Annotated in this window: 51 protein-coding genes, 4 tRNA genes and 1 pseudogene (1 of these 56 cut by a window edge); 48 read left to right on the top strand and 8 right to left on the bottom strand. The window is 36.0% G+C overall.

Annotation, left to right across the window (positions count from 1 at the left end; translation table 11 throughout):
- The first annotated feature begins 546 nt into the window (after nt 1–546).
- The 11 genes from rpmH (at nt 547) to GMB29_RS26795 (ending at nt 10958) form a co-directional block, all read left to right on the top strand.
- The gene (gene rpmH / locus GMB29_RS26845) at nt 547–681 is read left to right on the top strand and encodes a 50S ribosomal protein L34 (RefSeq protein WP_026561635.1); all 135 of its coding nucleotides are present in this window, start codon (nt 547–549) and stop codon (nt 679–681) included.
- A gap of 279 nt (nt 682–960) precedes the next feature.
- Complete coding sequence (gene rnpA, locus GMB29_RS26840) at nt 961–1305, top strand: ribonuclease P protein component (RefSeq protein WP_136356334.1); 345 nt, start codon at nt 961–963, stop codon at nt 1303–1305.
- Nucleotides 1306–1454: 149 nt separating this feature from the next.
- Entirely contained in the window at nt 1455–2222 is a 768-nt protein-coding gene (gene spoIIIJ, locus GMB29_RS26835; protein WP_235883164.1) for a YidC family membrane integrase SpoIIIJ, read from the top strand.
- The gene (gene jag, locus GMB29_RS26830) at nt 2219–2854 is read left to right on the top strand and encodes an RNA-binding cell elongation regulator Jag/EloR (protein WP_136356330.1); all 636 of its coding nucleotides are present in this window, start codon (nt 2219–2221) and stop codon (nt 2852–2854) included. Before spoIIIJ ends, jag begins: the two co-directional genes overlap by 4 nt.
- A gap of 287 nt (nt 2855–3141) precedes the next feature.
- The gene (mnmE, locus tag GMB29_RS26825) at nt 3142–4527 is read left to right on the top strand and encodes a tRNA uridine-5-carboxymethylaminomethyl(34) synthesis GTPase MnmE (RefSeq protein ID WP_136356328.1); all 1386 of its coding nucleotides are present in this window, start codon (nt 3142–3144) and stop codon (nt 4525–4527) included.
- 75 nt (nt 4528–4602) lie between these two features.
- The gene (mnmG, locus tag GMB29_RS26820; protein WP_136356326.1) at nt 4603–6492 is read left to right on the top strand and encodes a tRNA uridine-5-carboxymethylaminomethyl(34) synthesis enzyme MnmG; all 1890 of its coding nucleotides are present in this window, start codon (nt 4603–4605) and stop codon (nt 6490–6492) included.
- Between the two features lie 17 nt (nt 6493–6509).
- The gene (gene rsmG, locus GMB29_RS26815) at nt 6510–7226 is read left to right on the top strand and encodes a 16S rRNA (guanine(527)-N(7))-methyltransferase RsmG (RefSeq protein WP_136356324.1); all 717 of its coding nucleotides are present in this window, start codon (nt 6510–6512) and stop codon (nt 7224–7226) included.
- Nucleotides 7227–7331: 105 nt separating this feature from the next.
- Complete coding sequence (noc, locus tag GMB29_RS26810) at nt 7332–8207, top strand: nucleoid occlusion protein (RefSeq protein ID WP_136356322.1); 876 nt, start codon at nt 7332–7334, stop codon at nt 8205–8207.
- A 346-nt stretch (nt 8208–8553) separates the two neighbouring features.
- Nucleotides 8554–9315, top strand: coding sequence for a ParA family protein (locus GMB29_RS26805; protein ID WP_136356320.1), 762 nt, complete (start codon nt 8554–8556; stop codon nt 9313–9315).
- On the top strand, nt 9308–10162 hold the full coding sequence (locus GMB29_RS26800) for a ParB/RepB/Spo0J family partition protein (protein ID WP_136356318.1): 855 nt from the start codon (nt 9308–9310) through the stop codon (nt 10160–10162). The genes GMB29_RS26805 and GMB29_RS26800 overlap by 8 nt, the downstream gene beginning before the upstream one ends.
- 94 nt (nt 10163–10256) lie before the next feature.
- A complete protein-coding gene (locus GMB29_RS26795; protein WP_136356375.1) occupies nt 10257–10958 on the top strand; it encodes a DUF554 domain-containing protein in 702 nt (233 codons plus the stop codon).
- Nucleotides 10959–11133: 175 nt separating this feature from the next.
- Here GMB29_RS26795 and yyaC read toward each other — a convergent pair whose 3' ends face one another.
- Nucleotides 11134–11760, bottom strand: a complete 627-nt coding sequence (gene yyaC / locus GMB29_RS26790; protein ID WP_136356316.1) for a spore protease YyaC — start codon at nt 11758–11760, stop codon at nt 11134–11136.
- A 120-nt stretch (nt 11761–11880) separates the two neighbouring features.
- On the opposite strand from yyaC, the gene GMB29_RS26785 reads away from it, so the two are divergent.
- The 26 genes from GMB29_RS26785 (at nt 11881) to rlmH (ending at nt 36846) form a co-directional block, all read left to right on the top strand.
- The gene (locus GMB29_RS26785) at nt 11881–12876 is read left to right on the top strand and encodes a YkvI family membrane protein (protein WP_136356373.1); all 996 of its coding nucleotides are present in this window, start codon (nt 11881–11883) and stop codon (nt 12874–12876) included.
- Nucleotides 12877–13136: 260 nt separating this feature from the next.
- Nucleotides 13137–14006 carry a mechanosensitive ion channel family protein gene (locus GMB29_RS26780; RefSeq protein ID WP_406600301.1) on the top strand — a complete coding sequence of 290 codons (870 nt, stop codon included), beginning with the start codon at nt 13137–13139 and terminating at the stop codon, nt 14004–14006.
- 16 nt (nt 14007–14022) lie between these two features.
- The gene (locus GMB29_RS26775) at nt 14023–14229 is read left to right on the top strand and encodes a DUF951 domain-containing protein (RefSeq protein ID WP_136356314.1); all 207 of its coding nucleotides are present in this window, start codon (nt 14023–14025) and stop codon (nt 14227–14229) included.
- Between the two features lie 16 nt (nt 14230–14245).
- On the top strand, nt 14246–16258 hold the full coding sequence (locus GMB29_RS26770; RefSeq protein WP_136356312.1) for a molybdopterin-dependent oxidoreductase: 2013 nt from the start codon (nt 14246–14248) through the stop codon (nt 16256–16258).
- 388 nt (nt 16259–16646) lie between these two features.
- Nucleotides 16647–17747 (top strand): redox-regulated ATPase YchF, encoded by a 1101-nt coding sequence (gene ychF / locus GMB29_RS26765; protein WP_136356310.1) that lies wholly within the window; start codon nt 16647–16649, stop codon nt 17745–17747.
- Nucleotides 17748–18066: 319 nt separating this feature from the next.
- A complete protein-coding gene (rpsF, locus tag GMB29_RS26760; RefSeq protein ID WP_136356308.1) occupies nt 18067–18357 on the top strand; it encodes a 30S ribosomal protein S6 in 291 nt (96 codons plus the stop codon).
- Between the two features lie 40 nt (nt 18358–18397).
- Entirely contained in the window at nt 18398–18907 is a 510-nt protein-coding gene (gene ssb, locus GMB29_RS26755) for a single-stranded DNA-binding protein (protein ID WP_136356306.1), read from the top strand.
- A gap of 50 nt (nt 18908–18957) precedes the next feature.
- Complete coding sequence (rpsR, locus tag GMB29_RS26750; protein ID WP_046588211.1) at nt 18958–19197, top strand: 30S ribosomal protein S18; 240 nt, start codon at nt 18958–18960, stop codon at nt 19195–19197.
- A gap of 127 nt (nt 19198–19324) precedes the next feature.
- Nucleotides 19325–20260, top strand: coding sequence for a YybS family protein (locus GMB29_RS26745; RefSeq protein WP_136356304.1), 936 nt, complete (start codon nt 19325–19327; stop codon nt 20258–20260).
- Nucleotides 20261–20299: 39 nt separating this feature from the next.
- Nucleotides 20300–22273: a DHH family phosphoesterase gene (locus GMB29_RS26740; protein ID WP_136356302.1), complete on the top strand. Its 1974-nt coding sequence runs from the start codon at nt 20300–20302 to the stop codon at nt 22271–22273.
- The gene (gene rplI / locus GMB29_RS26735) at nt 22270–22716 is read left to right on the top strand and encodes a 50S ribosomal protein L9 (protein ID WP_136356300.1); all 447 of its coding nucleotides are present in this window, start codon (nt 22270–22272) and stop codon (nt 22714–22716) included. Before GMB29_RS26740 ends, rplI begins: the two co-directional genes overlap by 4 nt.
- Nucleotides 22717–22960: 244 nt before the next feature.
- Entirely contained in the window at nt 22961–24322 is a 1362-nt protein-coding gene (gene dnaB, locus GMB29_RS26730; protein WP_136356370.1) for a replicative DNA helicase, read from the top strand.
- Nucleotides 24323–24990: 668 nt separating this feature from the next.
- Nucleotides 24991–26277, top strand: a complete 1287-nt coding sequence (locus tag GMB29_RS26725) for an adenylosuccinate synthase (protein ID WP_136356298.1) — start codon at nt 24991–24993, stop codon at nt 26275–26277.
- Nucleotides 26278–26574: 297 nt separating this feature from the next.
- Nucleotides 26575–26650, top strand: a tRNA-Lys gene (locus tag GMB29_RS26720).
- A gap of 20 nt (nt 26651–26670) precedes the next feature.
- Nucleotides 26671–26742 (top strand) — tRNA-Glu (locus tag GMB29_RS26715).
- Nucleotides 26743–26773: 31 nt separating this feature from the next.
- Nucleotides 26774–26850: transfer RNA gene (locus tag GMB29_RS26710), tRNA-Asp, on the top strand.
- A gap of 228 nt (nt 26851–27078) precedes the next feature.
- Nucleotides 27079–27151, top strand: a tRNA-Phe gene (locus tag GMB29_RS26705).
- Between the two features lie 258 nt (nt 27152–27409).
- The gene (locus GMB29_RS26700) at nt 27410–28858 is read left to right on the top strand and encodes a peptidoglycan DD-metalloendopeptidase family protein (RefSeq protein ID WP_136356296.1); all 1449 of its coding nucleotides are present in this window, start codon (nt 27410–27412) and stop codon (nt 28856–28858) included.
- Nucleotides 28859–29084: 226 nt separating this feature from the next.
- Nucleotides 29085–29792 carry a response regulator YycF gene (gene yycF / locus GMB29_RS26695; RefSeq protein ID WP_136356294.1) on the top strand — a complete coding sequence of 236 codons (708 nt, stop codon included), beginning with the start codon at nt 29085–29087 and terminating at the stop codon, nt 29790–29792.
- Between the two features lie 3 nt (nt 29793–29795).
- Nucleotides 29796–31628 (top strand): cell wall metabolism sensor histidine kinase WalK, encoded by a 1833-nt coding sequence (walK, locus tag GMB29_RS26690; protein WP_136356292.1) that lies wholly within the window; start codon nt 29796–29798, stop codon nt 31626–31628.
- The gene (locus tag GMB29_RS26685; protein ID WP_136356290.1) at nt 31625–32971 is read left to right on the top strand and encodes a YycH family regulatory protein; all 1347 of its coding nucleotides are present in this window, start codon (nt 31625–31627) and stop codon (nt 32969–32971) included. Before walK ends, GMB29_RS26685 begins: the two co-directional genes overlap by 4 nt.
- Complete coding sequence (locus tag GMB29_RS26680) at nt 32958–33776, top strand: two-component system regulatory protein YycI (RefSeq protein ID WP_168733907.1); 819 nt, start codon at nt 32958–32960, stop codon at nt 33774–33776. Before GMB29_RS26685 ends, GMB29_RS26680 begins: the two co-directional genes overlap by 14 nt.
- Before the next feature lie 23 nt (nt 33777–33799).
- Nucleotides 33800–34594 (top strand): MBL fold metallo-hydrolase, encoded by a 795-nt coding sequence (locus tag GMB29_RS26675; RefSeq protein ID WP_136356286.1) that lies wholly within the window; start codon nt 33800–33802, stop codon nt 34592–34594.
- Nucleotides 34595–34780: 186 nt separating this feature from the next.
- Complete coding sequence (locus GMB29_RS26670; RefSeq protein ID WP_136356284.1) at nt 34781–36004, top strand: S1C family serine protease; 1224 nt, start codon at nt 34781–34783, stop codon at nt 36002–36004.
- Nucleotides 36005–36127: 123 nt separating this feature from the next.
- Nucleotides 36128–36289, top strand: a complete 162-nt coding sequence (locus tag GMB29_RS26665) for a CxxH/CxxC protein (RefSeq protein ID WP_455029067.1) — start codon at nt 36128–36130, stop codon at nt 36287–36289.
- Between the two features lie 77 nt (nt 36290–36366).
- Complete coding sequence (rlmH, locus tag GMB29_RS26660) at nt 36367–36846, top strand: 23S rRNA (pseudouridine(1915)-N(3))-methyltransferase RlmH (protein WP_136356281.1); 480 nt, start codon at nt 36367–36369, stop codon at nt 36844–36846.
- A 265-nt stretch (nt 36847–37111) separates the two neighbouring features.
- On the opposite strand, the gene GMB29_RS26655 is transcribed toward rlmH, so the two are convergent.
- A complete protein-coding gene (locus GMB29_RS26655; RefSeq protein ID WP_136356279.1) occupies nt 37112–37774 on the bottom strand; it encodes a TetR/AcrR family transcriptional regulator in 663 nt (220 codons plus the stop codon).
- Nucleotides 37775–38008: 234 nt separating this feature from the next.
- Here GMB29_RS26655 and GMB29_RS26650 point away from each other — a divergent pair, with 234 nt between their 5' ends.
- Both GMB29_RS26650 and GMB29_RS26645 read left to right on the top strand, forming a co-directional pair.
- Nucleotides 38009–38647, top strand: coding sequence for a nitroreductase family protein (locus GMB29_RS26650; RefSeq protein ID WP_136356368.1), 639 nt, complete (start codon nt 38009–38011; stop codon nt 38645–38647).
- A gap of 31 nt (nt 38648–38678) precedes the next feature.
- Nucleotides 38679–38975 (top strand): putative quinol monooxygenase, encoded by a 297-nt coding sequence (locus GMB29_RS26645; RefSeq protein ID WP_136356277.1) that lies wholly within the window; start codon nt 38679–38681, stop codon nt 38973–38975.
- A gap of 583 nt (nt 38976–39558) precedes the next feature.
- Here GMB29_RS26645 and GMB29_RS26640 read toward each other — a convergent pair.
- On the bottom strand, nt 39559–40095 hold the full coding sequence (locus GMB29_RS26640) for a DoxX family membrane protein (protein WP_136356275.1): 537 nt from the start codon (nt 40093–40095) through the stop codon (nt 39559–39561).
- Nucleotides 40096–40565: 470 nt separating this feature from the next.
- Here GMB29_RS26640 and GMB29_RS26635 point away from each other — a divergent pair, with 470 nt between their 5' ends.
- The 5 genes from GMB29_RS26635 (at nt 40566) to GMB29_RS26615 (ending at nt 44348) form a co-directional block, all read left to right on the top strand.
- Nucleotides 40566–41336 (top strand): isocitrate lyase/PEP mutase family protein, encoded by a 771-nt coding sequence (locus tag GMB29_RS26635; RefSeq protein WP_136356273.1) that lies wholly within the window; start codon nt 40566–40568, stop codon nt 41334–41336.
- Between the two features lie 55 nt (nt 41337–41391).
- Complete coding sequence (locus GMB29_RS26630; RefSeq protein ID WP_211091265.1) at nt 41392–41925, top strand: bifunctional transcriptional activator/DNA repair enzyme AdaA; 534 nt, start codon at nt 41392–41394, stop codon at nt 41923–41925.
- A 5-nt stretch (nt 41926–41930) separates the two neighbouring features.
- Nucleotides 41931–42839 carry a DNA-3-methyladenine glycosylase family protein gene (locus GMB29_RS26625; protein ID WP_136356271.1) on the top strand — a complete coding sequence of 303 codons (909 nt, stop codon included), beginning with the start codon at nt 41931–41933 and terminating at the stop codon, nt 42837–42839.
- Nucleotides 42832–43320 (top strand): methylated-DNA--[protein]-cysteine S-methyltransferase, encoded by a 489-nt coding sequence (locus GMB29_RS26620; protein ID WP_136356269.1) that lies wholly within the window; start codon nt 42832–42834, stop codon nt 43318–43320. The genes GMB29_RS26625 and GMB29_RS26620 overlap by 8 nt, the downstream gene beginning before the upstream one ends.
- Nucleotides 43321–43619: 299 nt before the next feature.
- On the top strand, nt 43620–44348 hold the full coding sequence (locus GMB29_RS26615) for a hypothetical protein (RefSeq protein ID WP_136356267.1): 729 nt from the start codon (nt 43620–43622) through the stop codon (nt 44346–44348).
- 101 nt (nt 44349–44449) lie between these two features.
- On the opposite strand, the gene GMB29_RS26610 is transcribed toward GMB29_RS26615, so the two are convergent.
- Entirely contained in the window at nt 44450–47779 is a 3330-nt protein-coding gene (locus GMB29_RS26610) for a trifunctional glycoside hydrolase family 18/polysaccharide deacetylase/glycosyltransferase family 2 protein (RefSeq protein WP_168733908.1), read from the bottom strand.
- 863 nt (nt 47780–48642) lie between these two features.
- Here GMB29_RS26610 and GMB29_RS26605 point away from each other — a divergent pair.
- Together GMB29_RS26605 and GMB29_RS26600 are read left to right on the top strand one after the other, a co-directional pair.
- A complete protein-coding gene (locus GMB29_RS26605) occupies nt 48643–49623 on the top strand; it encodes a Gfo/Idh/MocA family protein (RefSeq protein ID WP_136356263.1) in 981 nt (326 codons plus the stop codon).
- 212 nt (nt 49624–49835) lie between these two features.
- Nucleotides 49836–50222: a GGDEF domain-containing protein gene (locus tag GMB29_RS26600; RefSeq protein WP_235883162.1), complete on the top strand. Its 387-nt coding sequence runs from the start codon at nt 49836–49838 to the stop codon at nt 50220–50222.
- Nucleotides 50223–50369: 147 nt separating this feature from the next.
- Here GMB29_RS26600 and GMB29_RS26595 read toward each other — a convergent pair whose 3' ends face one another.
- Together GMB29_RS26595 and GMB29_RS26590 are read right to left on the bottom strand one after the other, a co-directional pair.
- The gene (locus tag GMB29_RS26595; protein WP_168733906.1) at nt 50370–51902 is read right to left on the bottom strand and encodes a glycine betaine uptake BCCT transporter; all 1533 of its coding nucleotides are present in this window, start codon (nt 51900–51902) and stop codon (nt 50370–50372) included.
- 77 nt (nt 51903–51979) lie between these two features.
- Complete coding sequence (locus GMB29_RS26590; protein WP_136356259.1) at nt 51980–52651, bottom strand: hypothetical protein; 672 nt, start codon at nt 52649–52651, stop codon at nt 51980–51982.
- Nucleotides 52652–53000: 349 nt separating this feature from the next.
- Between GMB29_RS26590 and GMB29_RS27570 the strand changes: the two are divergent.
- A pseudogene (locus tag GMB29_RS27570) lies at nt 53001–53258 on the top strand (helix-turn-helix transcriptional regulator); the annotation flags it as partial.
- Between the two features lie 745 nt (nt 53259–54003).
- On the opposite strand, the gene ahpF reads toward GMB29_RS27570, so the two are convergent.
- Nucleotides 54004–55533, bottom strand: coding sequence for an alkyl hydroperoxide reductase subunit F (gene ahpF / locus GMB29_RS26580; protein WP_136356257.1), 1530 nt, complete (start codon nt 55531–55533; stop codon nt 54004–54006).
- A gap of 14 nt (nt 55534–55547) precedes the next feature.
- Nucleotides 55548–56111: an alkyl hydroperoxide reductase subunit C gene (gene ahpC / locus GMB29_RS26575; RefSeq protein WP_136356255.1), complete on the bottom strand. Its 564-nt coding sequence runs from the start codon at nt 56109–56111 to the stop codon at nt 55548–55550.
- A 521-nt stretch (nt 56112–56632) separates the two neighbouring features.
- Here ahpC and GMB29_RS26570 point away from each other — a divergent pair.
- Nucleotides 56633–56954 carry the 5' portion of a PadR family transcriptional regulator gene (locus GMB29_RS26570; protein ID WP_136356253.1) on the top strand. The gene runs 8 nt beyond the window's last position, so the window shows 322 of its 330 coding nt (coding positions 1–322); the start codon lies at nt 56633–56635; its stop codon lies beyond the right edge, outside the window.

Genomic DNA, 56954 nt, shown 5'->3' with positions numbered 1-56954 from the left:
TGTATAAATATATAATATAGTAATAAAGCGTCTTTTCGACAAATCTCATTAATTGTGGACAACAATTTACACAAGCTGTTTATAAACTTTCCACATGTTATCCACAGACTGTGGATAATGGGATTTTACACATTCGATATTAAGAGTGAAAACACAAATATAATATCAGAATAAAACTAGAGATGCAACGCTTTTTACAAACTTATCCACATAACTAATCGATTGTTGAGGAAAATTGTCCACAAGAGGCTAGGATGTGAAAAACCTGTCGATAACCAATGTGGATATTGAAGAATGGTGTCGAAATCTTATCCACAAGAAGAAAGCTATACAAGAACGAATCATGTAAAACATCCAGCGGCTGATGAAAATAGTTTGAGAAAACGAAAGGTTGCAACTAGGAGATGAAGAAGTTTCGTTATGGATCAGCTTGGACCAGCCAGAGTATTAAAATTAAAAGTACAAGGGTGGTTGACAATTTATATAGTTGGTAACTATAATTAATAAGACTGTCTTTAACTGTTATTCCTCAGGGAGGTGTCATATATGAAACGTACTTATCAACCAAATAAACGTAAACGTAGTAAAGTTCATGGTTTCCGTAGCCGTATGAGCACAGCTAATGGACGTAAAGTTCTTGCTCGCCGTCGTCGCAGAGGAAGAAAAGTATTATCAGCATAGGCCACTGAAAAATCAGTGGTTTTTTTTTTCAGAAATGGAAAATCACCATATCTATTAAAAAGAAGTATAAAAGCGATAATTGCTCGAGAAGATCGAAATTTGTTTAAAGCATTTTTGTTTTAGACATAATGATGGTGAGAATTTTGCTGAATGATAAGGAACACAATGCTCAGGCAACCTTAACCAAGCGACGATCATGTGGGGAAGGTGCCTAAGCTGGATAACCATGCGTTTTATCAGGTTCTAAACAGGAAGCAAAACATACCGGAGTGAAACAATATGAGAAGGAAATATAGAATTAAAAAAAATGAAGATTTTCAAAAAGTTTTTAAACTAGGGAAATCAATCGCAAATAGACAATTTGTTCTTTATATTTTGCAAGATCCTGAAGAACGAGAATTCCGAATTGGATTATCTGTCAGCAAGAAAATAGGCAATGCTGTTACAAGAAATCGTGTTAAGCGCTTAATTCGACAAGTATTTTTAGAAGAAAAGCATCGAATTGTAAGCGGTAAAGAGTTTATTATAATTGCAAGAAAGCCTGCTGCTGAAATGAATTATCATGAAGTGAAAAGTAGTTTAAATCACTTATTTCGCAAGGCGAAATTATACAAATCTAAATAAATGTAGAAAAATGTAGAAATTATGTTAATGAAATCTTTTGTATATAAAAGAAAATACATAATAAAAATGGTAAGATGATTATTGTGTGAAACTTTTTCTATCTTTTAACGTACTGAATGTATCTATTATTGATTAGGAGGAAAAAAGGTTTGAAGAGGCGCATACTTTTAATAACAGGGTTATTAAGTATTTTAACCCTTTTAACTGGGTGTACAGAGGTTAATGTACCGATTACAGATGAAAGCGAAGGATTCTGGAATTCGTATATCGTCTATCCATTATCGCAATTAATTACATACTTTGCTGAAATAACCGGTGATAATTATGGAGTATCCATTATTCTGGTTACAATTATCATTCGTTTAGTATTATTACCATTAATGCTTAAACAAACAAAAAGTTCAAAAGCCATGCAAGCATTACAGCCGGAAATGGCTAAACTAAGAGAAAAATATAGTTCAAAAGATCAACAAACACAGCAAAAACTTCAGCAGGAGACAATGGCTTTATTCCAAAAGCACGGTGTTAACCCTCTTGCAGGTTGTTTTCCATTAATTATTCAAATGCCAATCTTAATTGGTTTTTATCATGCGATTATGAGAACGGAAGCAATTGCTGAACATACCTTTTTATGGTTTGATCTAGGAGAAAGAGATCCATTCTTTATCTTGCCAATCGTTGCAGGGATAACAACATTCATCCAACAAAAGATGATGATGGCTGGAACGGCAAATCAAAATCCGCAAATGGCCATGATGCTTTGGTTGATGCCAATCATGATTGTCGTCTTTGCAATTAGTTTCCCTGCAGCACTGTCATTGTACTGGGTAGTCGGTAACTTATTCATGATCATTCAAACATACTTTGTAAAAGGACCTGAACTTAAGGGAGTAAAAGATGGGGGAAATAAGAAGTGAATGAGGTAACTGCTAATGGACTTACTGTCAATGAAGCAGTCGAAGAAGCACTAAAAAAATTAAAAGCAGATAGAGAAGAAGTAGAAATCATCGTAGTCGATGAAGGCAGAAAAGGTATTTTTGGGATTTTCGGGAAAAGATCGGCAACTGTTAAAGTAACTCTTATTCATGATCCAGTAAAAGAGGCTCAAAATTTTCTTTCAAACGTAATGGAGAAAATGGGGATTGATGCTCAAATTAACGTCAATCGGTCTGGGAAAATTGTTACGTTTCAACTAACAGGGGACAAGCTGGCAGTTTTAATTGGAAAAAGAGGACAAACGTTAAATTCTCTGCAGTATTTAACACAATTAGTTGCAAATCGTTACTCAAAGTATTATATACAAATTGTCGTTGATGCAGAAAATTATCGCAGTCGAAGAAAAGATACGTTAAACCAGTTAGCGGAACGACTTGCTAAACAAGCTATTCGGACCTCAAAGAATATTTCTTTAGAACCAATGCCGTCATATGAACGGAAAATTATTCATGCTGCTTTATCGAAATTTACTGAACTAAAAACCTATTCTGTTGGAGAAGAACCAAATCGACATTTGGTTATTTCACCAAAACGAAAGACCGACTCGAAATAGAGTTGGTCTTTTTTTATGGAGAAATACTGATCAAGAAGTTGAAATTTTCTATAAATCAAAAAAGGAAGATGAATATACTTTAGTGAGCAAATATTGTTATTAACATGTGGATAAGTTAAAATAAGTAGAGGATTAAAGTGGGGAAGAATGTGTTGTGGATAACTAAGGATTGTTTTACTTTCTTATAGAAGTGAAATATGTTATCTTAAAAATTTGATAATACGTATGGTAAGAAGGAAAATACTTAATATATAGATTAATGTTAAAAAAGAGAGGTGATCGTAAAAATGGAGTTAGACACAATAGCAGCCATATCTACGCCTTTAGGAGAAGGAGCAATTGCAATCGTAAGATTAAGTGGAGAGGAAGCAATCGAGATTGCGGACAAGCTTTTTAAAGCACCTACTGATAAAAGGCTAACACAAGTTGACTCCCATACGATCCATTACGGTCATATTATTGATCCAGCGACTGGGAACGTCGTTGAGGAAGTCATGGTTTCATTGATGAGGGGACCAAAAACATTTACGAGAGAACATGTTGTTGAAATAAATTGTCACGGTGGTTTAGTAACTGTTAATCGAGTATTACAATTAACGATACAAAATGGTGCACGACTTGCGGAACCAGGTGAGTTTACGAAACGTGCTTTTCTAAATGGACGTATTGATTTATCGCAAGCAGAGGCAGTAATGGATTTAATTCGTGCAAAAACAGATCGAGCAATGAATGTTGCGTTGGGGCAAATGGAAGGAAGATTATCAAAGCTTGTTCAAAAGCTTCGACAAGAAATTCTCGAGACTTTAGCACACGTTGAGGTTAATATTGATTACCCTGAATATGATGATGTCGAGGAAATGACTCATACGATGCTAATTGAAAAAGCTACTTTTGTGAAAAATGAACTAAATAAACTCCTTCAAACTTCACAACAAGGGAAAATCTTACGTGAGGGCCTGGCAACAGTCATTATCGGCAGGCCGAATGTTGGAAAATCATCGTTACTAAATAGCCTTGTTCATGAAAATAAAGCGATAGTTACCGATATTCCAGGTACAACAAGGGATGTAATCGAGGAATATGTAAATGTAAGAGGAGTTCCTCTGCGTTTAGTTGATACAGCAGGTATTCGGGAAACTGAGGATATAGTCGAACGAATTGGTGTCGAACGATCAAGAAAGGTGTTAAAAGAAGCCGATTTAATCCTTCTTGTCCTTAATTACCATGAAGAGTTATCACATGAGGATCTTCAACTTTTTGAAGCTGTAAAAGGTATGGATTTAATTGTCATTGTTAATAAAACAGATCTTGAACAACGGATTGATCTGGAAAAAGTGAAGGAACAAGCGGCTGGTAGACCTGTTGTGACAACCTCCTTATTAGAGGAAAAAGGGATTGACGAATTAGAAGAAGCGATTAGTACATTATTTTTTCAAGGGAATGTACAAAGCGGTGATTTAACATATGTATCAAATTCCCGTCATATTGCCTTATTAACAGCTGCCCAAACTTCTATTAATGATGCATTAACAGGTATTGAAGCAGGAGTTCCTATTGATATTGTTCAAATTGATTTAACACGATGCTGGGAACAGCTTGGTGAAATAATTGGTGACGCTGTTCATGAAAGCTTAATTGATCAATTATTTTCACAATTCTGTTTAGGGAAATAGATTCGGTTCGATAAGAGGCTTTGCGAAGCTTAACTGATGAAACACAGATTAATGAAAAAAATAGGAGGTTTATACATGTCTTATCATGCTGGAGATTACGATGTAATCGTAGTTGGTGCAGGCCATGCCGGATGTGAATCTGCACTTGCTTCCGCGAGAATGGGAGCAAAAACACTTGTCATTACTATTAATTTAGACATGGTGGCGTTTATGCCCTGTAATCCGTCAGTAGGCGGACCCGCAAAAGGGATCGTTGTTCGGGAAATCGATGCCCTTGGCGGAGAAATGGGAAGAAATATAGATAAAACACATATTCAAATGAGGATGTTAAATACAGGTAAGGGACCGGCTGTTAGAGCGTTACGTGCACAAGCTGATAAATTTGCATATCAGCATGAAATGAAAAAAACATTAGAAAATGAGAAAAATTTAACATTACTTCAAGGAATGGTTGATAAATTAATTGTGGAGGACGGAATTTGTAAAGGTGTTGTGACTCAAACAGGTGCTGTATATTCTGCAAAAGCTGTTGTTCTAACAACAGGTACTTTCCTAAGAGGAGAAATCATCTTAGGAGAACTTAAATATTCAAGCGGTCCGAACAACCAACAGCCTTCTATTAAATTATCTGAGCATTTACAAGAATTAGGATTTGATTTAGTCAGATTCAAAACAGGTACACCACCTCGTGTTAATAGTCATTCCATTGATTACAGCAAAACAGAAATACAACCAGGTGATGAAGTACCACGAGCATTTTCTTTCGAAACAACGAAATATATTACAGATCAGCTTCCATGCTGGTTAACATATACAAGTGAAGACACACATAAAATTATTGACAATAATCTACATCGCTCACCGATGTATTCAGGCATGATAAAGGGGACTGGCCCGCGTTATTGCCCTTCTATTGAAGATAAAGTTGTTCGTTTTAATGATAAACCTCGACATCAAATCTTTTTAGAACCTGAAGGCAGAAACACACAAGAGGTTTATGTTCAGGGGCTTTCAACTAGCTTACCAGAGGATGTTCAGCAACAAATGCTAAAAACAATACCTGGTCTTGAAAAGGTTCAAATGATGAGAGCAGGTTATGCGATTGAATATGATGCAATTGTCCCAACTCAATTATGGCCAACGCTAGAAACAAAAAACATTCCATCATTATTTACAGCAGGGCAAATTAACGGTACATCAGGATATGAGGAGGCGGCTGGCCAAGGATTAATGGCAGGTATTAATGCTGCACAAAAAGCACTTGGAAAAGAAGAAGTCATTTTAAGTAGGGCAGACGCTTATATTGGTGTTCTTATCGATGATTTAGTGACGAAAGGTACAAGTGAACCATATCGTTTATTAACATCAAGAGCAGAATATCGGTTGTTATTAAGACATGATAATGCTGACTTACGTTTAACAGAAAAAGGAAAAAAATTAGGATTAATTTCTGAAGAACGCTTTGAGAAATTCATGAATAAAAAACATGCAATTGAGCAAGAAAAAGAACGTTTAAATACGATTATTATTAAGCCAAACCAAGAAACTCAAAATTTAATTGTTTCAGTAGGCGGTAGTGAGCTTAAAGATGGTATTAGGTCTTCTGACCTATTAAAGCGTCCTGAAATGAAGTATGAACATATTCAACAACTGATACCTTCAGAAGAAGAAATTGACCCTGAAGTTGCAGAACAAATCGAAATTCAAATTAAGTATGAAGGTTATATTGAGAAGTCATTACAGCAAGTTGAGAAATTAAAGAAAATGGAAAACAAAAAAATTCCAGAAAATATTGATTATGATGCAATACATGGTTTAGCAAATGAAGCACGTCAAAAATTAAAAAATGTTAGACCATTATCAGTTGCGCAAGCATCTCGTATCTCAGGGGTAAATCCTGCTGACATATCGATTCTATTGGTATATCTCGAGCAGGGAAAAATTGCGCGGGTTTCAAATCAATAAATAGAAAGGTTTTGAATATGGATAAAGCATTATTTCAGTCAAGTCTTGCAGATAAAGGAATTATCCTTTCTCAGCAGCAAATGGATCAATTTGATTTATATTTCAATTTGCTAGTAGAATGGAACGGAAAAATGAATTTAACGTCGATAACAGAACAAAAAGAAGTTTACTTAAAGCACTTTTATGATTCTATATCGGCTGCATTTTATTTTGATTTTTCAAAACCTCTTTCTATTTGTGATGTTGGAGCAGGTGCAGGTTTTCCAAGTATACCAATAAACATTTGTTTTCCACATTTACGAGTTTCAATCGTAGACTCATTACAAAAGAGAATTAATTTCTTATCACATCTTACGAAAGAATTAGGTTTACAACATGTTCAATTATTCCATGACCGTGCTGAGACTTTTGGTCAAAAACAGGAACATCGAGAATCATTTGATGTTGTCACTGCTAGAGCTGTAGCAAGGCTTTCTGTATTAAGTGAATTATGTATACCACTAGTAAAAAAGGATGGCTACTTTATAGCCATGAAAGCAGCAGCGGCAAAAGAGGAGCTGGATGCTGGTGAGAAAGCCCTTCAAATACTAGGCGGGAAAGTTCAACATATTCACTCATTTGAATTACCCTTGGAAAATAGTGAACGGACAATTTTAGTGATCGAAAAGATAAAGGGGACACCGAAAAAGTATCCTAGAAAACCGGGGACTCCAAATAAGCTTCCGATTGAGTAAATGTTTCACATGAAACATTTACTTGAACATTTATGAATATTGCAGGAAATAATTAAACTGACAGAGAATAATATAATTGGTAGTTTTTAAAGGTGGTGTAAGTACATGAAGCATCCATTTTCTCGGTTTTTCGGTTTGGGAGAAAAAGAAGTAACAGAGCAGCAATTTAATATGGAAGAAGCGCAGGAAAAAGTAGAAATAGAAGAAGATCATAAAGAAGAGGTCAAAAAAATCCTCATAAAGGATATTGTTCCTAATCGCTTTCAACCCCGAACCGTTTTTTCTAATGAGAAAATAGAAGAATTAGCGCTAACCATTCGTACTCACGGGATTATTCAACCTATAGTTGTTCGCGAAATTGATGGGCAATTTGAGATTATTGCTGGTGAAAGACGTTGGCGAGCTGTACAAACTTTAGGTTGGGATGATATACCTGCAATTGTTAAGGATTTTAATGATACGGAAACAGCAAGTGTTGCTCTCATCGAAAATCTCCAGAGAGAAGAGTTAACATCAATTGAAGAAGCTGTTGCATATTCAAGACTTCTTGAATTGCATAATCTTACACAGGAAGCTTTAGCTCAGCGTCTTGGAAAAGGGCAATCAACAATAGCGAACAAGCTGCGCTTATTAAAACTCCCACAAGAGGTACAGGATGCCTTGCTCAAGAAAGAAATAACAGAGCGACATGCACGAGCACTAATTCCACTAAAAAACCATGAGCTACAACTAAAATTATTAGAAGAGATTATTGAAAAACAACTAAATGTTAAACAAACAGAAGATCGAGTTGTTAGGCTCTTGGATAAAGATATTGTGAAACCGAAACCTAAACGAAAAGCATTTAGTAGGGATACTCGAATTGCAATGAATACAATTCGTCAATCCTTATCAATGGTAGAAGACAGCGGTGTTAAGCTAAATACAGAAGAAGAAGAATTTGATGAATATATTCAACTTACGATAAAAATACCTAAATAATAGGTAATGTTTATTTTATATACTTTTACTTATATAGATTGATTTCATACTGGATTTATACGATATTCAGAATATAGTAGAATGAGAGAGGGCCTGACATAATGTGTCAGGCCTTTTTCCTATTTAAAAATGTTTATTCCTGCCCATTAATAATAGAAAATATCAATTTGTAAATCGAATTTCCCTAAATTCGACTAAATAGTAGAAATCATAAAAAAGTAAATCTTTTCTATACTTTTTCATGATAAAATAAAAAATGATAAGAACAGAAATATTTTATTATGATTATTTTCCATAATCAATTCTAGTAGTAATAGAGTTTTTATTAATGAAAGCAGGTGGCATCGTGGGGAAAATCATTGCAATTGCAAACCAAAAAGGTGGAGTTGGAAAAACGACGACATCTGTAAATTTAGGTGCTTGCTTAGCATACATCGGTAAACGGGTGCTTCTCGTCGATGTTGACCCACAAGGTAATGCAACAAGCGGTATAGGTATTGAAAAGGCAGATGTGGAACATTGCATATATGATATTTTAGTCGATGATGTTGATGTAAAGGAAGTCATTAAGCCTACTGCTGTCGAAAATTTAGATATTATTCCTGCAACGATTCAGTTAGCAGGTGCAGAGATAGAGCTTGTGCCGACCATTTCTCGTGAAGTCAGACTAAAGAGGGCATTAGAAACCGTTAAACATCATTATGATTATATGATTATTGATTGTCCGCCATCATTAGGCTTACTGACAATCAATGCATTAACTGCATCTGATGCCGTATTGATACCTGTACAATGCGAGTACTATGCATTAGAAGGGCTAAGCCAGCTATTAAGTACAGTTCGTCTTGTACAGAAACATTTGAATACGGAGTTAATGATTGAGGGAGTTCTATTAACGATGTTAGATGCTAGAACAAACTTAGGGATTCAAGTCATTGACGAAGTAAAGAAATATTTTCAGGATAAGGTTTATCATACGATTATTCCGAGAAATATCCGTTTAAGTGAAGCACCAAGTCATGGTCAACCAATTATTATTTACGATCCAAGGTCTAGAGGCGCGGAAGTTTATTTAGAATTGGCAAAGGAAGTGGTTGTAAATGGCTAGAGGTTTAGGAAAAGGAATTAATGCTTTATTCTCAAACATAGAGGCAGGGCAGGAGGAAACGGTTCAAGAGATTAATATAAACGATATTCGCCCGAACCCCTATCAACCTCGGAAAACCTTTGAACAGGAAGCAATTAATGAACTGAAAGAATCTATTTTACAACATGGCATTTTACAACCAATTATTGTTCGGAAAAGTATAAAGGGATATGAAATTGTTGTTGGAGAACGGCGATTTCGTGCAGCTAAAGAGGCAAAGTTAACGGTCATACCAGCTGTAACTAGAGAATTAACAGAACAGCAAATGATGGAATTAGCCCTTTTAGAGAATTTACAACGTGAGGACCTTAACCCAATTGAAGAAGCTCAGGCTTATCAGACGTTAATGGAGAAACTTAACTTTACCCAAGAAGCGTTAGCAAAGCGTTTAGGTAAAAGTAGGCCCCATATTGCCAACCATATTAGACTATTAACTTTACCAAAACAGATCCAGCAGCTTATTACAGAAGGTCATTTATCAATGGGACATGGTCGTACTCTGCTTGGATTAAAGAAAAAAGATCATCTGAAGCCACTTGTCGAAAAAATTATTCGTGAACAGTTAAATGTCCGACAAGTGGAATTAATTGTTCAACAGTTAAATGATAAAGTTTCACGTGAAACGAAAAAGAATAAGCCGGAAAAAGATGTTTTTCTAAAAGAACGAGAAACCTATTTACAGGAGTATTTTGGTACATCCGTTACGATAAAAAAACAAAAGAAAAAAGGGAAAATTGAAATTGAATTCTTCTCTCAGGAGGATCTTGAACGCATTTTAGAATTACTGAATGCACAACAATCTTCTTAACGAAGATATTTTTTCCTACAGGACTGGCTCTTAAGGAGTCAGTCTTTTTATAATGGTAATCGTAATTTTTCATGAAAAGAAAGGCGGAAGAGGATTGGTTTTATTTGGAAGTGCTGTGAATGCAGTAGGAATCATTATAGGTACAATTATTGGTTTACTGCTTAGGAAAATACCTGAGCAAATGAAACAAACAGTCATGTCTGCAATAGGTCTTGCTGTTGTTGTGCTTGGTTTAGATATGGCCTTATCGAGTGATAATTTTTTTATTGTGATAATTAGTTTGATAGTAGGTACTGTAATTGGTGAGTTACTTCGTCTAGAGGATGGTTTACAGCAAATTGGTCATATGCTTGAACGTAAACTCGGTCGGTCTCAAAGCGGAAATATAACACAAGGTTTTGTTACCGCAACATTAATTTTCGTCGTTGGTGCAATGGCTATCGTGGGTGCTCTTGATAGTGGATTAAGGCAGGATCATGCTATTCTTTTAACAAAATCAATGATTGACGGCTTTACGAGCATTGTGTTAGCAAGCACACTTGGAGTCGGGGTATTATTATCAGCAATACCTGTATTTTTATACCAAGGTGGTATTGCAATATTTGCGAATGTTATTCATCAATTTCTGTCAGATTCATTGTTGGAGCTATTAATTGCTGAGTTAACTGCAACAGGAGGAGTACTAATTTTTGGAATTGGTATTAACATGCTTGGTATTAAACAAATTCGTGTTGCCAATTTACTACCAAGTATCATCGTTGTTACCATCATTGTTCTAGTGCAATACCATTATTAAATGGTTCTTTAAACGTAAGCTCGCTTATTCCATCCCTGATCAGGGATGGAATTTATTTTTCTTTAAAAATTTTAAAGGGAGAATAAGAGATCTGTAAAGGGTTGAAGGCTTAGTGCACAATGAATCTCTTTTTGCAAAGTCGCATTCAATTAGAGCATTGTTTTTATATGAAAGCTTAGTGTATAGCAGAATCTTGGTCATCCTTTAACCAATCTTTTCGAAAGGATTGTCGTTTTTCTATATATTTTTTTTCTGCTTCAATTACTCCTTTTGAAATAATCGTAGCCATATTCATAACAAGGTGCAGGCGAGTATTCTGTAAAACTAAAAACTCCATAAAACCACTAACATTTACGATTCCTGTAATATGCATATTACCTACAGCAGGAAGTTCCTTATTTACACCAGCACCAGGCTTAATGGCTCCTTCAGCAACTTGGATATAACCGACGCTTTTAAATCTCCCTAAGCATGCATCAATAGCAATAATAAAAGGATTACGGTGTTTCTCTTTAATAAATTTCATTGTTTCTTCTAAATTAACTGCGTGTACAGGATCTTTCAACGTACCATATACATGGAAGTGTGATAATTCATCTTTTATATTAAAACCTATTAAAGGACCTAAACAATCTCCTGTTGAACGATCTGTTCCAATGCATACAATGACAATTGGTTTAATATTTAGTTTTGGCATGTTTTCAATAATCATATTTGCTAAGTGCTGGATTGCTTGTTCATCTTCATAATAAATTCGTTCTTGTATTTTAGATGAATGAAAAAGTCCTGATTTTAGATTCATAGATTTCACTCCCACAACATAGTAGTAACAGTATACGGAGGAAAGGGTATTTCTATACATGCATGTTGTAATTAGGACAGCCTTAAGAGGTGAGAAAAGGTGAATTCAGGATTAAAATGGATGTTTTTAATCTTAGGTACAATTATTGGAGCAGGTTATGCATCAGGTAGGGAATTATGGCAATTTTTTGGGTTTGAAAGCGGACTGGCTATTGCTATTTTCACTGTGATTTTTATTATAGCTGTATATGTCATTATGAAAATAAGTTATGAAGAGAAATCGAATCATTTTTTCCCTGTGTTAGAGAGGTTAATTGGCAAAAAACTTTCATATGTATATGATGTTTTAATTATCTTGTATTTATTTAGTACAACAGTTGTCATGTTAGCAGGTGGTGGGGCTACACTTGAGGCATTTTCCGTCCCTTATTGGGGAGGGATCATCATTATTTCCGTTCTAGTCGTGCTTCTCTTTTTTAGTGATACAAATGGAATTATTAGACTTAATGCAGTGATCATTCCACTACTAATCGTAGGTTTGTGTTATGCTTTATTGTCATTTAATTTCTCAAGTCATCATTCTTGGGTTGTCGATTTGACAAAGCAATATAATTGGCCGGCCGCCTTTACCTTTACATCGTTAAATATTTTACCCTTAATTGCGGTTCTATCCGCAATTGGCAAGGAAATAAAGAGCCTGAAAGAAGCAAAAGTCGCTAGTATAGGAAGCGGTATTTTGTTAGGTGCGATTTCTTTTATTTACAATGAATCATTGGTGCAAATGGCAGATTATCTTACTGAATATGAAATTCCATTGTTTGCAATTTTAAATGGATCACCATTTGCGGTATTCTTATTTATGTCGATTATGCTTTGGTTTGCCATATATACGACAGCGGTTTCTGGAATATTTGGACTAGCATCAAGATTCAAGCACATGACAAACTTACCATTTTGGTTTATGGCATGCGTCTTAATCTTACTAATGATTCCCTTTACAAGATTTGGCTTTGCAAACCTTGTTGCCATTTTATACCCAATTTACGGATTGATTAATCTATATCTGCTTATGACCATCCTGCTTTTTCCATTATTAGATCGCTTTAAAACTCGGTAAATCCTTGATAAAATACATGAAAAGGCTGACTTAACAAATGTCCTTTTAATGGATGAAAGGATATTATTTGCCTGAGTCAGCCTTGTTTTTGTTTGAACAAAGTCCATACGGTATTATTTTATCGCGTTTAAACGAAAGATATAAAAGTCCATTTCCAATTAGGTATTCTTCTGCTTACTAGGGGTACTTATAGAGTATAATAGGTTTTGAAAATAGTATGATACATAAAAAAAACAGTTATTTAGAAAAAGGTGATAAGATTGAAAATACTTGAAGATATGTGGAATCAAGCTTATGAGTACATCACAAATGTTGAATTATGGATTAATTTAGGACAAGGGTTATTAAAAATCTTTTTGATTATGTTTATTTCAACAATCTTTATTCGAATTGGTAAACTTGCTATTGGGAAGATCTTTTTCTTCCGCGGAAAATCACCTCTGCGTATTTCAGAAAGAAGGGAAAATACGCTTGCAAAGCTATTGGAAAATATCTTAACGTACGTCGTCTACTTTATAGCTATTGTTATGGTTTTAGAGGCAATGACCATTAATGTGGGGGCATTGCTTGCAGGTGCTGGAATCGTAGGACTTGCAGTAGGGTTTGGAGCACAAAGTTTGGTGAAGGATATCATTACAGGATTTTTCATTATTTTTGAAGATCAGTTCTCTGTAGGGGACCATATACGAGTTGCTTCTTTCGAAGGGACTGTGGAAGAAATTGGTCTAAGGACAACAAAGATTAAAAATTGGACAGGCGAGCTGCATATATTACCAAATGGCAGTATTACTGAAGTAACGAACTTCTCTATTCATAATAGTATGGCTGTTGTTGATATTAGTATCTCATATGAAACAGATATACCAGAAGCAGAACGTATCGTCCAGGAATTACTCAACGAGGTTGCAGATAAATACGAGGAAATTGTTACTCCTCCTGAATTACTTGGTATTCAAAACTTAGCGGCATCAGAGGTTATTTTACGCGTTGTTTGTGAAGTACAACCAATGAGTCATTTTAAAATTTCACGATTGCTGCGAAAAGATATTAAACTGCGTTTAGATGAACACGGAATTGAAATACCATATCCAAAAATGGTGATGTACAACAGAAAAGAACAAGTTGGGTAAGAGTGGAGGTTAACACATGATTGAAAAGGAATACGGTTTAAATGATGTTGTTGAAATGAAAAAACAACACCCTTGCGGAACAAACCGCTGGAAAATTATCCGTATGGGAATGGATATAAGAATTAAGTGTGAGGGATGTGACCATAGTGTGTTAATCCCTCGCAAGGAATTTTCCCGCAAGATGAAAAAGATACTTGTTAAACACGAAGAAACAAGTGAATAGGCTGAGGGGATAAAAGATGAAACAAGTATTTAAATCATCCTGTTCGTTAAACTGTTGGGATAGTTGCGGTTTCGAAGTCACTGTTGAAGATGGGAAAGTGATAAAAGTTGATGGTGATAAAGAGCATCCTATTACCAAAGGGAAAATTTGTGGCCGCGGAAGAATGCTTGAGACAAAGACAAATTCCAATGAACGGTTAACAGCACCGTTAAAAAAAGTGAATGGTAAGTTCATTGAAGTTTCTTGGAAGCAGGCTCTCGACGAAATTGCTGACAAAATGAGAGAGCTTAAGAAAAACTTTGGAACGACCTCTGTCTTACATAGTCATGATTATGCGAATAATGGACTGCTGAAAAATCTTGATAAACGGTTTTTTAATTGTTATGGCGGAATTACAAATTTAGTCGGCAGCATTTGCTGGGGGTCTGGAATTGAAGCCCAAACATGGGATTTTGGCAGCTCAAATAGCCATGCACCAGATGATATTTTTCATAGTAAGCATATAGTCATCTGGGGCAGAAATGTCGCTAGAACGAATATGCACTTATTTCATTATTTACAAGAGGCGAAAAAAAGAGGAACAAGTATAACAGTCATTGATCCTATTTATAACGCTACTGCTAAAATAGCTGATCGCTATATATCCGTTAAGCCAGGAATGGATGGATTTGCAGCAATTGGTATTATGAAGGAAATAATAAATAGTCATAAACAAGATCAACATTTTATTGATAACTACACAGTAGGCTATCAAGATCTTTTATCATTACTAAATCAGATAAATATGGATGACATCCTGACCAAGTGTGAGATCTCAGAAGAGGAGATAAAGTATTTAGCTTCTATTTATCATAATGGACCCACCTCTACCTTTTTAGGACTTGGTATGCAGAGGTATGCGAATGGCGGAAATACGATTCGATTAATTGATGCTCTCGTTGCAATTAGCGGAAATATAGGTATTCCAGGTGGCGGTGCCAATTTTGGAAATCTGCAGGTCGGGAAAAGTTTTAATGTAGATGCTCTTTCTTTGCCGCATTTACAAATGACATCAAGACAATTTTCAATGATGAACCAGGCTGAGGGGATTTTAGAGGCGAAAAATCCAGAGATTAAAATGATTTTTGTTACTTGTGGGAATCCACTTGCACAGGTCCCGAATTCTTCTAAGGTGAAGCAAGCATTTGAATCTGTCGATACACTTGTTGTTGTTGATCACTTTTTAACAGATACTGCTGAATTAGCTAATTATGTCCTTCCAACGACAACAGTATTTGAAGAAGAAGATATTTATTATGCATCAATGTATCATCATGTGATGAATTATGGAGCACAGCTTGTTGAACCGCCTGGAGAAGCAAAATCTGATTTATGGATATGGACTCAATTAGCAGAACGATTAGGTTTTGCAGAAGCATTTTACTTTTCGCGAACGCAGTTTTTAGAAATGGGACTTTCCCATTTAACACAATATGGAATTACTCTCGAACGCCTTAAAGAAGAAAAGCGGATCGCTCTGCCAGTTCAATTTGTTCCATGGGAAAATAAACAGTTTTTAACACCTAGTGGAAAATTTGAATTTACTTCTGCATTTGCTACTGAAAAAGGGTATGAGGGTAAGCCGCAGTACTTGCCGCCAAAAGAATCTGTTTTGACAAATCCTTCATTAGCAAAGAAATATCCATACCAACTATTGTCCATACATCCTTTAAGATCAAATCATTCTCAGCACTATTTCCTTATCGATGCTTTAAAGAAGGTTAGAATTGAAGTATCTGAAGATATCGCTAAAGAGAAAAATTTAGCAGAAAATGAAGCTGTCACAATTTATAATGATCGAGGAAGGCTGTCTGGGACAGTGAAGATTATGAAAAGAGCCCATCCTAAAACGATTAATGTTGATGAAGGACAATGGCATAAGTTTGGTGGTTCGGTTAATTTACTTACACCTGATGATCAATCAGATAATGGTCAAGGCAGTATTTTATTCGATTGTTTAGTCAACATTGAGAAAACAAATGAAAACTAAGTACAAAGGAGAGCCAAAAATGGTTCTTCTTTTTTATTTAGAAGGATAAATTTTTAACCCATCTATTAGTATTTAGCTATAAACCTTGTTCACATCGTGGATAAGGTAAAATAAGGCGCTTTTGCATTTCGTATGACTTGCTTGTTTTTTAAGTCATTACTATCTATAATTGTTGAAGGTTGGTAAGAATTCGGACAAAATTGTTTGTATGAAGGAAAGGGGCCGAAACCCGCTTAACTCACTCATACTTTCCAAATTTAATTACAAATAGACTAGTTTCGAACAAATAACTTATTTAAAGCTAACGTCCATCGCAACTAAATGTTGGGTTTAGTAAAAAAGCGGTGATAAGTATAGTAGCTTTCTATAAAGATAGAGGAGTGGAAATATGGCATTAACTGCTGGTATTGTAGGTCTTCCAAACGTTGGGAAATCAACGTTATTTAATGCAATTACACAAGCTGGTGCAGAATCAGCAAACTATCCATTTTGTACAATTGATCCTAACGTAGGAATTGTAGAAGTACCTGATGAGCGATTACAAAAATTAACAGAGCTTGTAAAACCTAAAAAAACAGTTCCAACAGCGTTTGAATTTACGGATATCGCTGGAATTGTTAAAGGAGCAAGTAAAGGTGAGGGCTTAGGAAATAAGTTCCTTTCACATATTCGTCAAGTAGATGCAATTTGTCATGTTGTTCGTTGTTTCGCAGATGATAATATTACACATGTATCTGGGAAAGTTGACCCAATCTCTGATATTGAAACGATTAATCTTGAGTTGATTTTAGCTGACTTGGAAACAGTTGATAAGCGTATTGACCGAGTGGCAAAGCTTGCGAAGCAAAAAGATAAAACAGCTTTATTTGAGCATGAAATTTTAGTGAAACTGAAAGATGCCTTTGAAAGTGAAAAGCCTGCACGTGCAGTCGAATTTACAGAAGAGCAAACAAAATATGTTAAACAATTACATTTATTAACAATCAAGCCGATTCTTTATGTGGCAAATGTTAGTGAAGACGAAGTGGCAGATCCGTCTGGCAATGAATATGTCCAACAGGTTCGCGAATTTGCTGCTGGAGAAAATGCAGAAGTTATCGTTGTCTGTGCGAAAATTGAATCAGAAATTGTTGAGCTTGAAGGCGAGGAAAAAGAAATGTTCCTTGAAGAGCTTGGCATTGAAGAATCTGGATTAGATCAGTTAATTAAAGCATCTTATCATCTCCTTGGATTGGCTACTTATTTCACTGCTGGTGAACAAGAGGTGCGTGCATGGACTTTCAAAAAAGGTATGAAAGCACCACAATGTGCTGGAATTATTCATACGGATTTTGAAAGAGGATTTATCCGAGCTGAAACAGTTTCTTATGATGATTTATTAGCTGCAAAGACAATGGGTGCAGCACGTGAAGCAGGTAAAGTTCGTTTAGAAGGTAAAGAATACATTGTCCAAGATGGAGATGTTATACATTTCCGATTTAATGTTTAAACAGCATTTACAGCATCCGAAGTTAAACGGGTGCTTGCGCATTAAAAGGTAAAATATAATATAAATTTTAACCTAGTATTGTGTCTAGCTCCAGCACCCAGCGACTAGTGTACTTCACACTCCTTATACGCTAAGTCAACATCGAATCGCTAACGCTCTTCGTTTCCTTTATCTCATACGGAGTGCTCCAGTCCATACGTCGCTAAACGGGTGCTTGCGCTTTTCGTTTTTTTTTAGTATAATACCTAATTGTGAGTAATTTATTTTAATTGCTCCTTGCCCATTGTGGGCCGTTTAGACCAAAAGGAGGTGTAAGATGATGAAAAAGTATGAAGTTATGTACATCATCCGTCCAAATATTGAAGATGAAGCAAAGAAAGCTTTAGTTGAGCGTTTCAACAATGTTTTATCTGATAATGGTGCGGAAGTAGCAGAAGCAAAAGAGTGGGGCAAACGTCGCCTAGCTTATGAAATCAACGATTTCCGTGACGGTTACTATATGCTTCTTCAAGTTAACGCTGAAGCTGCAGCTGTTCAAGAATTTGATCGCTTAGCTAAAATTAACGAAGATATCATTCGTCACATCGTTATTAAAAAAGAAGACAAATAATCTTAATGTTAGATAAGATATTTCAAAAAGGATGGTTCTGATGTTGAATCGAGTAGTATTAGTCGGAAGACTAACAAAAGATCCGGATCTGCGTTACACACCAAGTGGAGTTGCTGTTGCAACATTTACCTTAGCTGTAAACCGTGCGTTTACAAACCAACAAGGTGAAAGAGAAGCTGACTTTATCAACTGTGTGATTTGGCGTAAGCAAGCCGAAAACGTGGCAAACTTCCTGAAAAAAGGTAGCTTGGCAGGTGTTGACGGTCGTTTGCAATCACGTAGTTATGAAGACCAAAGCGGGAAACGCGTATATGTAACAGAGGTTGTTGCAGAAAGTGTTCAATTCTTAGAACCTAAAGGTGCTAGTGGCGGAGGTAATAATAACTTCAACAATAATAATTCCGGTGGGTATCAAGGGAATTCTGGTAATCAAAACCCATTCGGTTCAGATCAGAATCAACGTAATCAAGGACGTACAAGCTTTGATGATGATCCATTTGCAAACGATGGGAAACCTATTGATATATCTGATGATGACTTACCGTTTTAAGTTAAAATATATGATCGTATCCTAACATAATAGAAGGGAGGAAATTGACAATGGCAGGCGGACGTAAAGGTGGACGTGCTAAACGTCGTAAGGTGTGTTTCTTCACATCAAACGGTATCACACACATCGATTATAAAGATGTTGATTTATTAAAAAAATTCGTATCTGAGCGTGGTAAAATCTTACCTCGTCGTGTAACAGGTACAAGTGCAAAATACCAACGTAAATTGACTGTAGCTATCAAAAGAGCTCGTCAAATGGCTTTATTACCATACGTATCTGGTGAATAATAATTGATTAGCACAGATAAGGATGACATCCTTTCTGTGCTTTTTTCATATAGCTTTCATCAATGTCACTACGTTAGAGAACATTTAGTGAAATGAAAAAGATAATCTCTTTAAATGAGGTGAAAGAGTGAGGCGTGTTCATGTTATAACAGAAGGGGCCATTTTATTAGCATTATTCTTGGTTTTTATGCTTTTTGCTTTATATGCACCATTCATAGGCACAATTTTACTCTTTGTGCTTCCATTACCATTTATGATCTATACAATAAGGCATGGTCATGGAATGGCTTTTATGTTGTTAATAGCGGCAAGTATTCTGTCGATTTTATTTGGTTCAGTAGCGAATATTTTGATCGCCTTCACATTTGGGTTCAGCGGATTAACGATGGGCTACTTTTATAAAAAAAATCAGTCAATGGCAGCCTTAATAGGTGGAAGTATCGCATATACAATAAGTATAGTCATTTCTTACATAGGGGTTATTGTATTTTTTCAAATTGATCCTATTAACGATTCAATCGGTATCCTTAAAGAATCGATTGAGCAGTCAAAATCAATGATGATGGCTATTGACCCTAAAATTGATGTTGATAAACAATTTAAAGGGTTTGAAGAAGGAATGAAGTTAATCCCTACTTTAACACCAACATTGTTTGTTTCAACTGGAATGCTATTTGCCCTTCTTAGTCATCTTATTGCAGTACCAGTACTTAAGCGATTAAAGGTTGGACTTTCCCCATTAAAGCCATTTAGAGAGTGGAAATTGCCGGTAAGTATCGTTTGGTATTATTTAATTGTATCGATCTTGCTGATGATAAAGCATGACCAAGATAGCTTTTACTTTATGGCGTTGATTAATTTATTTTTTATTTTGCAGTTCTTTATCCTTATTCAAGGTTATTCGTTTATTTATTACTATTCATACATAAAAGGCCTGTCAAAGGCAATACCTATTATCATGGTCATTGCTTCACTGCTCATACCATTATTACTTTATCTTGTTAGAATCTTAGGTATAATTGATTTATGCTTCCCTCTACGTGGTAAAATAACTAAAAAGTAAGAGTGTGAATTATTGCCTGAGAGGAGTTGATGAAAACGAATGCCGAGTTTTTATGAAAAGCCATTAATCCGTTATTCTGTTTATGCATTAATTGCCATAACAGTAATAGCTGTACTGTTTTTATACTTCTTTCAATGGATAATTGGTTTAGTCATATCTATTTGTTTAGGAATTGCCCTTTATTTTCTCCAAAAGGCTATTTCCAGCTTACATACAGAAATGGAGGACTACATTACAACGCTTTCTTATCGACTAAAAAAGGTCGGGGAAGAAGCATTAATGGAAATGCCCATCGGTATCATGCTTTTTAATGATCAATTTCATATTGAATGGACGAATCCATTTTTGACATCTTGTTTTGATGGTGACACATTAGTTGGGAGATCCCTCTTTGATGTAGCAGATGCGTTAGTGCCATTAATCAAACAAGAAGTTGACACAGAAACCATTACCTTGCATGATCGGAAATTTAAAGTCATTATTAAGCGAGATGAACGTCTATTATATTTCTTTGATGTAACAGAGCAAATTGAAATTGAAAAGCAATATGAAGATGAACGAACAGTACTTGCATTAATATTTTTAGATAATTATGATGAGCTTACTCAAGGAATGGACGATCAGTCGAAAAGTGCCATCAATAGCGAGGTAACAGCTTTATTGAACAAGTGGGCAAAGGATTATGGTGTATTTTTAAAAAGAATTTCCTCGGAACGCTTTCTCGGTGTGTTAAATGAAAATATTCTGTTGAAATTAGAAAAAACCAAATTCTCTATTTTAGATGAAGTTCGAGAGAAGACAACAATGCATAATGTATCGTTAACTTTAAGTATAGGGATTGGGACTGGTGTATCTTCATTACAAGAGCTTGGCGATCTTGCTCAATCTGGTCTTGACTTGGCGTTAGGTCGTGGCGGAGATCAGGTTGCCATAAAACAAACAAACGGTAAGATCAAATTCTTTGGCGGCAAGACAAATCCAATGGAAAAACGAACGAGAGTACGAGCACGGGTTATTTCACATGCACTAAAAGAAATTGTTTCCGAAAGTGATAAAGTGATGATTATGGGACATAAATTTCCAGATATGGATGCAATCGGTTCTGCCATAGGTATACTAAAAGTATCAGATGCAAATGAAAAAGAAGGGTTTATTATCCTCGACCCAACGACACTTGATTCAGGGGTTGGACAATTATTACTTGAGGTGAAACAACACCCGGAACTATGGTCTAGATTTATTACCCCTGACCAAGCGTTAGAGATTATGACGGATGAAACACTTCTCATTGTTGTTGATACACATAAACCATCATTAGTAATTGATGAAAGGCTGCTTATAAGAAGTGAACATGTGATTGTCATTGATCACCATAGACGTGGCGAAGAGTTTATTAAGGATCCAATTCTCGTTTATATGGAGCCATATGCGTCATCTACAGCAGAGCTAGTCACAGAGTTATTAGAATATCAGCCAAAGCGTTTAAAAATGAATATGATCGAAGCAACAGCATTATTAGCAGGTATCATTGTTGATACGAAAAGCTTTACACTACGTACAGGATCACGAACCTTTGATGCCGCCTCTTACTTAAGAGCAAAAGGCGCTGATACGGTTTTAGTTCAGAAATTCATGAAGGAAGATATTGATACTTACGTAAAACGGGCAAAGCTTATTCAACATGCTGATATTTATAAAGAGGGCATTGCGATCTCAACTGCAGAAGATGATGTTTTTTTTGAACAGGTAATCATTGCACAAGCAGCAGATACATTGTTAACAATGAACGGGATTGTTGCTTCATTTGTGATTGCAAGGCGTGATAGTAATAAAATAGGAATTAGCGCCAGGTCACTAGGGGAAATCAATGTTCAATTAATTATGGAAGCTCTAGATGGCGGCGGTCATTTAACAAATGCGGCAACAATGCTTGAAAATTTGACGCTTATAGAAGCTGAAGAAAAATTAAAAGAAGCAATAGAGGATTATCTCGAAGGAGGAATAAAATCATGAAAGTAATCTTTCTAAAAGATGTAAAAGGTAAAGGGAAAAAAGGAGAAGTTAAAAATGTTGCAGATGGATATGCACATAATTTTCTAATTAAACAAGGACTTGCAGTAGAAGCGAACAGTGCAAATGTAAGTTCTTTAAATGCTCAAAAGAAAAAACAAGAGCAGGAAGCAATTCAAGAATTAGAGCAAATGCAAAATCTTAAAAAGCAATTAGAAGCAATAACGGTTCAATTACATGCTAAATCAGGTGAAGGCGGACGTTTATTTGGTTCAGTTACGAGCAAACAAATTGCTGATGAACTTAAAAAGAGTCATAACATTAAGCTCGATAAACGTAAACTTGATTTACCTGATGGGATTCGTTCGCTTGGAGTTACGAATGTACCTGTAAGACTTCATCCTGAAGTTTCAGCAACAGTAAAAGTGCAAGTAACTGAACAGTAAATGTTGGAAGAAGTTGTGGTTTTGTGGAAAGAGTGAAATTTATCTTGAAGCTTAGCCACTTTTTTTTTATGCTTAATACCTAAGAGTTTTTAATTGAACGATCTATTTAAGAATAATTATGTACTAACTTATTTGCGCCTGTCCCTTTCGTATGACAGGTGAACAATGCGCTTATGCTATTCTTATAAGAGATTGATTTATTGATAATTTACTAGCAATTATTAAAAAAAGGACGGTGGTCATCATAAACGAGTTATTTGGTGATCGTATTCCACCACAAAATATAGAAGCAGAGCAGGCCGTATTGGGTGCTATTTTCCTTCAACCGTCTTCCTTAACATTAGCATCAGAGTTATTAATCCCAGAAGACTTTTATCGAGCAGCACATCAAAAAATTTATAATGCAATGCTTGAGTTATCAGATAAAGGTGAACCGGTTGATTTAGTTACGGTAACATCTGAATTAGCTGATGCCAATCTATTAGAAGAAGTAGGCGGAGTTTCCTACCTAAGTGACTTGGCGAACTCTGTACCAACAGCTGCTAATATTGAATATTACGGAAAAATAGTCGAAGAGAAATCAATATTACGCCGATTAATCCGCACAGCTACTGGAATAGCACAGGATGGCTATAGTCGTGAAGATGAAGTTGAAGTTCTATTAAATGAGGCAGAAAAAACGATTATGGAGGTAGCACAGCGAAAAAATGCTGGCGCCTTTCAGAACATTAAAGATGTTCTTGTTCAAACATATGATAACATTGAATTGTTACATGACCGTAAAGGGGACGTTACAGGTATCCCAACAGGATTCCTTGAACTTGATAAAATGACAGCTGGTTTTCAGCGGAATGATTTAATTATCGTAGCTGCACGTCCATCAGTTGGTAAAACAGCCTTTGCCTTAAATATTGCACAAAACGTCGCAACCAAAACAGATGAGAACGTCGCAATCTTTAGTCTTGAGATGGGTGCTGACCAGCTTGTAATGAGGATGCTTTGTGCTGAGGGTAATATTGATGCACAAAGACTTAGAACAGGTTCATTAACACCTGAAGACTGGGGCAAGCTGACTATGGCAATGGGGAGTCTCTCAAATGCCGGGATTTATATCGATGATACGCCAGGTATCCGTGTGAGTGAAATCCGTGCCAAATGCCGTCGCTTAAAGCAGGAAAGTGGACTTGGAATGGTATTGATCGATTACTTGCAATTAATCCAAGGTAGCGGTCGTAGTGACAACCGTCAACAAGAGGTATCAGAAATTTCCCGTACACTAAAAGAATTAGCTCGTGAACTAAAAGTCCCAGTTATAGCATTATCACAGCTATCTCGTGGAGTAGAGCAGCGTCAAGATAAGCGCCCAATGATGTCTGATATTCGTGAATCAGGGAGTATTGAGCAAGATGCTGATATTGTTGCCTTCTTATACCGCGATGATTACTACGATAAGGAATCAGAGAATAAAAATATCATTGAAATCATTATTGCTAAGCAACGTAATGGCCCTGTAGGCACCGTATCATTGGCTTTTGTGAAAGAATACAATAAATTCGTTAACCTAGAACGGCGTTTTGATGATGCTGGCGTTCCAGCTGGTGCTTAAAAAGTGCTTGTTTGTTAGTTAGGAAGAGGATGGCATTCATATGTTATTCTCTTTTTTATGCAATAAATAACATGACAATTAGCAGTGTGATTCTCACAAGAATTCGTACTGCTATTTTTTATATGAAAAGTGTAGCCATACTGATAAAGGTATGACTCATTCTTATTCTAAAGTTGTTGGAATGATTATAACTAACCAGAAATCCATTTTGGGAGGGGTAGAGGACAAATTACTTATAGTACGTTCTACTAAAATAAATTTCACTCAAATAAGTTCTGAAAACAAAAATAAATTTTCTATATAAAAGATTGATGCTCAATAAGCTGCTCGATTAAAGACAGAATGAAGGGTAATCAGTTTTTCATGAATTTCTATGAAAAAATGGAGAAGCTATAAGTAGGAAGAAGTATGATGGATTTTAAATTGTAAGAGTAAAATTATTTCCCCTGAAATATAACCAACTGATTTGGGATAATAATAAGTGTATGTGAAAATGGATTAATTCATAATCCTAGTCAGATGATACGTTGTATTTTATTAATTATGTTGAAATATACGAACAAATACATCTTTTTTAATTTGAAATGTTCGTATTTACATTGACTTTCTAATAGGTCATTGGTAAAATAAACATGTTTGATTAGTGCGAAATTACGGAGGTGCACAGAATGTCTTCAGTAGTAGTTGTTGGAACTCAATGGGGAGATGAAGGAAAAGGGAAAATTACAGACTTCCTTTCTGAAAATGCAGAGGTTATTGCTCGATATCAAGGTGGAAACAATGCAGGTCACACAATTAAATTTGGTGGAGAGACATATAAACTTCACTTAATTCCATCTGGAATTTTTTATAAAGATAAAATTAGTGTAATTGGAAACGGAATGGTTGTTGATCCAAAGGCACTTGTACAAGAACTTGCTTATTTACATGAACGTGGAGTTACAACAGATAATTTACGTATAAGTAATCGTGCGCATGTTATTTTACCATATCATCTAAAATTGGATGAGGTTGAAGAAGAGAGAAAAGGCGCAAACAAAATTGGTACAACGAAAAAAGGAATTGGACCAGCTTACATGGATAAAGCCGCTCGTGTAGGAATCCGAATTTCTGATTTATTAGAACGTGATGTGTTCGAAGAAAAACTTATTAATGCGTTAAAAGAGAAAAACCGCCTACTTGAAAAGTTTTATGAAGTAGAAGGCTTTACTGTTGAAGAAATCTTAGAAGAATATTACGAATACGGACAACAGTTCAAACAATATGTAGTAGATACATCAGTTGTTTTAAATGATGCACTAGATGAAGGTCGTCGTGTTCTTTTCGAAGGTGCACAAGGAGTTATGCTTGATATTGATCAAGGTACATATCCTTTCGTCACATCATCTAACCCGGTTGCTGGTGGAGTTACAATAGGTTCTGGTGTTGGCCCAACAAAGATTGACCACGTTGTTGGTGTATCAAAAGCATACACAACTCGCGTTGGTGATGGACCATTTCCAACAGAATTAACAAACGAAATTGGTAATCAAATTCGTGAAGTTGGTCGTGAATATGGTACAACGACTGGCCGTCCACGTCGTGTTGGCTGGTTTGACAGTGTTGTTGTTCGCCATGCTAGAAGAGTAAGTGGATTAACAGATCTGTCCCTAAATTCAATTGACGTTTTAACAGGAATTGAAACATTAAAAATTTGTGTTGCCTATAAATATAAAGGTGAAACAATTAATGAATATCCTGCTAGCTTAAAAGTTCTTTCAGAATGCGAGCCAGTATATGAAGAACTACCAGGCTGGACAGAAGATATTACTGGTGTTCGTACATTAAATGAGTTGCCGGAAAATGCTAGACATTATATCGAGCGTATTTCACAGCTTACAGGCATTCCATTATCTATCTTCTCTGTTGGACCAGATAGAACACAAACGAATGTTATCCGCAGTGTATACAGCTAATAATGGTTTTCCAACTAAGAAGGGGAAGCGGAAAAGTCCGGTTCTCTTTCTTTTTTGAAAAAAATCTATTAAATTAATAAAAAAATTGTTGTTTAATCTATTTAGGGTGTGATATGATAGATCACGTCCTGTTAAAAGGGTAGTGTAAATAACTCATTTAGAAGATGAGCGATTAGCTCAGTAGGTAGAGCACAGTTGAATCAGCTGCGAAGCAAAACATCAGCGTACAGATCGAGCTGCTTCTTGAATAGCCCTTCTGAGATTTGAGCATACATACTAAGAGTGTTTTCAAACTAAGAGCCATTAGCTCAGTCGGTAGAGCATCTGACTTTTAATCAGAGGGTCGAAGGTTCGAGTCCTTCATGGCTCACCATTTTATTACCATGTTAAAATGGCCCGTTGGTCAAGCGGTTAAGACACCGCCCTTTCACGGCGGTAACACGGGTTCGAATCCCGTACGGGTCACTTATGACTACTAATAAAATCTCTAAATAATGGTCCGGTAGTTCAGTTGGTTAGAATGCCTGCCTGTCACGCAGGAGGTCGCGGGTTCGAGTCCCGTCCGGACCGCCATTTGTTTTATAAGTAAAATCATCAATACATAATAGAATTTAATTCAGAGCACGAACGCATAAGCTGCGAAGCAAAGCATCAGCGTACTCATCGAACTGCTCCTCGAATAATCATCCTGAGATGAGGACGATGGACTAAGTTGAAACGATTCATAAAACATAAATAAAATGCAGTTCTAAATTACTTAAAGCAAAAAAGTGGTCCTAAAGTAAACTACTTACAAATTATGGCTCGGTAGCTCAGTCGGTAGAGCAATGGACTGAAAATCCATGTGTCGGCGGTTCGATTCCGTCCCGAGCCACTTTAAAAAGCATGATTCTAAATGAATCATGCTTTTTCTCTTTTTTTACTCGAAAGTGAAAAATAAAGGGAACATAAGAAAATTATGTATGTAATACTACAATCGTATTACAGTTTGTTACATTTTTAATGAATAGATAAATTGTATGGTAAATTAGTAGAGTTGAGTAGAATGAGAATTTTGTCGATTTAGAACCAATGCCCTATTTAAGAGAAGTTTTCTACGTTCGTTGTAGGATAGTTTTAGGAGGAAATACTGGTGTTTAAGCGTACAAATAGATTAGTAGATCATAAAGGTCGTAACGGAGCTTCATTTATAAAAAAGCTAACAATGTGTGCAGCATTAGCTGCTATATTTACTTTTGGAGTAGATAATGCTTCTGCAGAAACAGCTTTTTCATCTGTTTATCATATTTACCATGATGGAGATTATATGGGAACTGTCGATAATAAACAGCTGATAGATAAGCTTGCTGACTCAAAAGTAGAGAAGCAAAAACAAAACTATCCAAACTTGCAATTAACGGTTGAAGATATAGAAATCATCCCTGAGCAAATGTTTCATCCAGTTTCTAATAATGATGAAGCACTACAAAAACTAGATAATGAACTTGATGTAGCGGTTGAAGCTACTGAATTAATCATAAACGGTCAGTCTGTTGCTAATTTTAAAAGCAAAGAGGATGCGGAAGAAGTTTTAAATAAATATAAGCTTCAATTCGTTTCAGAAGAAGTCCTAAAGGAGCTTGAAGCAAGAAAAGTCGCTAAACTGCCTTTAGAGCCACTACAAGAAGGACAATCTCGAATAGTGGACGTCACATTTTCTGAGATGGTTTCATTCAATTCAAAAAAAGTGTCACCCGACATAGTTCTAACGATTGAGGAAGGCGTTAATCTCTTAAAAAAGGGGACATTTAAGGAAAAGAAATATAAAGTTCAGGAACAGGATGTACTAAGTGAGATTGCAACAAAACATAACTTATCATTGGAACAATTATTACAATTGAATAATGGACTAGAAGAAGATTCATTAATTAAACCTGGTGATGTGTTAAATGTTGCCGTTTTGATGCCTTTTGTAAAAGTGAATGTAAAACAAGAAGTTTCAAAAAAAGAAACGATTTCATTTGAAACAGAGATCAAAGAGGACCGATCCATGTTAAAGGGAGAACAAAAAACAACACAAGAAGGAAAAAGTGGCGAAAAACTAGTTAACTACTTAATCTATGAAGAAAATGGTTCAGAAGTGAAACGTGAAACAGTAGACGAAAAGATGCTAAAAGAACCTGTTAAAAAAGTAATTGTGAAAGGTACAAAGGTTATCCCTTCAAGAGGTACTGGAGAATTAGCATGGCCAGCAGTTGGCGGCTATGTATCTAGTGAATTAGGCCAACGTTGGGGCAAGCTTCATAAGGGAATTGATATTGCTAGACCAAGTGACCGTACAATTAAAGCAGCAGATAATGGTGAAGTCATTTCAGCTGGCTTTAACGGTGGATATGGAAACAAGGTAGTTATTGACCATAATAATGGATTAAAAACAGTCTATGCACACTTAGATTCTATTTCAGTGTCTGTAGGACAAGTTGTATCAAAAGGTCAGAAGCTTGGGGTTATGGGATCAACGGGAAATTCAACTGGAGTACACCTGCATTTTGAAGTATATGATAACGGGAATTTGAAAAATCCAAGGGATTATTTACAATAAGGTAGAAAGGGTCTGGCACATAAATAATTTGCGTCAGACTCTTTTTTTCTTAAGCTTTCCAGCACATTAAACGATCATAAGTATATACCATATTTTAACAGGTGATTACACGTCATTTTATTTATTATATGATAGATAAGAATATGACTTTAAAAAGATGAATCTCATCTGTGAACATGTTACATTTAATAGTAGAGTATACACGTAACCTAAAGGGGCGAATACATTGGAAAAAAAGATTTTAGTTGTTGATGATGAAAAACCGATTGCAGATATTTTGCAATTTAACTTAAAAAAAGAAGGGTATACCGTTTACTGTGCATATGATGGAAATCAAGCATTAGAAATGGTTGAGGAAATTAATCCTGACCTTCTATTATTAGATATTATGCTGCCGAATAAAGATGGTATGGAGGTTTGTCGAGAGGTACGTAAAAAGTATGACATGCCCATCATTATGCTAACAGCTAAGGATTCTGAAATCGATAAGGTTTTAGGTCTTGAGCTTGGTGCTGATGATTATGTAACAAAACCATTTAGCACACGGGAATTACTAGCTCGAGTTAAGGCTAATTTACGCCGTCAACAGGCGATTGAAAATAGTGAAACAAAAGGAGCAACAAATGAAATTACGGTTGGTTCGCTTGTCATCCATCCTGATGCTTATGTAGTATCAAAACGTGGAGAAACAATTGAGTTAACACATAGAGAGTTTGAGCTTCTTCATTATTTAGCACAACATATTGGACAGGTTATGACCCGTGAACATTTACTGCAAACAGTCTGGGGCTATGATTACTTTGGAGATGTTCGAACAGTGGATGTTACGGTGAGACGACTGAGAGAAAAAATAGAGGATAGTCCAAGTCACCCTACATGGATTGTTACACGACGCGGAGTAGGCTACTATTTACGTAACTCTGATCAGGAGTAAGAAATGAAAAAGGTACGTTTTTTTCACTCTATTCAATTTAAGTTTGTTATGATTTACGTCTTACTTATTTTGATTGCTATGCAGATAATCGGAATTTATTTCGTTAAGGAGTTAGAGACTTCACTTAAAAGTAATTTTGAAGATTCTTTATCAAAACGAATAAGTTTACTTGTTTATAATATTGAGCAGGAAATGTCCAGAGATCCAAAGGAATATGCTGACGGGAAAACGCCTGCCGGAGAGATTACAACCATTATTAGAGATTTTGTGACAGATGAGATCCTTGAAGTTCGAGTTATTGATAAAAACAAAAATGTTATCGCAACATCAGATATTAATCAAGATATAGTTGGTAAAAAAACATCAGAAGAAATGGTCCTTCGCGCATTGGTTGGTTTAAATTATGATAACTATTTTATTGATAAGGATTCTGGTCAAAGAGTCCGTGTTATGACTCTTCCTATTAATGAGAATAATTTCAGTGATAAACCTATTGGGGCCATTTATATTGTTGCCTCAATGGAAGAAGTCTTTGCCCAAATGCAAATTATTAACAAAATTTTTGCTACGGGAACAATTCTATCAATGGTTATAACCGCAGCATTAGGTATTTTTATTGCCAGAACAATCACAAGGCCAATGTCTGATATGAGAAAACAGGCAATTGAATTAGCGAATGGTAATTTTTCTCGAAAAGTTAAAGTGTATGGGGAAGATGAAATTGGTCAATTGGCTGTTACATTTAACTACTTAACAGATAAGCTAGATGAAGCCCAGGCTACTACAGAAGGGGAACGTCGAAAGCTCGCTTCTGTCATCGCACACATGATTGAAGGAGTTATCGCTACAAATCGTTATGGACAAGTTATCTTAATTAATAATCCAGCATTAGAGATGTTAGATGTTTCACGTGAAACGCTAACAAATATTTCAATCACAAAATTATTAAATATAGAAGATACTCATACATTTGAGAGTATTTTAGATGAGCAAGAATCCCTTATCCTAGATTCAGGTACTGAGGAAAGACCGGTTATTTTACGAGTTAGTTTTTCAGTGATTCAAAAAGAATCTGGACTTATTGATGGTGTCATTGCTGTCTTATATGACATTACAGAACAAGAAAAAATTGAGCAAGAAAGAAGAGAATTTGTTGCGAATGTCTCACATGAGCTTCGTACGCCATTAACAACAATGAGAAGTTATTTAGAGGCTCTAGCTGATGGCGCTTGGAAGGATGACGAGATTGCTCCACAGTTTCTGAATGTAACACAAACAGAAACTGAAAGGATGATTAGGCTTGTAAATGACTTGCTCCAATTATCTAAGCTTGACCGTACCGAATATCGTATTAATAAAGATTTTGTTAATTTCACCGTTTTTTTCGATAAAATTATTGATCGCTTTGAAATGACGAAATCACAACATGTTTCCTTTGTAAGGAACATTCCTAAAGAAGCACTTTTTGTTGAAATAGATACAGATAAAATTACGCAAGTATTAGATAATATCATTTCAAATGCTTTGAAATACTCGCCAGAAGGTGGAAAAGTAACATTTACGATTGATAAACTTTCATCTGATATTCAAATACGTATTAAAGATGAAGGTGTTGGAATACCTAAGGAAAGTGTCAATAAAATCTTTGATCGTTTCTACCGTGTTGACAAAGCTCGAACTCGTAAGCTCGGGGGAACAGGATTAGGGTTAGCCATTGCAAAAGAAATGATTTTAGCACATGGCGGTGATATTTGGGCACAAAGTGTAGAAGGACAAGGTACAACGGTGTTTTTCACAATACCTTACAACCCGGAACAAGAGGATGAGTGGGAATGAATAAAGAAGCGATTAAAAGTGCCACTTTGACCGTATTAATTTTGATTAGTTTATTTTTCACTTGGAATATGTGGACTCTTCGACCATCATTTGAGTATTTTCAAAATCAAACACTTGTTGAAAGTATTCCGATCGATCAAGAAACAAAAAAAACGTATGAGGTTATAAAGCCACATCAATTATTACTTCATTCTCAAGAGAATCATTTCAGTTCAATCGCCGGGAAATTTACGAATGGACTTTGGAAGGAAATGCAAAACTGGGAGTTTAGTAATGTGAAAAGTCAATCACCCTTCCGGACAAGGGAAGAGTTTCAGAAATGGACCGATGAGAATAATGATGCTAGTATTGAGCTCAAATTCTATAATGAGATCCCAATGTCAACATTTCAATCCATGCTGCAATGGGATTCTGATACAAATGAAAATATTTCGTTTGACCGTATCTTTTTAGATGTCATGACGACTAATGATGCCCAACAAAAGGTTTCTTTTGTTTCATATGATAAAATGATAGTGGTAGAAACGACTGTTAATGATATTGAAGCAAAGGATTTTGTTGCACAAATTTTCAACAGAAGAGATGAGCTTCAGTCTTACTTTTCATATGACACCGGACAAGGGAGTGACATTATGCTCCCAAATGATCAAGTGATATTAGATAGTTATGAATATTTCACTGAAACAATTGACGGAGAAAAGTTTAAAGATGCATTATTTAGTAACCCGCGAATTGTCAAACAAGATGAGAATGTTTCAAGAAATAGATATACAGATGGGATTAGAGAACTTAACATTTATCAAAATCAGCATATGGTCAGATATGTGAATCCAACGTTAAGAGACACGGATTCTGTACGTGCCGGACTGCTTATTGATCAGAGCATATCTTTTTTAAATGATCATGGCGGATGGACAGATAACTATGTATTATTTAATGTGAATGAAAGTGATCAAGAAATAGAATTTATTATGTCTATTCAGTCAATCCCGGTTATTAATTCAGAGGAAAACTCTTTTGGGCCTACAATGATTAAGCAAAGATGGGGGCAAAATGAAATTGCGATTTATGACCGCCCTTCATATCAACTTATCTCAAACATTTCGAACCAATCAACCACATTGATGTCAGGATATCAGGTCGTTGAGTTGATCAAGAATAATCAACAAATTGAAGAAACTAATATCCATAACATTTTTATTGCGTACGAGCTTAGCAGCTCTGATAGTCAACAATTTGTGAAGGTATCTCCAATTTGGTGTATACAAATGAAGAATGGTCAGCTATTAAAAATAAATGAAGATCTAGAACAGTCTGGAGGGAATGAAAATGGAGTGGAGTAAAACAAAGACCATTTTTATTCTTGCATTTCTTATTCTGGATATTTATTTAGCCTATGAATATTTTCAATTACGCGGTGAATCAAATTATGCTGTCATACAGGAAGCAACAATTGAAGAAAAGCTAGACGCAGAAGGTATTGAGTATAAAAACGAGCTTCCACAGGATATTGGAAAAGGCTATTATATAACGGCTAAAAGTAAGGACTTTACTTTAGAGGAGATCAGCAATCTTAAAAATCAAACAATGGTCGTGTCAAATAGTAATCTTCCGATAGATTCTTTTCGAACATTAAATATGGAGTTAAAGGATCCGTTTCCATTACCAGAAGTAAATGTAAAAAGTAAAATCAATCAGTTTTTACGAGAAAATATCATTGGTGGAGAACTGTATCACTACTGGTATACGGATGAAAAAACAAATTCAATTATTTGCATTCAACAGTATAAAAATCAAAATATCTTTCAATCGAAAGAGGATCATATTGCGATGGTGATCTTTTACTTAAATGAAGATAGAGAGATCTTTGCATATGAACAGTCCATGCTTGAGGATATAAATGAGGTTGAGGAAAAGGAAACAGCTATCTCACCTTTAAAAGCACTTGAAGCGTTATACAACAAAAATTTCTTGAAATCAAATAGTAAAATAGAGGATATTGAATATGGATTTTATACTCATATTCCACTTACAAACCAACAAATATTAGCACCAATTTGGCATATTATTGTGGAAAATGAACAAAAAGAAAGAGAAGATTATTATGTTAATGCATTAGAAGGTGATGTTTTACTTTTAACAGAATAGGGGAAAAAGAGGAGTGAATTGTTATGGGCTTGCAGTTTAGTGTTCTTGCAAGCGGCAGTACGGGGAATGCAATTTATGTTGAATCTGATAATCAGTCGTTTTTAGTTGATGCCGGATTAAGTGGAAAGCAAATGCAGAACCTATTTGAGCAAATAGGAAGAGACATTAAAAAGCTATCCGGCATTTTTGTTACACATGAACATAGTGATCATATCAAGGGGCTTGGTGTGCTAGCTAGAAAGTATAAGCTGCCAATCTATGCGAATGAAAAGACATGGCAGGCGATGAACGGTTTGATTGGAGAAGTTGCAACAGAGCAAAAATTTGTCTTCAAAACTGGATCTGTAAAAACATTTGGTTCAATGGATATCGAATCCTTTGGCGTTTCCCATGATGCTGCTGAACCAATGTTTTTTGTGTTCCATCATGAAGGTAAAAAGCTTGCTTTAATTACTGATACCGGCTATGTTAGTGACAAAATGAAGGGCACAATCCGTAATGCTGATGCATTTGTTTTTGAAAGCAATCATGATGTTTCCATGCTGCAAATGGGACATTATCCATGGAGTATAAAGCGACGGATATTAAGTGATGTCGGTCATGTTTCGAATGAAGATGCGGCCATGGCAATGATGGATGTAATCGGTGATGCAACAAAGAGAATTTATTTGGCTCATTTGAGTAAAGATAACAACATGAAGGATTTAGCACGAATGTCTGTACAGCAAACATTAGCAAGCAAAGGCTTTATGACAGGAGAGCAATTTGATTTGTATGATACAGACCCAGCAACCCCAACAACGCTGATCGCAATATAATAAATACTCTCAGTTGCTTAAAAATAAGCCAGCTGAGAGACCTACATAGAAATGTTAAATCGTATTCAACTTTGTTTTTTGACTAAGGGATCTGCCTGGTTAAATTTTAATAGTCAAGAGAATAATGATAGTTAGATGTACAGTACACTATTCAAGTTGCAGTAAGGAAAGGGATGGTGACAAGTAGTGGGCTATTATGATCAAGATTATGAGAACGAAAATACGAAAAAACAAAAGGGAAATAGAGGTGGATGGTTTTTAGCAGGACTAATTGGAGCCATTTTCGGCGGATTTCTCATGTTGGTGGCAATCCCTACTTTATCTAATTTAGACTTTTTACCATATGACATGGATTTAAGTGGTGAGGAGACAGAAGAAGATGATCCAGCAGTCACAACCGGACCAACTAAAAATATATCTGTTAATGTAAATACAGCCATAACAGAGGTTGTTGATGAGGTTTCAGATGCTGTTGTCGGTGTTGTCAATCTTCAAGAAGCAGGCTTTTGGAATGAAACAGGTGAAGCTGGGACCGGTTCTGGTGTGGTATATAAGAAAGAGGGAAAAAATGCTTTTGTTGCAACAAATCATCATGTTATTGCCGGCGCGTCACAGGTAGAAATTAGCTTAAGTGATGGGACAAGAGTTCCCGCAGAAATACTCGGAAGTGATCAATTAACAGATTTAGCAGTTTTACGTGTCGACAGCGCGAAAATTGAACAAGTCGCTGAATTTGGGAATTCTGATAAGGTAAAGCCTGGTGAGCCAGTTATAGCCATTGGAAATCCATTAGGATTACAATTTTCAGGTTCTGTTACACAGGGGGTTATTTCTGGAACAGAAAGAGCAATCCCAATTGATTCAGATGGAGATGGACAAGTAGATTGGAATGCAGAAGTAATGCAAACAGATGCTGCCATTAACCCGGGAAATAGTGGCGGAGCGTTAATAAACATCGATGGCAAAGTCATTGGGATTAATTCCATGAAAATTGCGGAATCTGCTGTTGAGGGAATAGGATTATCGATTCCAATAAATCTTGCCCTGCCGATCATTGAAGACCTTGAAAAATATAGTGAAGTTAGACGACCTTATATGGGTATAGGAATGAGATCGTTAAATGAAGTTTCGAGCTATCATCTTGAGCAAACATTAAAGCTTCCAAAAGACATTGTTTCAGGGATCGTCGTCATGAGTGTTGATCCAGTATCACCTGCAGCACAAGCTGGTCTACAGGAACTTGATGTCATCACTGAATTAGACGGTCAAGAGGTCAAAGACATTATTGAACTAAGAAAAATATTATATAAGCAAGAAGTAGGAGATACGGTGGAATTTACGTATTATCGAGCTGGAGAAAAGAAAACAGGTAAGATGAAATTAGGCGAAGAAAACTTGTTAGGGAGCTAATTTTCAGCTCCCTTTTTTGCGGAAAATAAGGGTTGTGGATAATCGAGACAATGATCATTATTTCCTGTGAATGTGGAAAAAGTAAAGATATAAAACAATTATCCACATGTTGATAAAGGAGGAATGAAGATGCTTTGCTGTGAAGAACATATTGAATTAGCGATAGATATGTATGTGGATGAAAAAGAATTAGCACCAGAAATCGAAAAAATAGAAAAAAACAGTAAGTTATCCACAACTTGTGAAATGTGTGAAAACCCAGCTGTATATATAGTGGGGAACTAATATTCGGCTTTGGTTGTGGATAACTTCGAAGGAAATGTGTATAACTTTTATCTTTCGTTTTGAAATGGGGAACAAGCGTGAACATCTCAATCGTGACAATTGGTAAGCTGAAAGAAAAATATTTAAAGCAAGGAATTGACGAATACTTAAAACGACTTTCAATCTATGCAAAATTAGACATCATTGAGCTGCCAGACGAAAAGGCACCAGAAAACTTAAGTGAAACAGAAATGGAGCAAGTGAAAGAAAAAGAGGGAGAGCGAATCCTCAGTAAAATAAGCGATGACACACATGTCATTGCCCTTGCCATCGAAGGTAAAATGAAATCATCAGAGCAACTCGCAAAAGATCTCGATCAACTCGCGACATACGGAAAAAGCAAAGTAACATTTGTCATTGGCGGATCGCTTGGATTAAGTAAAACTGTCATGAAGAGAGCAAATGATACGCTTTCGTTTTCGAAGATGACATTTCCGCATCAGTTGATGAGGTTGATTTTATTAGAGCAGGTTTATCGTGCTTTTCGGATTAATCGGGGGGAACCTTATCATAAGTAAATGAGGTTTTAAAAGTAGTTTTAATTCCTTAAGCAATAAGATGTCAAAAACAAAGAACTGTAGGCATTTGTCTACAGTTCTTTTCAATCAAAATTGCTAGAAAATCTGTCCTTAGACATGAAGGAATTAAAGAATTTAAATCAAACACTATCAACCATTTTAAACAGAATTCAACAGAAAATATAAAGCTCGTTTAAAAACGTATAGTTGCCAACAAAAAATACTAAAGACTCTTACCAGCGAGTAAGAGTCTTTTTTATAGTCATTAGATGGCTGCCAGTTTTTTGAGGATGCCTTCCACCATTGCATTAATATCTTCATGCTCCGTGTTTTGCAAGTACTCGGGCTTTAGGATCTGGGTTTTCTTCGCCACATAATAATCGAATAGAGCCTGTTTCAATGACATTTCCTCGTCCACTAAAAAGGCTGTATTCACCAATTTCCCTAGTACAGTTTCATCCTGAATAATTAAGATTGAGGGATTCAATTGATTAAAAACTTCTGCTTTCATGCCATTTCGATAAAAGGTATGAATGGCAGAAAGTTGTTCTTTTCTTGATTGCATCTTTTTTTCATAAAGATGCCTACAGCTTGTTTTTAAATCAGCCAAATAAATATCTGAAGCATAGACAGCTGAAAAAACAGCTTGTTCAAACACTTTTTGGAAACGAAGTGGATAAGATAACTCTTCATTGGAAATGGTTTGACCAGCTTCATTTATATAATCAATACAGAGATTAGTCAGCTCCATAATAATGTCTTCCTTCGAAGAAAAGTAGTTATACAAGGAAGCCCGGCTTAAATTCATCGTTTTTGCGATATCTTGAATGGTAAGGGAAAGGAATCCTTGAGTCCGAACGACATGGATTAACTTTTTTACATAGGCTTTTCTCATCATCTGTCTTTCATCAGGTGCAATTTTTCTCAAACTACCACTCCCTTTATCAGGAAATTATATCATAATCCAATGGTGTTCATTCAAATTTTGATATTCCAATTCTTTTCAGTTTACAACTAAAAGAAAGTGGAGTAAGGTTATACGTAGTTAACATTTTAGACATTTTATAATATTTTTGTCTAAAATGAATGGAAAGTATTTAAAGAACTCAAATATTATAAACAATAATCAAAACGAAAAGAGGAGAATATAACAATGACTTCTATGACTACAGCACAAATAACGAATGATTTTAATAAAATTGTGACAGAACGCCGTTCCATTAAAAATTATGATAAGTCCGTAAAAATCAGCCATGAAGAAATGACAGAGATTCTTACATTAGCAACACGTGCTCCTTCTTCTGTTAATATGCAGCCATGGCGCTTTCTTGTGATTGAAAGTCCTGAGGCAAAAGCAACACTTGCCCCACTGGCACGTTTTAACCAAACTCAAGTTGAAACATCATCAGCAGTTATTGCTGTTTTTGGTGATATGAATAATTTTGAGAAATTTGAAGAAATCTACGGCGCAGCTGTAGAGAAGGGATTTATGCCTTTAGAAGTAAAAGAAGGAATTCATGCTTCCTTTTCAGGCTATTTTGAAACGATTTCACGTGAAGATTTGAAAGATGTTGTTTTAGTGGATGGCGGACTTGTATCCATGCAGTTCATGCTTGCTGCCCGCGCTTATGGATACGATACAAATCCAATCGGCGGATATGAAAAAGACAAAATTGCAGAAGCATTTGGATTGGATAAAGACCGTTATGTTCCGGTTATGTTAATCTCTATTGGTAAAGCAGCAGATAACGGACATCCATCAGTTCGTCTGCCTATTGATCAAGTCGCGCAATGGAAGTAATGAAATGTAAATAAGAAGGGATTGACGTTCGATGATTATTATTCATGCAACATTCCATATAAATCCAGCGAAACAGGATTTGTTTCTAGAGGAAATTCAGCCGTTAATTGCTGCCTCAAGAGAAGAAAACGGAAATATTTCATATCGCCTTCAAAAAGATACAGAAAGCGAAAATGTATTTACGATGGTGGAAGTTTGGCAGGATATGCAAGCTGTTGCCAATCATAACTCAAGCGAGCACTTTACCAAGTTCGTAGCAAATGCAAAGGACTTTTTGACTGCACCATTAGAGGTTAAAGCATTTGAGGGGCAGCCATTAAAATTATAGATTTCGGCCTCTTAAATAGAATGAAATGGTGAACCGTATCATAAGTAAATAAGGTTTTTTTCCAAAAAGCAAACAAGCCTACGCAAGGACATTAAATCTTGAATAGGCTTTTCTTTAAAGCTGCAAGTAATGTTCTTTAGCTGTATAGACTTTTCACATATGATTGATTATATCAAGAGACATTTCAACTATGCTATTTTTAAAAATGAGAAAATAAAAACCTCATTTAGATAAAATACGGTGAACCGTATCATAAGTAGTACAAAGTTCCTTTAAGAAAAGAATAAAGAATTATTCAATTTTCTTATTGTAATTAATCGTAATGATGTAAGTATAATAAATTACCGTCACTAATTTTTAGTGACGGTAATTTATTATATACTTTAATGTAATGTTAAGGTTATTTTAGAATATAATTGCTATGAAACACTATTAACATCAATAAGTAAAGGAAGTAATGACAATGAAGGTTACTAGAATTTTATTATATTTATTTGTATTATTTAATATCCTTGGGTTGCTGTATTGGATTACTTTAATGTTAATAGACATATTTAACTAATGGTAATAGATTAGGTGTTACTCAGCATTTCTTTCTCAGGTGGCATGGAGTTGTTGTTTTCTCTTTTATTTTCATTGGTTGTAAACATAAATCTAGATTAAAATACTTATCAAGACTTAAATGATAAATTTTCGTTCTAAAAATGATTAATGTAAACGCACTCGTATAAAGAACAAGGCTCATTAAATTCATATTTCCAGAAAGTATGAAGTTAATGTGCATAAAGAGACAGATTAAGATTGATGGTATAGTAAGTAATCCCATTATAATAAGTACACCAAGAATAATTTGAACGATAGGAATGACATAGTTTAAAGTCATCACATATTCTAATAATACGTTTTCAATGAAAACTTTATAAAATAATGTGACATTTGGCTTCTCTAATGCACTGATTAAATATTCATTCAGAAATACCCCCGGTTCTTTAAACCATAATTTTTCGGAAATTTTGGTTACTCCAGCTAATAGCCAACCAATTCCAAAGAGAATACGCATTAAAACAATAAGAGATGGAAACAACCATCTTTTTTTATTTACTTTTGATTGAATTGCCATTCGACTACTCCTCCCTTTTAAATATTTAGGTTGTTTTTTCTTATATAAACTTTTTTGCCTTAGGTAAAAAATAAGTACAAAAAAAAATTGTATGTTTGATTTTGGACTATTTGCATTATATGCATTACTATCAAAAAAAAGTTTCCCTAACGCAAAATATTTTACCACATCGAAAAGAATATTAATAAATATTAATGGAGTATTTTTTTTATTTTGTTAGAGCAGGAAACCTAAGAGCCCACACTAATTGGTGGGGAAGAGATTATATAGATATAAATACTTTTTGTTATAAACTAACTATGTACATTGTATTCTTACGGTGAACCGTATCATAAGTAAATGAGTTTTTTTAAGAGGAATTGAATAAATTTCTCTTTTTCATTTTCATAGACCATAAGAGCAAGAATGAGGACGAAAAGAAGATAGCTTCCTTGTTAAAATGAGTCCAACAACCATTAGGAGGCAATAAAATGAATAAAATTCAGAAATTCAATGAGCTGCATACGTCAAAGGAAGTTTTATTTTTAGGAAATGCGTGGGATATCCTATCCGCCTTAACACTCGAGAAAGTGGGATTTAAAGCGATTGGCACGACGAGCTGGGGGATTGCTAATTCTTTTGGATATGCTGATGGTGAATTAATTGATTTTGAAAAACATCTTGGAATCATCAAAACAATTACAGAAAATGTGAAAATACCTGTCTCCGCAGATATTGAGGCAGGCTATGGTGATGGCACGGAACAAATTGTTACCAATGTTTTAAAAACAGCAGATGTTGGAGTTGCTGGAATAAATATTGAGGATTCACTGAAAAAACAAAAAGGGTTAAGAGATATATTGGAGCACTGTAACCTTTTATCAAAAATTAGATCGGCTCTAGATAAAAATGGTTATAAAAATTTTTATATTAACGCTAGAACGGACACTTATTTACAGAGCAATAAACCATTACTAGAGACTATTGATCGAGCTAAGTCCTATGTGGAGAGTGGAGCTAGTGGAATATTTGTTCCTGGATTGATCGATCATGATGAGATAAGAAAAATCACTATGATTGTAAATGCACCACTTAATGTATTATCTTTACCTGGACTAACGAATTGTAATAAGCTTAGGGAATTAGGTGTTAAACGTTTTAGTTTCGGAAATGCTCTATCTGACCATTATATTGCTTTTTTGGAAAAGAATGCGGAGCGATTAGTAGAGTTTAAGGATACTTCACATTTATATGAAGATTAAACTAGAAAGGACGGAGAGTATATTGGGGGCTAATATCAATCTTTCTTTTGAAGAAATGTGGGAGAAAATCATTGCTTGTGATAGTAAATATGATGGGTTATTTTTTACGGCAGTGAAAACAACCAAAATTTACTGCCGTCCTTCCTGTAGATCAAGAAAGCCGAAAAAAATAAATGTAGAATTCTTCTATGATATCAAAGAAGTTGAAAAAGCTGGTTTTCGTGCTTGCAAAAGATGTCAACCAGAATCTGATCATTCTCCACATATTGAACTTGTCAGAAATGTCGTTGCGTTCTTAGTAAATCATTATAAACAAAAGCTTGAATTACAGGATATTGCAAATCATGTTGGTGTAAGTTCTTATTATCTTGAAAGGTTATTTAAACAAGAAACTTCAGAAACTCCTCGTACCTATTTGGAAAAAATACGAGTTGATAAAGCGGCTTATCTTCTTACAAGTACAGATCGAACGAACCTTGAGATTTGCTATGAGGTCGGATTTCAAAGTCCTTCAAATTTTTATAAGGTGTTTCGACGTTTAAAAAATTCCTCACCAAGTGAATATCGAACGCTCTTAAATAAGGAATGACAGAAATGAAATGGATCGATAAAGGTTTATCTATTGAGATTTATCCGCCTCCCGAATTTAATTTTAAAGAGTGTTTAGTTTTCTTAGGTAGATCTGAGCAGGAAGTAATGCATCTAATAAAAGATGGTTATTTATATAAACTGGTAAAAGTGAACGGAGAAGTGGTTTTATTAAAAATAGGAAGCACCTCACATTCAATTCAAGTTGAATTCCCAATGAGTACCCCATCTATAAGCACTCTTGAAAAAGTAGTATCCTATATATGGGAATGGTTTGATTTGGATCAAGCGTTGGGGGATTTTTATGAAGTAGCCAGTAAAGATATGATTTTGAAACAAATTGCCCCTAAATATTATGGTTTACGGATAATATGTATTCCAGATCTATTTGAAGCGCTGACCTGGGCGATTATTGGACAACAAATCAATTTAACATTTGCATATACATTAAAGAAACGTTTCGTTGAACAATTCGGAGAAAGTTTTACTATCGAGGGAGACACGTTCTGGTTATTTCCTGAATTCAAAAAAATTGCATCCATAGAAGTGGATGATTTAAGGAAACTTCAATTTACTGTTAGGAAGGCTGAATATATTATTGGCGTCGCGAAAGCCATGACAAGTGGCGAATTGTCAAAAGAAATTTTGCTTCAAAAACAAGATTATCAACATATTCAAAAATCTTTAATGAGTATTAGAGGTATAGGAGCATGGACGGCAGATTATGTGATGATGAAATGTTTACACTATCCATCTGCTTTTCCAATAGCGGATGTCGGCCTTCATCATGCATTAATGCTTCAGTTAGGGATTGAGCGAAAACCGACAATAGAGGAAATAAGAGAAATGTCAATGAATTGGGAAGGTTGGCAAGCATATGCTACCTTTTATCTATGGAGGTCCTTATATGAGTAAACTACATAAATTAGAATACGAATCTCCGATTGGAGTTATAGAAATATGGGGAACAGATGAAGGCATCTGTTCAATCATGTTCTCTGAACGGGATAAAACAGAAAATGTCATGCAGGACGAAGTTCCCAAGGTATTAATGGATTGTTTTGACCAACTTGATGAATATTTTAAAGGTATACGTCAAGAATTTACGTTTCCCTATATCTTTGAGGGTACGAATTTTCAAAAAACAGTGTGGACCGCTTTAACTAGAATAACCTACGCTAAAACAGGATCATATAAGGATATTGCTGTTTTGATTGGGAATGAAAAAGCCATCAGAGCAGTCGGAAGTGCAAATGGTAAAAACAAGTTAAGTATTGTGATTCCTTGTCATCGAATTATCGGTTCAAATGGAAAATTAACCGGCTATGCAGGTGGTTTATGGAGGAAGGAATGGCTGCTTAAGCATGAAAGATCTTTTAAAAAGGTCATGACTTAAAGAAATGCTTACCATCATTTTTCGATTTTCTAGCTAGAACCATAAGTTTTTTTACAGGGATACAAAGTTTATTAACCTCATTTAGATGTACTATGGAGAACCTTACCATAAGTAAATGAGGTTTTTTTAGTTGAATGTAGATATAAAAGATGTTTAGTTTAAGAAGTTCAATATATATACAGGTAACTGAACTAGTTGAATGGGTAATAAAAAGAATCCCAATTTTTTATACCCCCATAATAAATTTTGGTTCGTTCGTATACTTTTAATACGATTACTAAAAACATAAGGGGAATTATATGAACAAACCAACCAAGGGAGCCCTTGCTATGGTATTAGCGGGATCTGTTACGTTTTCTGTCACCAACGCGTTGTTAGTCGATGAATCTTCTAAACGATTAACAAAAGATAATGCTTTAATTATATCCGGAGTCCAAAAAAAAGCGGATGTAATTGACCATGAAGAAAAAGCGGTGAAAGATCAAACGCCAACATCTAATGTGAAAGACGGTCAAACGAAAATTTCTCATGATATTCCTGCTTCCCAAGAGGCTTTTAAAAATAGAGACAAGAGTGAGATTGCCACAGCAGACATTCAACAGGATACGGAAAAAATTAGCAAGAGTACTACAACAAATCCTGCTGTAAAAAAGGTAACTGTGACAAGTATAAAAGCACCAACAGAAACGACTGCATCCACGGCGACCGGAACTAAAACAACAAGTGGAACCACAAAGCCTGAGGCAACAACGAAACCTGCGACAAGCCCAAAAGCAGCAACGAGAACGACTGCATCCACAGCGACGGAAACTAGTTCAACAAATGCAGCCGCAAAGCCTGAAGCACCAACGAAGCCTACGACAAGCCCAAAAGCACCAACGAGAACCACTGCACCCACGCCGAAGGGAACTAATTCAACAACTGCAACCACAACAACAGTCAACCGTGGACAACAAGTTTCTACAGCCGCACAAGAAAAGGCTGCGAGTCATCTGGAACAAAAGGGAAACAACGGAAAGGAAATGTAATTCATTCAAAAAGGGTCACCAAAAGAAGGTGATCCTTTTTCTGTTCTAAATTATATAAAAAAGGCCTTCCCAAAATGGGAAAGACCTGTGCGAAGTTTCCATTAGATAGTTTCCTTAACCTCCACAATAGAGGTTTCCTGAGTTACATTACCTTTTCGTTTTAGTTTATTCCAACCAACGGTTACTCCCTTTATTGCCGAAAAGATGGATTTTATCACCACATAAGTCATAAGCTGCTTGTACAAGATTCGTTGCAAAAACAATGAACGTAGTGGTTTAGGACTTTCTTTCTCCAAACGAAACGCATATAGTGAAGTAAAGAAATCCAGCAAGTAAAATAGAATAAACACAATAACTGCAATTTCAGGCTGTGTGTTAAAAAGGGCTATAATGAACAATAAATCTGCAAGAGGAGATATTGTTTGATAAATATATTGGAAAAGCCACATGTTTGGAAGGGCGATATATCCTAATGAGTTATGTTTTTTATTGAATAAAGCCTCACGATGTTTCCATAAGCATTGTAACGTACCATAAACCCATCGGTAACGTTGTTTTGCCAGACTTTTAATATCTTCCGGTACTTCTGTAAAGGCATAAGCCTTTTCTTCAAATTCAATCTTTTTCCCATTTCGTAAAAGAGTAAGAGTGATATCGGTATCCTCTGCGAGTGTATCCTCTTTAAAGTATCCAGCTTCTTCTACCGCTGTCTTTCTCCATGCGCCGATCGCACCTGGTACAACCGTAATGCAATTTAGAGCTGCAAAGGCCCTTCTCTCTAAGTTAAAGCCTGTCACATATTCGATATGCTGCCAGTTTGTAAGAAGGTTCCCCTTATTGCCGACCTTTACATTACCTGAAACAGCTGCAACACTTTTATTTTTAAAATGGTTAACAAGCAATGAGATGGCATCTTCAGCGATGAGTGTATCCGCGTCAAGAGCAACCACGATTTCCCCTCTTGCTTCTTTAAAACCAAGATTAACAGCGGAAGATTTTCCACCATTGTCTTTTTTAATTAATCTGACGAGTGGATGGTTTGCATAGATTTTTTGAATAATAACAGCAGTATCATCCTTTGATCCATCGTCGATAATCAGTATCTCAAAAGCTGGATAATCACTGGATAAAATTGAATTAACTGTTTTACAAATTACTTTTTCCTCGTTATAGGCAGCAATAACGACACTGACAAAAGGTGTAAAGCTAGGGTCGACTTGGATCTCTTTATATCTTTTTACCTGTCTTCTAGAAAGGAAAATGAAGATAATCAGTCGCAAGATTCCTAAAAGGATAGCTGAGTAGAACAGGAAGCTTAGTCCTGAGTGCCAGCCTTGTATGACCTTGAATACAGCCTTGTTATAGACCGAATAAGGGCTGTCCTGAACAGCAGGGGGCATAATTTGACTATCACTTTTTCCAATTAGATCAGCAGTGGTGGTAAAGGTGTAGCCCCGCTTTTTAAGTTCTTTAATAATAATAGGCAAGGCCTTTACAGTGTTGGAGCGGTCACCGCCAGCATCGTGCAGTAAAATCACATTTCCTTCTGGCAGCTGCTCCAGTACCTGATTCACAATTTCAGTGCTGGAACGTTTTTGCCAATCGCCAGAGTCAATCGATTTATCAACCAGGGTATAACCCATTTCCTGTGCTTGCAATATAGGCACCTGTTCGCTCTTTTTGCCCAGTTCCGTATCCGATACATAAGGCGGGCGGAAAAGGGTCATCGTATAGCCTGTTATTTCTTGAAATAGACGCTGATTTGCATTTAGTTCCATTCTCAAACGAGATGGCGTGATGGACGAAATATCAGGATGAGTAAATGTATGGCTGCCAATTTCATGGCCTTCCTGATGTATCCTTTTAACTATCTCTTGATGCATCAAAGCATTCTCTCCAACAATAAAGAAGGTTCCTTTAATATGATTCTTTTCCAAAATGTCCAATATTTGTGGTGTATAGGTTGGATCCGGACCGTCATCAAAGGAAAGGACGACTTCCTTCTTTTGAGATTTGCCATACCGGGTCATCTCAAAAGGCTTCGGTAATTTAATATAGGTTTCAGTTTGTACCATCCCATTTGAATCCAATTGAATCGTTCTTTTGCCTTTTTCGGATGCAGTAACTTTTAAAATCTCCCCGGCACCTGTATAGCGGCCAGATTCAGGACTTGCCACGGTTTTAAGGGCATTGGATGGATTAAGGATATCCTCTGGTTTGTTAATGTAATTCCAGATAGAAGGATCTTCAGAACCGAGACGCCAAAGCGCTATTCCTCTTGAGTCGCTATCTATAGCCAACTTCATTTGATTATAAAATGTAGCAGCATCTAAAAACCAAACAATATGGTTTTTTCCATTTTTTCTATATCGTAAATAAGGGTTTCCTGTTTCCTTATTCCAATGGATTTTGAGATTGGTTCCACTGCCCAATTCCAAGATATCCCGAAACGTCATGTCAACTGCGGGCTTGCTGGAGTTTTCTTCCCAGTCGTAACCGTAGCTTCCTAAACTCACAATCAATTTTTCGGAAGGAATATTGAGTTCGTTTAAACTCTCTTTTACCCAATCATTTGGAGCTACAGGTCCAGGGTTACTCATGGAGTGGTGCTGGTCATATAGCATGACAATCATGCGGTCTGTGCTATTTGCTAAAGCGGCATAGTCAAAACTATTGTTATTCGGCGGGACATCCACTGTGACCATAAGCTCATGTTGATGAAAGGCTTTATAAACTTTATCCATGAATCGGGTGAAATGATCTCTGTCATTTGGATTGATATCTTCAAAATCTATATTAATCCCGTCAAAGTCATTGGTTCTCACATAAGCCAGCATATTTTTAATAAAACGGTCTTCAGCGCCGGGGGTAGTAAATAACCGATGCAGGATATCGCCATCCCATTTATTGTTAATAAAATTATTAACTAATGGAAGAATCTTTATATCATGCGCTTTTGCGTCTGCAACAATTGAGCGATCAGTGCTGGCTTTAAGAGTAAGGTTAGGAGTAAGCTGCAACCATTCCGGCACTAATGTTGTAATAGAATCTATATTTTTTTTGAAAGAAGTTTTGCTGTTTTCATCCCAATTGACGTAAAAACCATAAACTTCTTGTTTGGTCTCCATTTGTTTTTTGTTCAATAAACCCATATTTTTTTGAATAAGAGGGGAAAGATTTGTCTTTTGAACCTGTGAAGCAATCTCTTCTTCACTGAAACTTGTATGAATCGGCTCAATCCCGCTCTTTCCTGTACTTTTATTCAATTGCAGCTCAGGAAATACTGGATTAGTATTAAGGCTTTCAATAAAAATAGTCGATACTAAAACAATAAAAATAGTAAAGCCTGCACTCATTCGTTTAATAATTGACCAGCGTCTTTTTGCAGGATCAAGAAAAACATGTTCTTGACTTCGTTCCTTTTTTTTCAGCCCTAAATTGTAAAACCAGTGGAAGAAAAAATAACAGACTAGACCAATTAGGCCTCCGAAGGCACCTGATGCAAGGATTTGTGAAGATTGTATTTTAGTCTTAAGGGCAGAAAATAGCCAGTAATCTTCCAATACAAGTAAATCCAGAAGGGGTAAATCACGAATATTAGGGATAAAAATCGTAATCAACGTTCCAAGGAATAAGGCGATAATATTAAGACGAAACAAAAGTGAAAAAGCAAGCAATAATGGAATTCTTAAACTATCTAAGGGTAAAAAGGCCAGAAAAAAACCAAGTGTACTCGCAACTGCTCCTGCATTTCCAGTGACAGGTGCAAACAAGGATCTGACAATCCACCTAAAAACTCGATTCACATAGATTCCTCCCCATAGGTGTAGTGTCGAAAAATGTATAACAATATTTTTAATAAATTAATTTTATACAATAAATAAATTCACAGTATTGTTAACTAGAAGTTATCCTAAATGTGTCATTTCCAGCGGACAAAGGCAAATTCTTTCGACAAAAAATGACTATCAACAAAATCTTAGATCGTTATTCTGAGATTTTGGGGGTAGGCTGAAAAACATTTACCGCTCGATGAAAATTTATTTAGGTACTAGAGAGTAAAAGTTGAATTATATATGAGTATTTGAATAGAAATGGTTTTTAAGTTTCTAGTCACTAAAAACTATAAATATCAATTAGTTCACCTCCGAACCAAGAAAAGAGTCATACTGTAACATTCTCTATAGGATGGACACATCTAATAGAGAAGTTTTATAGTAAGAGCAAGACACATAATGCTACAGTAGAGAACAAGAAAAAAATAAGTTGAGACAAGAGGAGGAGAACGATTTTCATGAAATTTGAAAAAGTTCGTTGGGGTATTATTGGGTGCGGTGATGTAACAGAAGTGAAAAGTGGTCCAGCATTCCAAAAAGTTGAAAATTCAGAGTTGGTTGCCGTAATGCGGAGAACCGGTGAACTTGCGAAAGACTATGCAAAAAGACATAATGTTCCAAAATGGTATGATGATGCTGACGCACTTATTAACGATCCAGATGTTGATGCTGTCTATATTGCGACACCGCCGGGTTCACATAAGGAATATACTATTAAAGTTGCCAAGGCAGGAAAACCTGTTTATGTAGAAAAGCCAATGGCACTTAATTTTGTGGAATGCAATGAAATGATCGCTGCTTGCAAAGAAGCTCGCGTTCCTTTATATGTTGCTTACTACCGAAGGGCACAGCCTAGATTTGTTAAAATAAAAGATTTGTTGGAAAGTAAAGTGATCGGTGACGTGCGTTTCGTATCAACAACACAGTACCAAAAAGCTTCGGAAGACGTGAAGGATTCAAAAAGTCTCCCGTGGAGGCTACAACCTGAAGTGTCCGGAGGGGGACTGTTTTTTGATTTAGCCAGTCATACGCTCGATATATTAGATTTTTTGCTGGGACCTATTAAGGAAGCTCAAGGTTTTGCTTCAAATCAAGCAGGCTATTATCGTGCGGAAGATATTGTGACAGGTACATATCGATTTGAATCTGGAATCCATGGCGTAGGGAAGTGGTGTTTTTCTGCTTTTGAAAATGTGGATGTGAATGAAATCGTCGGCAGTAAAGGTAAAATTACCTTTTCCACTTTTGGAGATGAGCCCATTGTTTTGACGACAACTAGTGGAAAAGAGCAATGGAGTTTTGAACGACCTCAGCACGTCCATCAACCCCTTGCAGAAACGATTATGGCTGAATTAACTGGAAATTACGGCCAGTGCCCAAGTAATGGAGTGAACGGTGCGAGAACCAACTGGGTCATGGGTGAATTAGTTAAGAGATAATAGATACGCCTTATTTTATTAAACGAAACTCTCCTGTATTGGTGGCTTTTATATCTAAATGAGTTTCCGTTTGCTATGAGAATGATGAAAATGATCTAAAGATGACGTAGGATAAACATAAAAACATAAAAATGTGAGCAAGAGTTTGCTGCAGCAAAAATGATGCAATACCATTTACAGTCATTTTGGTTGATATTGAATTTTTTAAAAAAGTGAATGATACCTATGGCCATCATAATGGTGATCAATTGCTAATGCATGTAATAAAGGTTTGCCAAACTCAGTTGAAGGAAGGCATGCTATTTACACGATATGGTGGGGAGGAGTTTGTCCTTGCATTGAAGGGAAGGACAGGTTTAGAAGGTGAAGAGTTAGCTAATCAGCTGCGCAGACATGTTGAAGCGCGGCCTCTCATTACGACAGAGGGAGTTATTTCTGTTACTTTAAGCAGTGGAGTGGCTGAGGCAACGAAAGCGACAGAGGAAACCCTTTATCAGCTTTTAAATAAAGCAGATCAAGCTTTATACTCTGCAAAACGAGAAGGACGTAATCAAGTGCGTGTCTATTCAGAGATAATATATCTTACAAACCTTAATTAGACACATCAAGGTGAACCGTACCAAAAATTAGAGGCTTTTTCATATTAAATTAAGCAGGCAATTTAAAGTAGCCTCAGCTTTAAAAGCAACCATTCATTCAAACAAAAAAATCTCCCTGAACAGACTCAGGGAGATTTCCACATTTTATTAACTTTTAGAATGGTGCATATTTCTTTTATTACTCCTGTGTACTTCGACTTCACTTTTTAAACCTTTTAATAATGAGAAGCTCATGACGATCATAATAATGGCAAAGGGAAGAGCGGCTGCGATGGATGCTGTTTGCAAAACGTTCAGACCACCGGCTAAAAGCAAGACAGCAGCTAAAGCAGATTGAATGATTCCCCATGTCATTTTAATTTTATTTGAAGGATTTAATGTTCCGCCTTCACTTAGCATTCCCAATACGAAGGTGGCTGTATCGGCAACAGTTATATAATAAATAGTTACGACAGCAAACCCCAAAATACTCAGCAGAGAACTTAATGGAAGATAATCAAAGAAGGTAAAGATAGATAATGAAACGTTTTTGGTAATATACATGGCCAAATCACGGCTGCCAGTGTTTTGCACAATTTCAAGCGCGGAACCGCCAAATATGGACATCCATAAACATGTTCCGAGAGTAGGAACAATTAACACTCCAATAACAAACTCCTTTACTGTTCTTCCTCTTGAAACCCGGGCAATAAACATACCGACAAAAGGTGCCCATGCAATCCACCATGCCCAATAAAATAAGGTCCATGATGCAATCCATTCTCCTTTGCCGAATGGTGTTAACCGTAAACTCATATGAATAAAATCACTGATATAGAGCCCGGTTGTATTAAAAAGAACCTTAATAATCGTCAAGGTTGGTCCGACAATCAAAATCATTAGCATGATTGCAAAAGATAAAATCATGGCTGCATTTGATAAGTATTGGATTCCTTTCTCTAAACCTGTATTGATTGAGATGATAAAAAGGACTGTTGCAACAGCAATAACAATCAACTGGACGAATAACACATTGGGAATTCCGAAGATTTCATGCATTCCGGCCGTGACCTGCATGGCGCCAAGGCCTAAAGATGTTGCGATTCCAAAGACAGTTGCGAAGATTGATAATACATCAATGGTTTTTCCGATCGGTCCGTATATTCTATCGCCAAGTATCGGATAGAATGCCGAACTGATGGCTGCAGGCAGTCTTTTGTTATATTGGAAAAAGGCAAGGGCTAAACCAATAACTGTGTAAATCGCCCAAGGGTCGAGGCCCCAATGGAAAAATGTATATTTCATAGCTGTATTGGCTGCCTCCACCGTAAATGGTTCCCCATAAGGTGGGGTGGTGTAGTGGGTAACCGGTTCAGCGACACTCCAGTAAACAATACCGATTCCCATACCAGCACCAAACAACATGGCGAGCCAGGATGCGGTGTTAAAATCAGGCTTGTCTGTTTTCCTCCCTAGCCGAATATCACCATATTTAGAGAACAGTAAATAAATGGAGAAGATGACAAAGAAGAGGGTGACACCAAGATAAACCCACCCAAGGTAATCAATCGAACCATTATAAATGGTGTTGGTGACTTTGGCGAGATTATCTGTAAAAAAGACTCCCCATACAATAAAAATGAGAGTAAGTAATAATGATATGATAAAAACACTGTTTCCCATATTTTTCTTACTGTCCATAGAAACCTCCTAGTAAGGCTTAGTTTAAGTGAAAATAGGCTCTCATGTGTCCAAAAAGTTAACTCCCAAGAGAAAAATTATTTATCAAGGAGGTTATATTGAAACTCCCACTTATCATTGATCATCAACTCATCCGCTGTTATCTCGATACCGCCTCCAAGGTAAACAGTTTGGTCTTTAATTGCTACCACCATTGCTTCAAAAAATGCATGATTGTCCTTCTTTTTATAGACGTCTCCTAATGACGGCAGCACTTCGTTGGCACGTAGATCTAAATTTTGGGGATCCAAGTCCTTCAAGCTCTCTTCATCAACCTTTTCAATGTCCTGATAATCGATAGGGGTGCTGCCGTTAGCACGCCCAGGCACCATTAATAAATACTCATTATGCTTGATCCCGTGAGAATTACTTGTGATGACACCTTTGTTATCAGCCGTTTCAATTAGATCAATTTCATTTAAGGAATATGTATCAAGGGAATCAGGCATGGGATTGTTAATTAATATATAATCTCCTGCTTCAGCTTTTCGATCATTTCTAAGCGTATATACCTTATGGTTAAAAACAAAGCTATCAAGATCCTTTGGTTTGTACCTTTCCACGCTGACCGCTTTGGTTAAATGCTGTGTTAAATCCCTAAGCCTTATAAGATGGACAGATTGTTTATACATCGGTTTTACGCCATATATCTTATGTAACTCATTGTTATAATAGACAAATTGTCCTTTTCTTACTTGATACAGTTTCACTGACAAATCTCCCTTCAACACATATGTAAAGACGTTGCTTATTTTTCAAGGAATAACTCCAGAATGATAGATGATAAGTTTAATGCTGCAGTTCTATTTTTATTAATAAGGTGTCCTATTTTAGAAAAAACATTATTTTTTAGATGAAATTGTATAAACCATACTATTATGAAACACTTGTATGAAGTTCTGTTTTATACAAAATTTATGGCCCTAAAATGCTGATTAAACGAGGGTTTTTGACAAGGGGAACCTTAGGTTGCGGTGTATTACAACTACAGTTATCTTTACTTTTTATATAGGGGTTTAACAATAACGGATGATAGATTACAGAAAGGTGTCTGATGAGATGATATTTGCAAACAAATTAAAAAAGGAGAGAAAGGATGAAGGGTGGTCTCAAGAAGAATTAGCAGAAAAGCTCTTTGTTAGTAGACAGTCAGTTTCTAAGTGGGAGAACGGTTAAAATTATCCGAGTATAGAAATCATTATTAAACTAAGTGACCTTTTTGAGCTAACAATTGAAGAATTGTTAAGGAGTGATGAGGAGTTGAAAGTGAAGGTGATTAATGGTGGTAAACAATTGGCACATCCAAAACTAAAATTTATCCCATTCTTAACGGGCAGTAGGACTCCCACTTCAAGATTCAAGAGAAACAAAGAAGATAAGTGGGAGATAACTGCCCGTAAAGATCCGATAAGTTTCGCTAACCATCAGTGGGGGATGAAAAAAACCCCCACTGATGGAAGTCTCACTTTATTTTTGATGTTTTAATTTTAATAGGCGTAGCTCTATTGATCCTAAAAATAGGTATCCTACTTCTAAATAAATTTACTACATTCGATTTCCCTTTATATGGCGGGTTATTTTTTGGAACTTTGGGTCTTTAATTTTAATGATAGGTGGAGCAATTGGTTCCAATATGGTGAAAGAAAAATATAAAGAGGATTAATTTATAAAGGAAACATAGATTTTATAGGGTAATATAAAAATTAGTCAATGTAAGATATTGCTGAGTGATCGTTCTTTTCCAAGGTTATGTTCCTTTGCTTTTGTGTATATCACGATGATTCTTTCATAAGGAAGAAAAAAGAAAGTCGCTTTCAATCAGTAAGATAGAAAAGCGACTTTCTTAAATTTTATCCCATTCTTAACGGGCAGTAAGACTCCACTTCAAGATTTGAGAGAAACAAAGAAGAGAAGTAGGAGATAACTGCTCGTAAAGATCCGACGAAGGACAGGATGTTCAAAGATCAGGCAAGACATAAGGACGTGGCGTTTTATGCGTGATAAGTTTCGCTAACCATCAGTGGGGGATCATGAAAACCCTACTGATGGAAGTCTCACTTTATTAATTTCTGATCAGATAATCGAATGCGCCTAATGCTGCAGTTGCACCTGATCCCATTGAAATGATGATTTGCTTATAAGCGCTATCTGTACAGTCGCCTGCAGCAAATACGCCAGGGATATTTGTTGCACCATGCTTATCAACTACGATTTCACCTACACGGGTACGTTCAACCGTTTCACCTAACCAATCGGTATTAGGGACAAGGCCAATCTGAACGAAGACACCTTGTAATTCAATGTGGTGAACTTCTTCCGTCTCGCGGTCAATGTAAGAAATACCGTTGACTTTATCAGTTCCGGTAATTTCCTTTGTTTGAACGTTCTTCAGAACAGTTACGTTAGGAAGACTGTAAAGACGCTCTTGAAGGACAACATCAGCTTTCAACTCAGGCATAAATTCAAGAACGGTTACATGCTTCACAATACCTGCGAGATCAATTGCCGCCTCAATACCTGAATTACCGCCGCCAATTACGGCTACGTGTTTTCCGGCAAATAAAGGACCGTCACAATGAGGACAGTATGCTACACCTTTGTTCTTGAACTCTGCTTCGCCTGGTACACCAACATTGCGCCAACGAGCACCAGTTGAAAGGATGACGGTTTTACTCTTTAGAACCGCACCATTTTCAAGTTCAAGTTCGATGAGGTCATTCTTTTCTAGACGTTTGGCACGTTGTAAATTCATGACATCAATGTCGTACTCTTTCACATGTTCTTCAAGACTTGCTGCGAGCTTAGGACCTTCTGTATATTTCACACTGATAAAGTTCTCAATACCCATCGTGTCCATAATCTGACCGCCAAAGCGTTCAGCAACAATGCCTGTACGAATGCCTTTGCGTGCTGCATAGACTGCCGCACTAGCACCGGCTGGTCCGCCGCCAACAACAAGCACATCAAATGGTTCCTTGCCAGCAAACTCTGATGCATCTGGAGCAGTACCGACCTTAGCAAGGATTTCTTCAAGTGTCATACGACCGCTGCCGAATGATTCTCCATTTAGGAACACCGTTGGTACGGCCATGATGCCCTTGCTTTCAACCTCATCCTTAAACGCTGCACCATCAATCATCGTATGAGAAATGCCAGGGTTAAGAATACTCATTAGGTTCAGTGCTTGTACAACATCTGGGCAGTTGTGACAGCTAAGGCTAATGTAAGATTCAAAGTGATATTCACCTTTTATACCTTTAATTTGATCAATGGCTTTCTGATCAACCTTTGGAGCTCTTCCGCTCACTTGCAGTAAAGCCAGCACTAATGAAGTAAATTCATGTCCAAGAGGGATACCAGCAAAAGTTACCCCAGTGTCTTCGCCGATACGATTCACACTAAAGCTGGGCGTTTTTGGTAATTCTGTGTTCTCAACTTTAATTTTCGAAGACATAGTGGCTAGTTCATCTACTAGAGCCAGCATGTCGCGAGAAACATCATCGGATCCTGCGCTAACTTTTAGAAGCACATCACCTTCCATCAGTTCAAGATATTGGGCTAATTGTGCTTTGATATCTGCTTCTAGTATCATTAATCTCGAACTCCTTAAATTTTCCCTACAAGATCAAGGCTTGGCTTTAATGTTGCAGAACCTTCTTGCCATTTTGCTGGGCAAACTTCACCTGGATTGTTACGTACATATTGTGCTGCTTTAATTTTGTTAACAATAGTGCTTGCATCACGGCCAATTCCGCCCGCATTGATTTCAACAGCTTGAACAATACCGTCTGGATCAATGATGAAAGTACCGCGATCAGCAAGACCTTCTTCTTCGTTTAGTACATCGAAGTTGCGAGAGATTTTTTGTGAAGGGTCACCAATCATAATGTATTCAATTTTACCAATTGTTTCTGAGTTATCATGCCATGCTTTATGTGTGAAATGAGTATCTGTTGAAACAGAGTAAACTTCAACACCAAGGTCTTTTAGAGTTGCGTATTGATTTTGAAGATCTTCAAGCTCAGTAGGGCAAACGAATGTAAAGTCTGCTGGATAGAAGCAAACAACACTCCATTTTCCTTTAAAGTTTTCATCTGTAACTTGGATAAAATCTCCGTTTTGATAAGCTTGTGCTTTGAATGGTAGTACTTCTTTTCCGATTAAAGACATAATAAAATTCCTCCTAGTGTGTTTTAAAATTTATAAAAATCGTTTTGTACATATAGTCAAAACGGTAAATAACGAATAATAACTATAATTTTCTCTTAATTATTATTCGTTAAATATAATAATTCTAATTCAGTAACTATTATTATATAAATTTTATTATTTTGTCAAGGATAAAACTCAAATTATCTTGTTATATTAATTTTCCTGATTCAATACTTGTAGTTGTTTTCGTTAGGAATACATGGTCACTGTAAAAAGGGGAGTTAAATGATTTTAATGTTAACACTTGAATTTTCAATTATCCTTAATCTTTCTCATTTAACAGTAATCAGGAAATTAGCAGTGTTTATTCGTTTAAATTGTAACGAATGGAACAGTTCTATAAATGCTTGGGACATATATGGATAAGTTGCAAAACTTTACTTTCCAGTATTTCTCAAAAAATATCTTACAATACAAGATAGTGTAATTTACAGTAAAAATATATCTTGTATTGCAAGGTAATGAAAAGAGTAATTGCTATGGCAGATACTACTCAAATGTTAAAAGGGATCTTAGCTGGATGCCTTTTAGCCATCATGAAAGATGGAGATATTTATGGTTATGAATTAGCGGCAAGATTGGAGTCATATGGATTTCACTCTTTCAGTGAGGAGATCATTTTTCCTTTATTACTTCAAATGCAAAAAGAAAAATTAATTAGTGCTACTTTAAGGAAGTCAACTGCAGGACCTAAAAGAAAGTATTATTCATTAACCGAAAAAGGAGAGGAAGAGCTAAAGCTATTTATCAAACGCTGGGGACAGCTAAGTTTCACGGTTAACAATGTGTTAAATAAAAGGG

The sequence above is a fragment of the Metabacillus sediminilitoris genome, from assembly GCF_009720625.1.
Lineage (GTDB): Bacteria > Bacillota > Bacilli > Bacillales > Bacillaceae > Metabacillus > Metabacillus sediminilitoris.
The sequence above is the reverse complement of the archived record's forward strand: the minus strand, read 5'-3'. Positions and strand labels throughout refer to the sequence as shown.

What these genes read in the sequence shown, in the direction of transcription:
- GMB29_RS26620 (WP_136356269.1), top strand. Translation starts at nt 42,832, where the DNA reads ATGAGTAAACTACATAAATTAGAATACGAATCTCCGATTGGAGTTATA.
- GMB29_RS26595 (WP_168733906.1), bottom strand. Translation starts at nt 51,902, where the DNA reads ATGGACAGTAAGAAAAATATGGGAAACAGTGTTTTTATCATATCATTA.
- GMB29_RS26800 (WP_136356318.1), top strand. Translation starts at nt 9,308, where the DNA reads ATGGCTAGAGGTTTAGGAAAAGGAATTAATGCTTTATTCTCAAACATA.
- noc (WP_136356322.1), top strand. Translation starts at nt 7,332, where the DNA reads ATGAAGCATCCATTTTCTCGGTTTTTCGGTTTGGGAGAAAAAGAAGTA.
- GMB29_RS26785 (WP_136356373.1), top strand. Translation starts at nt 11,881, where the DNA reads ATGTTTTTAATCTTAGGTACAATTATTGGAGCAGGTTATGCATCAGGT.
- GMB29_RS26685 (WP_136356290.1), top strand. Translation starts at nt 31,625, where the DNA reads ATGAATAAAGAAGCGATTAAAAGTGCCACTTTGACCGTATTAATTTTG.
- rpsF (WP_136356308.1), top strand. Translation starts at nt 18,067, where the DNA reads ATGAAAAAGTATGAAGTTATGTACATCATCCGTCCAAATATTGAAGAT.
- ahpF (WP_136356257.1), bottom strand. Translation starts at nt 55,533, where the DNA reads ATGATACTAGAAGCAGATATCAAAGCACAATTAGCCCAATATCTTGAA.
- mnmE (WP_136356328.1), top strand. Translation starts at nt 3,142, where the DNA reads ATGGAGTTAGACACAATAGCAGCCATATCTACGCCTTTAGGAGAAGGA.
- rsmG (WP_136356324.1), top strand. Translation starts at nt 6,510, where the DNA reads ATGGATAAAGCATTATTTCAGTCAAGTCTTGCAGATAAAGGAATTATC.
- GMB29_RS26635 (WP_136356273.1), top strand. Translation starts at nt 40,566, where the DNA reads ATGAATAAAATTCAGAAATTCAATGAGCTGCATACGTCAAAGGAAGTT.
- GMB29_RS26770 (WP_136356312.1), top strand. Translation starts at nt 14,246, where the DNA reads ATGAAACAAGTATTTAAATCATCCTGTTCGTTAAACTGTTGGGATAGT.
- GMB29_RS26665 (WP_455029067.1), top strand. Translation starts at nt 36,128, where the DNA reads ATGAAGATGCTTTGCTGTGAAGAACATATTGAATTAGCGATAGATATG.
- GMB29_RS26640 (WP_136356275.1), bottom strand. Translation starts at nt 40,095, where the DNA reads ATGGCAATTCAATCAAAAGTAAATAAAAAAAGATGGTTGTTTCCATCT.
- rpsR (WP_046588211.1), top strand. Translation starts at nt 18,958, where the DNA reads ATGGCAGGCGGACGTAAAGGTGGACGTGCTAAACGTCGTAAGGTGTGT.
- GMB29_RS26625 (WP_136356271.1), top strand. Translation starts at nt 41,931, where the DNA reads ATGAAATGGATCGATAAAGGTTTATCTATTGAGATTTATCCGCCTCCC.
- rnpA (WP_136356334.1), top strand. Translation starts at nt 961, where the DNA reads ATGAGAAGGAAATATAGAATTAAAAAAAATGAAGATTTTCAAAAAGTT.
- GMB29_RS26645 (WP_136356277.1), top strand. Translation starts at nt 38,679, where the DNA reads ATGATTATTATTCATGCAACATTCCATATAAATCCAGCGAAACAGGAT.
- GMB29_RS26615 (WP_136356267.1), top strand. Translation starts at nt 43,620, where the DNA reads ATGAACAAACCAACCAAGGGAGCCCTTGCTATGGTATTAGCGGGATCT.
- mnmG (WP_136356326.1), top strand. Translation starts at nt 4,603, where the DNA reads ATGTCTTATCATGCTGGAGATTACGATGTAATCGTAGTTGGTGCAGGC.
- GMB29_RS26775 (WP_136356314.1), top strand. Translation starts at nt 14,023, where the DNA reads ATGATTGAAAAGGAATACGGTTTAAATGATGTTGTTGAAATGAAAAAA.
- ychF (WP_136356310.1), top strand. Translation starts at nt 16,647, where the DNA reads ATGGCATTAACTGCTGGTATTGTAGGTCTTCCAAACGTTGGGAAATCA.
- rpmH (WP_026561635.1), top strand. Translation starts at nt 547, where the DNA reads ATGAAACGTACTTATCAACCAAATAAACGTAAACGTAGTAAAGTTCAT.
- GMB29_RS26630 (WP_211091265.1), top strand. Translation starts at nt 41,392, where the DNA reads ATGTGGGAGAAAATCATTGCTTGTGATAGTAAATATGATGGGTTATTT.
- GMB29_RS26675 (WP_136356286.1), top strand. Translation starts at nt 33,800, where the DNA reads ATGGGCTTGCAGTTTAGTGTTCTTGCAAGCGGCAGTACGGGGAATGCA.
- walK (WP_136356292.1), top strand. Translation starts at nt 29,796, where the DNA reads ATGAAAAAGGTACGTTTTTTTCACTCTATTCAATTTAAGTTTGTTATG.
- ssb (WP_136356306.1), top strand. Translation starts at nt 18,398, where the DNA reads ATGTTGAATCGAGTAGTATTAGTCGGAAGACTAACAAAAGATCCGGAT.
- ahpC (WP_136356255.1), bottom strand. Translation starts at nt 56,111, where the DNA reads ATGTCTTTAATCGGAAAAGAAGTACTACCATTCAAAGCACAAGCTTAT.
- GMB29_RS26725 (WP_136356298.1), top strand. Translation starts at nt 24,991, where the DNA reads ATGTCTTCAGTAGTAGTTGTTGGAACTCAATGGGGAGATGAAGGAAAA.
- yyaC (WP_136356316.1), bottom strand. Translation starts at nt 11,760, where the DNA reads ATGAATCTAAAATCAGGACTTTTTCATTCATCTAAAATACAAGAACGA.
- GMB29_RS26605 (WP_136356263.1), top strand. Translation starts at nt 48,643, where the DNA reads ATGAAATTTGAAAAAGTTCGTTGGGGTATTATTGGGTGCGGTGATGTA.
- GMB29_RS26740 (WP_136356302.1), top strand. Translation starts at nt 20,300, where the DNA reads ATGCCGAGTTTTTATGAAAAGCCATTAATCCGTTATTCTGTTTATGCA.
- rplI (WP_136356300.1), top strand. Translation starts at nt 22,270, where the DNA reads ATGAAAGTAATCTTTCTAAAAGATGTAAAAGGTAAAGGGAAAAAAGGA.
- GMB29_RS26650 (WP_136356368.1), top strand. Translation starts at nt 38,009, where the DNA reads ATGACTACAGCACAAATAACGAATGATTTTAATAAAATTGTGACAGAA.
- GMB29_RS26680 (WP_168733907.1), top strand. Translation starts at nt 32,958, where the DNA reads ATGGAGTGGAGTAAAACAAAGACCATTTTTATTCTTGCATTTCTTATT.